The organism is Aliivibrio fischeri ATCC 7744 = JCM 18803 = DSM 507 (assembly GCF_023983475.1).
Classification (GTDB): domain Bacteria; phylum Pseudomonadota; class Gammaproteobacteria; order Enterobacterales; family Vibrionaceae; genus Aliivibrio; species Aliivibrio fischeri.
The window spans coordinates 1,324,551-1,382,221 of the sequence record NZ_CP092713.1 but is presented as its reverse complement, the minus strand read 5'-3'; the positions used below and the strand labels follow the sequence as shown (position 1 = coordinate 1,382,221).

The 57,671-nt window shown below is 37.8% G+C and carries 45 protein-coding genes (2 of these 45 cut by a window edge); 28 read left to right on the top strand and 17 right to left on the bottom strand.

Going from position 1 to position 57,671, the window contains the following annotated elements; translation table 11 throughout:
* The 5 genes from ebgA to AVFI_RS19710 all read right to left on the bottom strand — a co-directional run.
* Positions 1-1,736 carry the 5' portion of a beta-galactosidase subunit alpha gene (gene ebgA / locus AVFI_RS19730; RefSeq protein WP_188863488.1) on the bottom strand. It extends 1,366 nt beyond the left edge of the window, so only the first 1,736 of its 3,102 coding nucleotides appear in the window; its start codon is at positions 1,734-1,736; its stop codon lies off the left edge, out of view.
* Between the two features lie 351 nt (positions 1,737-2,087).
* On the bottom strand, positions 2,088-3,083 hold the full coding sequence (gene ebgR / locus AVFI_RS19725) for a transcriptional regulator EbgR (protein ID WP_054775511.1): 996 nt from the start codon (positions 3,081-3,083) through the stop codon (positions 2,088-2,090).
* 102 nt (positions 3,084-3,185) lie between these two features.
* Complete coding sequence (locus AVFI_RS19720; RefSeq protein WP_054775512.1) at positions 3,186-3,965, bottom strand: 3'-5' exonuclease; 780 nt, start codon at positions 3,963-3,965, stop codon at positions 3,186-3,188.
* Positions 3,966-3,968: 3 nt separating this feature from the next.
* Complete coding sequence (locus tag AVFI_RS19715) at positions 3,969-5,828, bottom strand: putative nucleotidyltransferase substrate binding domain-containing protein (RefSeq protein ID WP_188863487.1); 1,860 nt, start codon at positions 5,826-5,828, stop codon at positions 3,969-3,971.
* Between the two features lie 140 nt (positions 5,829-5,968).
* Positions 5,969-7,600, bottom strand: a complete 1,632-nt coding sequence (locus tag AVFI_RS19710; protein ID WP_005422351.1) for a sodium/sugar symporter — start codon at positions 7,598-7,600, stop codon at positions 5,969-5,971.
* A 285-nt stretch (positions 7,601-7,885) separates the two neighbouring features.
* Here AVFI_RS19710 and galE point away from each other — a divergent pair, with 285 nt between their 5' ends.
* The 4 genes from galE (at position 7,886) to galM (ending at position 12,456) form a co-directional block, all read left to right on the top strand.
* A complete protein-coding gene (gene galE, locus AVFI_RS19705) occupies positions 7,886-8,896 on the top strand; it encodes a UDP-glucose 4-epimerase GalE (protein WP_054775513.1) in 1,011 nt (336 codons plus the stop codon).
* Positions 8,897-9,035: 139 nt separating this feature from the next.
* Positions 9,036-10,085, top strand: a complete 1,050-nt coding sequence (locus tag AVFI_RS19700) for a UDP-glucose--hexose-1-phosphate uridylyltransferase (protein WP_012534637.1) — start codon at positions 9,036-9,038, stop codon at positions 10,083-10,085.
* Positions 10,086-10,230: 145 nt separating this feature from the next.
* The gene (galK, locus tag AVFI_RS19695) at positions 10,231-11,385 is read left to right on the top strand and encodes a galactokinase (RefSeq protein ID WP_054775514.1); all 1,155 of its coding nucleotides are present in this window, start codon (positions 10,231-10,233) and stop codon (positions 11,383-11,385) included.
* Positions 11,386-11,394: 9 nt separating this feature from the next.
* Positions 11,395-12,456: a galactose-1-epimerase gene (gene galM / locus AVFI_RS19690; RefSeq protein ID WP_054775515.1), complete on the top strand. Its 1,062-nt coding sequence runs from the start codon at positions 11,395-11,397 to the stop codon at positions 12,454-12,456.
* Between the two features lie 61 nt (positions 12,457-12,517).
* Here galM and AVFI_RS19685 read toward each other — a convergent pair whose 3' ends face one another.
* Both AVFI_RS19685 and AVFI_RS19680 read right to left on the bottom strand, forming a co-directional pair.
* Complete coding sequence (locus AVFI_RS19685) at positions 12,518-15,568, bottom strand: efflux RND transporter permease subunit (protein ID WP_054775516.1); 3,051 nt, start codon at positions 15,566-15,568, stop codon at positions 12,518-12,520.
* Positions 15,569-15,571: 3 nt separating this feature from the next.
* Positions 15,572-16,684, bottom strand: coding sequence for an efflux RND transporter periplasmic adaptor subunit (locus AVFI_RS19680; protein WP_054775517.1), 1,113 nt, complete (start codon positions 16,682-16,684; stop codon positions 15,572-15,574).
* A gap of 170 nt (positions 16,685-16,854) precedes the next feature.
* Between AVFI_RS19680 and AVFI_RS19675 the strand changes: the two genes are divergently transcribed.
* Positions 16,855-17,466, top strand: coding sequence for a TetR/AcrR family transcriptional regulator (locus AVFI_RS19675; protein WP_065597380.1), 612 nt, complete (start codon positions 16,855-16,857; stop codon positions 17,464-17,466).
* A gap of 147 nt (positions 17,467-17,613) precedes the next feature.
* Positions 17,614-20,208, top strand: a complete 2,595-nt coding sequence (locus AVFI_RS19670) for an ATP-binding protein (protein ID WP_188863486.1) — start codon at positions 17,614-17,616, stop codon at positions 20,206-20,208.
* 24 nt (positions 20,209-20,232) lie between these two features.
* Here AVFI_RS19670 and AVFI_RS19665 read toward each other — a convergent pair whose 3' ends face one another.
* Entirely contained in the window at positions 20,233-21,231 is a 999-nt protein-coding gene (locus AVFI_RS19665) for a substrate-binding domain-containing protein (protein WP_054775518.1), read from the bottom strand.
* A 130-nt stretch (positions 21,232-21,361) separates the two neighbouring features.
* Between AVFI_RS19665 and AVFI_RS19660 the strand changes: the two genes are divergently transcribed.
* The 10 genes from AVFI_RS19660 to AVFI_RS19615 all read left to right on the top strand — a co-directional run bounded on the left by AVFI_RS19660 (position 21,362) and on the right by AVFI_RS19615 (position 32,387).
* Entirely contained in the window at positions 21,362-21,694 is a 333-nt protein-coding gene (locus AVFI_RS19660) for a tRNA-binding protein (protein ID WP_005422363.1), read from the top strand.
* 257 nt (positions 21,695-21,951) lie between these two features.
* Positions 21,952-23,460 carry an alanine/glycine:cation symporter family protein gene (locus AVFI_RS19655; RefSeq protein ID WP_188863485.1) on the top strand — a complete coding sequence of 503 codons (1,509 nt, stop codon included), beginning with the start codon at positions 21,952-21,954 and terminating at the stop codon, positions 23,458-23,460.
* 74 nt (positions 23,461-23,534) lie between these two features.
* Positions 23,535-23,927 carry an ACT domain-containing protein gene (locus tag AVFI_RS19650; RefSeq protein WP_054775520.1) on the top strand — a complete coding sequence of 131 codons (393 nt, stop codon included), beginning with the start codon at positions 23,535-23,537 and terminating at the stop codon, positions 23,925-23,927.
* Between the two features lie 80 nt (positions 23,928-24,007).
* Positions 24,008-24,355 (top strand): RidA family protein, encoded by a 348-nt coding sequence (locus tag AVFI_RS19645; protein ID WP_011263244.1) that lies wholly within the window; start codon positions 24,008-24,010, stop codon positions 24,353-24,355.
* Between the two features lie 363 nt (positions 24,356-24,718).
* On the top strand, positions 24,719-26,035 hold the full coding sequence (gene brnQ / locus AVFI_RS19640) for a branched-chain amino acid transport system II carrier protein (RefSeq protein WP_188863484.1): 1,317 nt from the start codon (positions 24,719-24,721) through the stop codon (positions 26,033-26,035).
* A gap of 74 nt (positions 26,036-26,109) precedes the next feature.
* Positions 26,110-27,006, top strand: a complete 897-nt coding sequence (locus AVFI_RS19635; protein ID WP_065622627.1) for a histone deacetylase family protein — start codon at positions 26,110-26,112, stop codon at positions 27,004-27,006.
* A 217-nt stretch (positions 27,007-27,223) separates the two neighbouring features.
* On the top strand, positions 27,224-28,909 hold the full coding sequence (locus AVFI_RS19630) for a GGDEF domain-containing protein (protein ID WP_188863483.1): 1,686 nt from the start codon (positions 27,224-27,226) through the stop codon (positions 28,907-28,909).
* Between the two features lie 276 nt (positions 28,910-29,185).
* Positions 29,186-29,617, top strand: a complete 432-nt coding sequence (locus AVFI_RS19625; RefSeq protein WP_017020255.1) for a PTS sugar transporter subunit IIA — start codon at positions 29,186-29,188, stop codon at positions 29,615-29,617.
* Positions 29,618-29,634: 17 nt separating this feature from the next.
* Entirely contained in the window at positions 29,635-31,029 is a 1,395-nt protein-coding gene (locus tag AVFI_RS19620; protein WP_054775521.1) for a fructose-specific PTS transporter subunit EIIC, read from the top strand.
* Positions 31,030-31,158: 129 nt separating this feature from the next.
* Positions 31,159-32,387 (top strand): IS3 family transposase gene (locus AVFI_RS19615; protein ID WP_408580437.1). Its coding sequence is split into 2 segments (ribosomal slippage): positions 31,159-31,522 and positions 31,522-32,387, totalling 1,230 coding nucleotides; the frame shifts between segments, so codons are not numbered across the junction.
* Between the two features lie 134 nt (positions 32,388-32,521).
* On the opposite strand, the gene AVFI_RS19610 is transcribed toward AVFI_RS19615, so the two are convergent.
* Positions 32,522-33,082 (bottom strand): HdeD family acid-resistance protein, encoded by a 561-nt coding sequence (locus AVFI_RS19610; RefSeq protein WP_054775792.1) that lies wholly within the window; start codon positions 33,080-33,082, stop codon positions 32,522-32,524.
* 259 nt (positions 33,083-33,341) lie between these two features.
* On the opposite strand from AVFI_RS19610, the gene AVFI_RS19605 reads away from it, so the two are divergent.
* From AVFI_RS19605 to AVFI_RS19580, 6 genes are all read left to right on the top strand, one after another.
* Positions 33,342-34,613, top strand: a complete 1,272-nt coding sequence (locus AVFI_RS19605) for a mechanosensitive ion channel family protein (protein ID WP_054775793.1) — start codon at positions 33,342-33,344, stop codon at positions 34,611-34,613.
* Positions 34,614-34,993: 380 nt separating this feature from the next.
* The gene (locus AVFI_RS19600) at positions 34,994-36,031 is read left to right on the top strand and encodes a porin (RefSeq protein WP_054775794.1); all 1,038 of its coding nucleotides are present in this window, start codon (positions 34,994-34,996) and stop codon (positions 36,029-36,031) included.
* A gap of 170 nt (positions 36,032-36,201) precedes the next feature.
* The gene (locus AVFI_RS19595; RefSeq protein WP_065604760.1) at positions 36,202-37,458 is read left to right on the top strand and encodes a DEAD/DEAH box helicase; all 1,257 of its coding nucleotides are present in this window, start codon (positions 36,202-36,204) and stop codon (positions 37,456-37,458) included.
* Positions 37,459-37,733: 275 nt separating this feature from the next.
* Positions 37,734-38,612 (top strand): hypothetical protein, encoded by an 879-nt coding sequence (locus tag AVFI_RS19590; RefSeq protein WP_005422407.1) that lies wholly within the window; start codon positions 37,734-37,736, stop codon positions 38,610-38,612.
* 3 nt (positions 38,613-38,615) lie between these two features.
* On the top strand, positions 38,616-39,740 hold the full coding sequence (locus tag AVFI_RS19585; RefSeq protein ID WP_054775795.1) for a BamA/TamA family outer membrane protein: 1,125 nt from the start codon (positions 38,616-38,618) through the stop codon (positions 39,738-39,740).
* A 10-nt stretch (positions 39,741-39,750) separates the two neighbouring features.
* Positions 39,751-40,803 carry a DUF4056 domain-containing protein gene (locus tag AVFI_RS19580; RefSeq protein ID WP_188863681.1) on the top strand — a complete coding sequence of 351 codons (1,053 nt, stop codon included), beginning with the start codon at positions 39,751-39,753 and terminating at the stop codon, positions 40,801-40,803.
* Between the two features lie 78 nt (positions 40,804-40,881).
* Here the strand turns inward: AVFI_RS19580 and AVFI_RS19575 are convergent, their stop codons facing one another.
* From AVFI_RS19575 to AVFI_RS19560, 4 genes are all read right to left on the bottom strand, one after another.
* A complete protein-coding gene (locus AVFI_RS19575; protein ID WP_054775796.1) occupies positions 40,882-42,483 on the bottom strand; it encodes a BCCT family transporter in 1,602 nt (533 codons plus the stop codon).
* Positions 42,484-42,677: 194 nt separating this feature from the next.
* Entirely contained in the window at positions 42,678-43,808 is a 1,131-nt protein-coding gene (locus AVFI_RS19570; protein WP_012535265.1) for an HlyD family secretion protein, read from the bottom strand.
* Positions 43,808-44,188, bottom strand: coding sequence for a DUF3302 domain-containing protein (locus AVFI_RS19565; RefSeq protein ID WP_005422416.1), 381 nt, complete (start codon positions 44,186-44,188; stop codon positions 43,808-43,810). The genes AVFI_RS19570 and AVFI_RS19565 overlap by 1 nt, the downstream gene beginning before the upstream one ends.
* A gap of 167 nt (positions 44,189-44,355) precedes the next feature.
* Positions 44,356-45,588 (bottom strand): GGDEF domain-containing protein, encoded by a 1,233-nt coding sequence (locus AVFI_RS19560; RefSeq protein ID WP_054775797.1) that lies wholly within the window; start codon positions 45,586-45,588, stop codon positions 44,356-44,358.
* Between the two features lie 144 nt (positions 45,589-45,732).
* On the opposite strand from AVFI_RS19560, the gene AVFI_RS19555 reads away from it, so the two are divergent.
* Entirely contained in the window at positions 45,733-46,092 is a 360-nt protein-coding gene (locus AVFI_RS19555) for a late competence development ComFB family protein (RefSeq protein WP_012535111.1), read from the top strand.
* Positions 46,093-46,162: 70 nt separating this feature from the next.
* On the opposite strand, the gene AVFI_RS19550 is transcribed toward AVFI_RS19555, so the two are convergent.
* Complete coding sequence (locus tag AVFI_RS19550) at positions 46,163-48,193, bottom strand: exoribonuclease II (RefSeq protein ID WP_012535571.1); 2,031 nt, start codon at positions 48,191-48,193, stop codon at positions 46,163-46,165.
* 323 nt (positions 48,194-48,516) lie between these two features.
* Between AVFI_RS19550 and AVFI_RS19545 the strand changes: the two genes are divergently transcribed.
* Together AVFI_RS19545 and speG are read left to right on the top strand one after the other, a co-directional pair.
* On the top strand, positions 48,517-50,427 hold the full coding sequence (locus tag AVFI_RS19545) for a DEAD/DEAH box helicase (RefSeq protein ID WP_005422424.1): 1,911 nt from the start codon (positions 48,517-48,519) through the stop codon (positions 50,425-50,427).
* A gap of 297 nt (positions 50,428-50,724) precedes the next feature.
* A complete protein-coding gene (speG, locus tag AVFI_RS19540) occupies positions 50,725-51,249 on the top strand; it encodes a spermidine N1-acetyltransferase (protein WP_005422431.1) in 525 nt (174 codons plus the stop codon).
* Between the two features lie 61 nt (positions 51,250-51,310).
* On the opposite strand, the gene focA is transcribed toward speG, so the two are convergent.
* Complete coding sequence (focA, locus tag AVFI_RS19535) at positions 51,311-52,774, bottom strand: formate transporter FocA (RefSeq protein ID WP_054775798.1); 1,464 nt, start codon at positions 52,772-52,774, stop codon at positions 51,311-51,313.
* A gap of 191 nt (positions 52,775-52,965) precedes the next feature.
* Between focA and AVFI_RS19530 the strand changes: the two genes are divergently transcribed.
* The 3 genes from AVFI_RS19530 to AVFI_RS19520 all read left to right on the top strand — a co-directional run bounded on the left by AVFI_RS19530 (position 52,966) and on the right by AVFI_RS19520 (position 56,694).
* The gene (locus tag AVFI_RS19530) at positions 52,966-53,871 is read left to right on the top strand and encodes a LysR substrate-binding domain-containing protein (RefSeq protein ID WP_005422439.1); all 906 of its coding nucleotides are present in this window, start codon (positions 52,966-52,968) and stop codon (positions 53,869-53,871) included.
* Between the two features lie 95 nt (positions 53,872-53,966).
* Positions 53,967-54,647: a membrane protein gene (locus AVFI_RS19525; RefSeq protein WP_012535646.1), complete on the top strand. Its 681-nt coding sequence runs from the start codon at positions 53,967-53,969 to the stop codon at positions 54,645-54,647.
* A 181-nt stretch (positions 54,648-54,828) separates the two neighbouring features.
* A complete protein-coding gene (locus AVFI_RS19520) occupies positions 54,829-56,694 on the top strand; it encodes a methyl-accepting chemotaxis protein (protein WP_065622356.1) in 1,866 nt (621 codons plus the stop codon).
* 67 nt (positions 56,695-56,761) lie between these two features.
* On the opposite strand, the gene AVFI_RS19515 is transcribed toward AVFI_RS19520, so the two are convergent.
* Together AVFI_RS19515 and AVFI_RS19510 are read right to left on the bottom strand one after the other, a co-directional pair.
* On the bottom strand, positions 56,762-57,622 hold the full coding sequence (locus AVFI_RS19515; RefSeq protein ID WP_155662653.1) for an amino acid ABC transporter permease: 861 nt from the start codon (positions 57,620-57,622) through the stop codon (positions 56,762-56,764).
* 3 nt (positions 57,623-57,625) lie between these two features.
* A protein-coding gene (locus AVFI_RS19510) for a transporter substrate-binding domain-containing protein (protein ID WP_012535544.1) crosses the window boundary here: on the bottom strand, positions 57,626-57,671 show its 3' end. Its footprint extends 764 nt past the window's final position; the window shows 46 of its 810 coding nt (coding positions 765-810); the start codon falls outside the window, past its right edge; the stop codon is at positions 57,626-57,628.

Sequence of the window (57,671 nt, the reverse complement as noted above, 5' to 3'; positions counted from 1 at the left end):
ATACAGAAGTTGTAGTTGTTTGGATAATCGCCGTAATCACCACCGTATTTTAAGAACTCAGTGCCGTTTTCATCTTTAGCAAGAATACCGTGATCACACCATTCCCATACATAATGCCCTTGAATAGAATCATGCTTGTAGAATACGTTTTGGTATTCAGTTAATCCACCAGGGCCATTACCCATTGCGTGTGCGTATTCACAAATAATACGTGGTTTATTGTGTGGATGTTCTCCAAAAGCATTCATTAGTTGAGCACGAGAGTACATAGTACTGATGATATCAACCACTTCAGCATCACGATCTTCTTCATAATGAACCAAACGAGTGTCATCAATCGCTTTTGCAGCATCGTACATAGATTTGATGTTACAACCGTAGCCAGATTCGTTACCCAGTGACCACATGATGATGGATGCGTGGTTCTTTTGAGCGTGAATGTGACGTTCAATACGCTCTACAAATACGTGCTCCCATGCAGGATCATTGGTAATGCGGCTTAAATCACCTACGTTTGCAAAGCCGTGTGTTTCTACATCGGTTTCACCCATAACAAACAGACCGTATACATCGCACAGTTCATAGAAACGAGGGTCGTTAGGGTAGTGAGCTGTACGTACCGAGTTGATGTTGTGTTGCTTCATCAAAACAATGTCTTTCTCAACACGGTCCATACCCACAGCACGACCTTTTAGGTGATCGTTATCGTGACGGTTCACACCATGAAGCATGACGTATTTGTTATTGATGTAGAACAGGCCATCGCGCACTTTAATATCACGGAAGCCAACACGGTTCGGGATAATTTCTAGTGTTTTACCGTTTTCATCTTTTAGAGTCAGGATTAATTGGTATAGGTAAGGGTTTTCTGCTGTCCAATGCGTTGGGTTTTCCATATCGATATTGATATCAACGCTATGGTTCGTATCAAAAGAAAGCGAATTGACTGTGCCTTCAGAAACGACAGTCTGACCATCAAACAGTGTGTAACCTAGTGAATAATCAGATACAGAGTTGTTTGTTAGATTTTCTAGCTGGGCTTTACAAGACAATGTTGCACTTTGGTAGTTTTCATCAAAATCAGTGCGGATAGTAATGTCTTGAACGTGTACTTGCTCTTTACCTACTAAGTAAACATCACGGAAGATACCGCCTGTCCACCACATGTCTTGGTCTTCAATGTAAGTGGAGTCAGCCCATTGCATAACACGAACAGAAAGCAGGTTTTCACCTTGTTGTGCAAATTCAGAGATATCAAATTCAGCAGTTAAACGACTGCCTTTACTAAAACCAACGTAATTACCGTTTACGTAGACTTCTAAGTAGGTTTCTACACCATCAAACTTGATGATGGTTTGTTTGTCGTTCCATGTTTCACCCAGAGTGAACGTGCGTTGGTAAGCACCTGTTGGATTATCGCTTGGTACAAATGGAACATCAATTGGGAAAGGAAAGCCTTCATCAGTGTATTGAAGATCGCCATGACCTTCCATTTGCCACATGTTAGGAACCGTAATATTGCCCCAATTGCTCATGTGTTGAGAATAAAACTCTTCAGGAACAAGTAAAGGATTAGTAAAGAAATTGAATGTCCATTGACCACTTAATAATTGGTAATGACTGCTTAATTCACGTTGGAATGTACGAGCAGCTTGAACTGAGTCATATGAGAAGAAGTAAGCGCGTGGAGCTATGCGACTCTCATTTAAGCGGAAGAAGTTTTCCCAATTGTTCACGTGTAGCCTCCCGGTCAGTGCCGATAGTTCTTATAAATAGGTAAATATAAATCGTAGTAAATAACTCTCTGGTAAAAGATATTAACTAAAGTTTTAGTAAAACAAATCGGTAAATTCTTTTACTTTTAACTTGGTCACATAATGAACTGAGCTTTGTGAGCGTGGTAACGTTAATCAAGTGTATTGATACAATTCATTAACTTAAATGGCTGCTTTTGGATGATATAAGAGCAAAGTGGTGAAGATGTGTTCGAAAAGGGTAGAGGGCGTAAAAGAGGGTCTAGTTATTAATATAAAAAAAGCAACGCCATAAACGCTGCTTAATGTTGGTAGTAAATTTATTGGAAAATTTTACTTTTTAGTCGTATCACGTAAGCGTAATTTACTTGGAATATAAACACGTACTGGAATCGCACGTTCATCACGACGGCGCTCAAGCAATAAGTTAATGCCTTGGCTTCCCATTAGTTCAGAGTGAATTCGAACCGTTGATAAAGAAGGGAAAGTAAATTTAGCTGTTGGAATATCATTAACACTGATTAAAGCAATGTCTTCAGGGATACGTAATCCTTTTTCATGGATAGCCCGTAAAACGCCAATAGCAATCGAATCTGAGGCAATAAACCACGCATTTGGGTAGTCAGTCTCTAGCATTTCTTTTGCAAGCTTGTAACCCGATGAACTTGAGAAATCACCACGATAGAGATCCGATTCAGATACAACGCCTTTTAGCTGGCCATATTCAGCGAATACTTCTTCACGAATGTCTGAACAGTTTTCATCATCTTGACCACCAATAAATCCAATACGTTGATAACCTTGATTCATGAAGTAGTTGATGACTTCTTTACTGATACGAGCAAGATCGATATCGACAGAATCAAAGTTTTGCTCATGATCGGTATAATCAATATAAACAATGTTTTTGCTGATTTTTTGAATCGCTTTTAATTGTTCTTTAGTTTGACGACCAACCAGTAAAATACCATCAACTCTTAAATTCTTAATGTCTAGGCTGCTTTCATAACTATTAGTTAATGTGATATCAAATTTATCACATTGGGTTTCAATACCGTGGCGAATAGCAAGGTAATATGGGTCGTTTACTTCGGTTTCTTGCTTGTAATTGTATAAAGCTAGAAAGTGTAGTTGTTCTTTTGCTAATTTTGGCAATGCACTGGCTAACTTACGAGTAGAGCTTGTTTTGTATTCGAGCTTTTCTGCTATTTCAAAAATACGTCGCTTTGTTTCTTCTTTTACGCTTAGCGTCGGGTCTTCATTCAAGACACGAGAAACCGTTGCCAATGAAACTTCAGCTTCGTTGGCTATTTCCTTTAACGTTGCCATTCATCCTCCAGCCTTTAATTTTATAATATTGGCTTTATGTTACTTAATAAATGATGATTTTGATACTTAAATATGGTTTTTACTAAATTTTTACTCTAGTTGTTATTGGGATTTTTGATATAGGAAGCCTATTGGGGCAATCGCTTGATTAAATAGACGTTTTTTTTGAGCTAAAAAAAGCTCAGCAGTTGAAATAGCATCGACTAAAGCGTGATGAGCGGGGTAGTCTGGTAACTTGTATTGACGTCTGAGAGAAAATAAACGGAAATCTCTTTGATAACGGTTTTGTTGAATCGTATTTTGTTCAATTCTAAGGGTATCTAACCAAATTATAGGCAAATTTGGCAATTGCAGAGAAAGGAAAAATTGCTCTAAAAACCGCTGCTCAATGGTTGCTCCATGAACAACAAGAATATTGCTAGGTAAATTCGAAAAGAAACACTCCATTGCCTCTTCGAGTGAAATACCCATTTTTTGTTGCTCAGGTAAAATGTGATGCAATGAACGGGCAGTATGATCTCTTTCTTCACGTTCATTTTCTGCATTTATTGAGATTGGCTCATTAATGATATGGTGCTGGGCACTATTGAGTTTTATTACGCCATTAATAATATGAACCCAACCAATGCTCACGATATGATCGGTTTTCGGATTTAGCCCTGAGGTTTCAAAATCCACTACAGTGAACGCCATATCATTACTGTTTTCTTTAGGACTTGGGTAAGGTGCTTTAAGAAAACGGGCTAAATAATTAGGTAACTCTAAGTTTTGTTCGATTAATGCTTGTCTCTGCTCTTCTAGGCGATGCAATGGATGACGATTGGAGAATAGTTCCATCATATGAGCGATGATATTTTTGTTCGTTAATGATTTATCAGGCATGTGCTAGACACCAAATTTCATTTTCATTAATTCTTGAAAGTTTGAAACGATACGAAACGCATCTTTTAAATGCTGACGTTCAAAGCTACCAAATAAATCAGGCTGTAGTTGACTATCAATGGGAGTGTCATTTTGAATTGCTTTTAATTGGTGTTGGAAACGCAAGCGATTTGCATAATGATAAGTTTCATTGAGATCTTGATATGTTGAATCGTTAAGAACACCAACTTGGTGTAAAAATTCCATGCGCTCTGTGGTATTTAATGCAGTACCTTCTTGCAGTAGTGAATAAATACGGATGAAATCAACCATACAAGAAATGGCGGCTTTTTTGATGTTCAACACTTTATTATTGTTACCATCTTTTTCTAATACCAAATGTTTAAAGATGCCCAGTGGTGGGCGAGTTCTTAATGCATTACGTACCAGAGCTACGGTTAACTGCATATTATTGCTTACCAGTTCATGGCGGCAGGAATCAACCGATTCAAAGAGTGCTTCATCACCATAAATTGGACGAATTTCTAAAAATACATTGAGATTAAGTAATAATTCGTATTCAGGGTTATTACTCCATTTGCGGTAGTATTCTTGCCAGATCTCTGCTTTTTGGCACCATTTCGGTGTAGCTGCCATAAAGCGACCTTTGCATAAGGTGTAATCTAATTCTGAGAGTGCTTTACACACGTACATCGAGAAATGATTAAAATAGATTCTGTCGGATTCTGTCGCATCATCTGCAAGGATAATGGCATTGTCTTGATCTGATGCTAAATGAACTTCATTTCGAGCATGAGAGCCCGCGACGATCCATGTAAATTTACAAGGTGGCTGACCGAATTGTTCAATGGCAAGTTCGATTAACCGATACGTAAATGCATCATAAATCATACTCAATACTTGCCCAATAATACTTGGCGATGAATTGCTCTCCATCATTCCCTGAAACACAGTTCTTCTGTGTTTGGATAAATCAATTAATGTCGAGATGGAATCAGCGTGACGAATTTTATCCAGTAAAAAAATAGATTGAACACTGTCATTTTGAATTAAATGTTGTGGGGTGATGAAGCCTGTGACCTGCTTTTGATGGTTAAGCACAGGAATATTTTGAATATTATGCTTCATCATCAATTGAACAGCTGACATCACCAAGTCATCTTCATATACGGTATGAATTTCTTGAGTCATGATCGAGGAGATAGGGTCATGAACATTTTTTGCTTGAGCAACCACACGTTTCGTCATGTCCTTATCGGTGATCATCCCAATTAGACGTTTGTTTTCATCGACAATAAAAGCACACGAAACGCCAACGACATTACGCATTTGATGAGCAACTGCTTGAATGGTATCCATGGGAGAGGCAATCGCTATGGTTGAATCCGCAATATCACTGTTAGGGCGAAGGTAGTTTTGATGCGCATGCTGTTGGTTGTCTTGTTTACTATCCTGTGCACGCAAACGCGTTTTTAAACTTAAAGCAAGAGATGAAGCAACTTGAGGATAAGCCTCTACAGTTGCCATTAATGAGGTGTAATCAAAGCGATAAAGAAGCGTATTCTCTATAGCAAAAATGGAATAGCCAAACTCTGAGTCATTTTGCTGTAGGTTAAAACCAAAGATATCTTCAGAGCCTAGTTTGGCACGCAATGTTCCATCAAGATTATTCTGTTGTACTACACCTGTACGAATAATATAGAGATGGGTGGCGTTATCTTCATGAGAGATGGTTTCTTCAGGACCAAGTAATAAGATATCGACAGTTTGAGCAATATCATTGAGTGCTGTTTGTGGCAGTAAATCAAAAGGAGGTATTGTTTGTAAGAAGGAAACAATATTCGGGAGGAGTTCATTATTCATATTGTTCATACCTTCTTATTACGGTCTATTTTGATTGATAATGAGGTTATGCCTAATAAACATTGCAGGCTATTCATATTAATTGCAACCAACTGATAATTAATATGAATAGCCCCATCATTGGATGAGGCTAGAGAAGATTACCAGAATACTGAGTACAGCACTGCAAGAATAATCACAACAACGTAAGCGGCAATATTAAAATTACGTTCTGTCGCAAACATGGAAGAGTCTAATGCGATAGCTTTAGGATCATCATCATGATCTGAGTAACTTAGACTCGTGAATGCAATCACTGCCATAGTAAACAGAAGTGTGTATAGCATTTGATCCATAAACGGCATGTTTAATGGCATAAATTTTAAGAACAGTGCAAATGGGATTGATACTATTACACCAATAACGGCACCTTTACTGTTGGTTTTTTTCCAGAATAGACCTAGTAAGAATACCGCCAAGATACCTGGGCTTACTAAACCTGTGTATTCTTGAATATATTGGAATGCTTGACCAAGATTACTTAGCATTGGAGCGATTAAACAAGCGACAACTAAAGCCACGATAGCTGAAATACGACCCACATTTACAAGCTTGTGATCGCCTGCTTTTTTACCAACAAATTCTTTGTAGATATCCATTGTGAATATGGTAGCTGTTGAGTTCAGCATTGAAGCTAATGACGACACAATTGCTGCGGCTAATGCGGCAAATACAATACCTTTAAATCCAACAGGTAAGAATTGTGTTAGCCATGGATAAGCTTTATCTGCATGAGCAAGCGTAGGAACGTTGGACGTTGCAATACTTCCAAGTTGCGACATTAGCTCTGGAGAAGTGGTAATTACGTAAGCTGCGATCCCCGGAACGACGACTAGGAATGGCACGAGTAATTTTAAGAAAGCAGCGAAAATAATCCCTTTTTGAGCTTCCGCAATAGATTTAGCCGCTAATGTTCGTTGGATAATGTACTGGTTAAAGCCCCAGTAATATAGGTTTGCAACCCATAGACCACCAATAAGAACGGCAATACCTGGTAAGTTCATATATTGAGGATTACTTTGATCTAAAATCATTTCAAAGTGGCCTGGTGCGGCTGTCGCCATTTTTGATAAACCACTAAACCAACCGTCAGTACCACCGATGAAATCAACAGCCATGTAAGTGGTTAATAGACCACCAAGGATCAAGAAGAATACTTGAATTACGTCAGTCCAAACAACCGCTGATAACCCACCGTAAATAGAGTAGGCCAATGCAAATAATGCTAAGCCAATAATAGAATACATGAGTGGAATACCAAGGATCGTTTGCAGTGCAAGGCCGCCTAAGTATAGAACTGAGGTTAGGTTTACAAAGACATACAAGCAAATCCAAAATACCGCCAAAATGGTTTTTAAGTTTTTGTTAAAGCGTTTTTCTACAAATTCTGGAATCGTGTAGATGCCTTTATCGATAAAAATAGGCAAGAAATACTTACCAACAATGATTAAGGTTAGTGCTGCCATCCATTCATAGGAAGCAATCGCTAAACCTATAGAAAAGCCAGAGCCTGACATTCCAATAAATTGTTCCGCTGAAATATTAGCGGCGATTAACGATGAACCAACTGCCCACCAAGGTAGCGATTTCCCTGCGAGGAAATAATCTTCTGTACTTTTTTGAGAGCCTTTTTTATCTCTGGATACCCAGAGGCCAACGCCAATAATGATTGCTACATAGAGAGCAAAAACGATGATGTCGACAATACCTAATCCATTTTCTACATGAGACATTGTATTAACCTACCACTTATTGTTTTGATTTGAAGTTGGATTGTAAACGTTTACAATTTTCATGGTGGTGATAGCTGTCACAAAATGTTACAAATGGTATTATTTTCTTTGTTATTTTTTAAGTTGCTGTTTTTGTTTGGTTATATTGTGGTTTGCTGATTTTATTAGTTGTATTTATGTGGTTTTTTTGCTTTTATGTAAACGTTTACATTTTTTGAAACTGATCACGATATTATTTTAAAGGCACTGGTAAACTTTACTAAAATCTAGCAGGAAGAGTTAATCATGAAAGTATTAGTAACAGGCGGAATGGGTTATATCGGTAGCCACACATGTATTCAAATGATTGAAGCAGGTATTGAACCAATCATTTTAGATAACTTGGAAAACAGCAAAGTCGCAGTGCTTGATCGTATCGAAGCGTTAACTCAAATTCGTCCTGTCTTTTATCAGGGAGACATTCGTGATGAAGCCTTTCTAGATAGTATTTTTGCTGAGCATTCTATTTCATCTGTGATCCACTTTGCGGGATTAAAAGCTGTCGGTGAGTCTGTTGCTAAACCTCTAGAGTATTACGACAACAACGTAAATGGGTCATTGGTGTTAGCTCGTTCAATGCGAAAAGCGAATGTAAAAAGCATCGTATTTAGCTCATCAGCAACCGTCTATGGCGATCCTGCTATTGTTCCTATTACTGAAAACTCACCAACAGGGGCGACAACCAATCCTTATGGTCGCAGTAAATACATGGTTGAAGAGTGTTTCTCTGATCTGTTTGATGCAGAGAACGATTGGAGCATTACCTTACTTCGCTATTTCAACCCAGTAGGCGCACATCCATCTGGCACTATGGGCGAAGATCCTCAAGGTATCCCAAATAATTTAATGCCATTTATCGCACAAGTTGCTGTTGGCCGTCGTGAATCACTGTCTGTATTTGGTAATGATTACCCAACACCAGATGGCACCGGCGTTCGTGATTACATTCATGTGATGGATTTAGCGGATGGGCACATTGCCGCATTAAAAGCGGTGGGTGAAAAATCAGGCCTTCATATTTACAACTTAGGTACAGGTAAAGGCTCAAGTGTTTTAGAAATGGTTGAGGCGTTTGCAGAAGCTTCAGGTAAGCCAGTTCCTTATACCTTGTGTCCACGTCGTGCGGGTGATATTGCTGAATGTTGGGCAAGCACTGAAAAAGCAGAGAAAGAATTGGGCTGGAAAGCGACTCGCAATGTAATGGAAATGAGCGCGGATACATGGCGCTGGCAGTCGAATAATCCAAAGGGTTATTGAGATCTAAAAGATTAAGAGTTCAGAATTCAGATCAGTCGCAAGCTCCTTGGCAGAGTTCAGAGAAGAGCATGGTTAGAGCGACAAATATAAGTATCTGGGTTCATCTGTATTTTATTAAAAAGAATTGAGTATAAAAATTATGTCAAATGTTGAGTTTAACCCAGTAGATCATCCGCATCGCCGTTATAACCCTTTAACGGGTCAGTGGATTTTAGTATCACCACATCGTGCGAAACGTCCATGGAGTGGTCAAGATGAAAAGCCATCAACGGCTGAGTTACCACAATACGACAAAGGCTGTTTCTTGTGCCCAACCAATGATCGTATCTCAGGTGATACTAACCCAGATTATAAAGGCACTTACGTATTTGGTAATGACTTTGCTGCACTGATGACGGATTCACCTGAAGCGCCGCAATCGTCTAATCCGCTGTTTAAAACACAAGGGGTTCGTGGATTAAGTCGTGTTATCTGTTTTTCACCTGATCACAGCAAAACCTTACCAGAGCTGCCAGTTGGTCAAATTCGTAATGTGATTGACACCTGGAATGATCAAATTGAAGAGTTAGGAAAAGAGTACGTTTGGGTTCAAGCGTTTGAGAACAAAGGCGAGACAATGGGGTGTTCTCAACCGCATCCACACGGTCAAATCTGGGCAAACAGCTTCTTACCTAATGAGATTGAGCGCAAAGAAAAACATCTTAAAGAGTATTACCAAGAACACGGTTCAAACTTGTTGGTTGATTATGTTGAATCAGAACTAAAAGATGGCGAACGTACGGTAGTAGAAACAGAACATTGGATTGCTGTTGTCCCTTATTGGGCTGCATGGCCGTTTGAAACCATGCTACTACCAAAAACACACATTCGTCGTATGAGTGAATTAACGGACGAGCAACGTGATGATTTGGCATTAGCAATCAAAAAGCTAACCAGTCGTTACGACAACTTGTTCCAGTGCTCATTCCCATACTCAATGGGTTGGCATTATGCGCCTTTCTTTGAAGAGGGCACTGATATTGAACATTGGCAATTACACGCACTGTTTTATCCGCCACTGCTTCGTTCTGCATCGGTTCGTAAATTCATGGTGGGCTACGAAATGTTAGCCGAAAGCCAACGAGATTTAACCGCCGAGCAAGCCGCGCAAAAACTGCGTGATGTGAGCGATGTGCATTATAAGGATTAGGGACAAGGACGCTTCGCTAAAGGATTCAGGGGTATTTGTTGTGACTATGGTATCTAACGAAGGTCACCCTGAAACCTGCAAGGGAGCTTGCGACCGACCTAAAACCTAAAAATAAAATTCCCTACAAAATTTTGAGAACAAGACTATGACAAACCTAATTAAAAACGTAAAAGACGCATTCAACTCAGTACTTTCTTACGCTCCAACGCACATCGTTCAAGCGCCGGGCCGTGTGAACTTAATTGGTGAACACACTGATTACAATGACGGTTTCGTATTGCCTTGTGCGATCAATTACCAAACGGTTGTCGCTGCTGCAAAGCGTGATGACAATATCGTTCGTGTCGTATCGGTAGATTACGGTAATGAAACCGACGAGTTTGATATTACCCAAGAGATCACATTCCAAGAAAACAAAATGTGGTCGAATTACATTCGTGGCGTAGTGAAATGTTTAATTGGCCGTGGTTATGAGTTTAAAGGTGCGGATATTTCGGTATCGGGTAACGTACCACAAGGTGCTGGTCTTAGTTCATCGGCGGCGCTAGAAGTGGTTATTGGTCAGACGTTTAAAGAACTGTATAACCTAGACATCAGCCAAGCAGAAATCGCACTCAATGGTCAGCAAGCAGAGAACGAATTTGTTGGTTGTAACTGCGGCATTATGGACCAAATGATCTCAGCAGAAGGCAACGAAAACCACGCAATGTTATTAGATTGCCGTTCATTAGAAACCACAGCGGTATCAATGCCTGAAGATATGTCAGTGGTTATTATTAACTCAAATAAAAAACGTGGATTAGTGGATTCTGAATACAACACTCGCCGTGAACAGTGTGAAGAAGCGGCTCGTATCTTTGGTGTGAAAGCATTGCGTGATGTGACTATCGAAGAATTTAACGCAAAAGCACATGAATTGGATGAAATGGTTGCAAAACGTGCGCGCCACGTGATTACAGAAAATGATCGTACCGAAGAAGCGGCAAAAGTGTTAGCGTCAGGAGACATGAAACGCATGGCGGTTTTAATGGCCGAATCTCATGCCTCAATGCGTGATGATTTTGAAATCACGGTTAGCGAAGTTGACACCTTGGTTGATATCGTTAAAAACGTGATTGGCGCAGAAGGTGGCGTACGCATGACAGGTGGTGGTTTTGGTGGCTGTATTGTTGCCTTAGTTCCACCAATGTTAGTGGATGAAGTGAAAGCGGCCGTTAAAGAATTATATGAAGCGAAAACAGGCTTAAAAGAATCCATTTATGTTTGCCAAGCAACCAATGGTGCCGGTCTGGTTTTATAAGGAATAAAGATGACAGAACAATCAACATTGTTCGAAACCATGACTCAGGAGGCGGCCAGCGATGGTCGCCTTGCTCAGTTATTCGAACTGAAAAATCAACATGGAATGCGTGCCGTATTTATGGATATTGGCGCAACGTGGTTAAGTTGCAAAGTGCCGGTTAAAGGTCAATTACGTGAAGTGTTGTTAGGGCAGTCAACCATGGCTGATTTTTTAGAACAACAAAGTTATATGGGGGTCACTGTCGGCCGCTATGCAAATCGTATCGCAAATGGCCAATTTAAAATTGATGGTATTAAACATCAAGTTGAAACCAATCAAGCAGGAAACACCTTACACGGTGGGCCTGAAGGGTTTAATAAACGTCGTTGGAACGTGGTAGAAGTAACAGAAAACAGTGTTGAATTTGGTTTGGTATCATCAGATGGGGATCAAGGTTTTCCCGGTGATCTCGATGTTACCGTAAAATATCAACTTACCAATGATAATGAAGTAGCCATTAGCTACAAAGCAAAAACGAATAAGACAACGCCGATTAACTTAACTAATCATGCTTATTTTAATTTACTCGGGGCGGACAGTGAACACTTAGGGATAGATCATATCTTAAGTGTTAATTCGCAAGAGTTTGTACCAACGACAGAGTTTGGTATTCCTAAAGGGCAATGGAAACGAGTTAAAAACACGAATTTTGATTTCACTTCACCTAAAGTGATTTCGCAAGATTTCATGCTCGATAAAGACCAAGAAAAAGCCAAAGGGTACGATCACTCTTTTGTTCTTGATAAAGCGTGTTCTAAGGGAGATAGCGCTGCGAGTTTAACCTCTCCAGACAGTTTAGTCACCATGCATGTATTTACCACTAAGCCTGCAATGCAGCTGTATACTGGAAATTGGTTAGCTGGCACACCAAATCGAGTAGGAGGGGTGTATCAGGATTATTCTGGTATTGCATTAGAGACTCAATTCCTACCTGATGCGTTAAATCACCCAGAATGGGATCACCCAAGTGCCATTTTGCAACCAGATGAAACGTATCAACATCAAACTTGCTATCAATTTATTGTTTAATTAGATAGAAAAAAGGAGCGATTATTCGCTCCTTTTGATTTAGTACTTTTTATTACTGGTATTACGCATCAATTGCTTTGATTCTGAAGAACATTGCATAGAACAATGGAATAACGATTAACGTCAGGATTGTTGCAAATAATAAACCAAACATAATGGTTACAGCCATACTCTTGAAGAATGGGTCAATTAGCAATGGTGCAACCCCTAAGATAGTGGTCAATGCGCCAAGTAATACTGGTCGAGCACGACTTAAAGAGGCGTCGATAATAGCATTATATGGCAGCTTACCTTCTCTAATTTCAGCATCGGCTTGGTCTACTAATACAATGGCATTCTTCACCATCATACCAATTAAGCTTAAGAAACCTAATATCGCCATAAACTCAAATGGGGTTTGGAATATGATCAATCCAACCGTAACTCCAATGATAGCAAGTGGTGCTGTTAGCCAAATGACTAATGGCTGACGTAGCGCATTAAACATGAAAATAACCGATAAGATCATTGCAGCAAAACCATAAGGTGCTGAAATCACTAATCCTTCATTCGCATCTTTAGACGCTTTATATTCACCATACCAAATTAACTCATAACCTGATGGCAGCTCGATCGCTTCGATTTTTTGACGAACTTGATTAAATGCATCAGCGGTTAATACGCCTGGAGCGGGGTCCGCTTGCACCAGAATCGTTGGCATTCTATCAATACGGCGCAAAATCGCATCTTCCCAAACCACATCAGTGGATTCAACTAATTGGCTAACAGAAATAAAACCGCCAACAGCATGGCTGTATACTTCTGTGTTTTCAATTGCACGTTGGTGGCTTCGTTCTGTTTCTGGTGAACGTGCCACAATCGGGATAAGATCATTACCTTCACGGTAAACACCGACATTACGTCCAGATAAGGTCTGTGCAATGGCCTGGTTAATTTCTTGTGTTGTTAAGCCAAATTGTTGTGCTTTTTCTTCTGAATAACGAGGACGTAGCACGGGTACTTGTTGACGCCAATCATCTTGAACTGCAATCAATTGTGGATCATTTAGCATGATGGTTTTTGCTTGTTCCGCTAATTGACGAAGTACGGCACTGTCTGGACCTTTAAAGCCAGCTTCAATTTTTTTACCGCCCCCACGACCCAGCATGAATTTCCATACTTTGATTGATGCATCTGTGTATTTTTCATCAAGCTCACTTTGTAATTCTCCCAATAATGGCGCAATGTTTTGGTAATCATCAATATCAATTAATAATTGACCGTAACTTGGATTACGCGCCTCTGGTGAATAAGTCAGCATAAAGCGTAGACCACCGCCACCAACAAAACTGGTGATGTTAGTAATGCCTGCTTTTTGTTTTATGTCGTGCTCAATACTGGCAATAGTTTGCTCTGTACGTTTTATGTCTGAGCCTTGAGGTAAATACACATCAACCACAAATTGTGCGCGTTGAGATTCAGGCATAAAACCTGGTGGAATGTATTTTGCCCCATAAATAGAAGTAAATAAGACCATTAATAATAGGCTAAGGCTAATTACCCGGTGTTTGATTACCCAAGTTAATAATTGACGATACCAACGGCTTATACGGCCAACGGGGGCTTGTGTGTCTACCGGTTTTACTTTCAAAAAGTCATAACACAGCATCGGCGTAATGGTAACGGCAAATACCCAGCTTAGTAGCATGGAGTAAAGAATTACCCAAAATAGCGAACCTGCATATTCACCCATATCAGATGGTGATAAACCAATTGCACTGAATGCACAGATACCTACAACCGTACCGCCAAGTAGAGGCCATTTTGTCGCATTAACCACATCAGATACGATTTCATCTCGACTATCGTTTGGCGTTGTTTGTAAGCGAACTAAAATACCATCAGTTACTACAATGGCGTTATCCACTAACATCCCTAATGCGATGATTAAGGCACCTAATGAAATGCGTTGCATCGCAATGTCTTCAATTAGCATGATGCATAACGTACCAGCAACAGTTAATAGCAATACAAAGCCGATAATGATCCCTGAGCGAACGCCCATAAAGAGAAGAAGAACAATAAATACGATCACAACCGCAGCAATCAAGTTATCAATAAAGTTAGTAACCGAAGCTCGAACCGAATCTGATTGCATTGAAATAACATTTAGCTCAATACCTAAAGGACGCTGGTTTTCTAATTCAGCAATACGTGCTTTTACGGCATCACCCATATCAACCACGTTGCCACCTGCGACATTTGAGATACCAAACCCTACCGCTCGTTGACCATTATAGCGAACCATCATACTTTGCGGTTCTTGATACCCACGAGTTACCGTTGCAATATCACCTAAGCGAAGTACTGCATTGTTATCTCCAAGATTGATTTGCAGATTAATGAGATCATTAAACGAGTTCACATTTGAGCTTGGAATAACAGGGATACGCATTGAATCGGTCTCAATACTTCCTGCAACCGTTACCATGTTCTGCTTTTGCAATACTTGATACACTTTTTCTGCTGACACGCCAAACTTAGCCATACGCTCGCCAGACATTTCAATAAAAATGGTCTCTTGGCGTTCACCTAACGTGGCTGTTTTTGCTACACCGGGAACCAATACCAGTTCTCGTCGGAGATCATCAACATAATCTTGCAGCTGTTTATCACTAAACCCATCACCAGTCACTGCGAAGAATAGGGCATAAACATCTGAGAAATCATCATTAACGATGGATGAGCCCGCTCCCGGAGGTAACATGCGTTGTGCATCACCCACTTTTCGGCGCAGCTTATCCCATACTTGTTGCAGTGCGGCTTGACTGCCTGCAAATTCAAGTTTGATCTCAACTGTTACTTCAGACATGCCTTGTTTCGATACAGATTTTATTTCTTTCACTTCTTGAAGAGATTGAACCGCACCTTCAATGATATCAGTGACTTCATCTGAGACTTCTTGTGCTGTTGCACCTGAATAAGGAGTATTAATCACCGCTTGGCGAATCACAAATTCAGGATCTTCAAATCGTCCAAGTTTTAAGTAGCTTAAATAGCCACCAAATAAAATTAACGCAATAAGCACCCATACCGAGGTACGTTTAGCTATGGTGTAACGAGCGATATCCATACGTTATTCCTCAACCTGCGAAGAAAGCGTGTCAGTATATGCTCTCACTTCCATGTCTTCTTTTAAGCTAGAAGCACCTGCAATAATAATACGCTCACCAGTATGCAAACCATCGTTAATAACAATTCGATTGGAGACTAAAGTACCTGCGTTAATAGCACGCTTTTGAACTTTATTCTCTTGAGTTACCACCCATACAAATTGTCCGCCTTGATTATCCGGTACAACCGCTGTTAGTGGCACAGTGATGAGTAATGACGCTTGATCTTGTTCATCTGAATAAACCGGTACGACTTTCACCGTCATCCCTGGAAGTACATTAAAACCACGCAGATCTTCAAATTTAAGAACCACAAGATAAGTTTGCGTGATTGGATCCGCTTGCGTTCCATAAGTGCTTAGCACAAGAGGGAAGGTTTCATTACGAAGTGCACTGATTTGGGCCAGTGCTTTCGAGCCTTTTAAATTCCCTAACATTACGCTGTCAGGAATATTGATGAGTACTTCTAAATCATCAACATTATGAACCGTTAATACTGGGCTATTGGCTTGAATTTGAATGTGATTATCAATCATTTTTTTGCCAATTACACCATCAAATGGTGCATGTAACTGCGTATATTCAAGCTGGCGTTGTGCTTCATCTAAACGGTTTTTAGCTAGTTGATAACGAGTGGTTAAGGTATCTAAATCACTTTTTGCTATCGCTTGGCTTTTTTCATAAATGGCTTTGCCACGAGTGTATTCAGCTTTACTGTTTTTGTATTCAACACGAGCAGATTCTAGTGCTGTTTGTGCATCACGAGGATCAAGTTGAGCTAATAGTTGTCCTTTTTTAACTTGTTGACCTTCTTCAACCAACACATTGATCACACGACCGCTCATTCTAAACGCTAAATCTGCGCGTTGTGCAGAGCGAACTACGCCATTAAAACGCAGTTGTGCATTAGCACTAGGAGATACTATCTCAGTCAGTGCTGGTCTAATTGTTGGTTGTGAGATCTCTTTAGCTACTTCATTAGTGTCACAACCAGAAATTACCATGGAGCCAACAGCAAGACTTACTGCGATGGCCGTTTTTTTAATTAACATTAATGTAGAAGTGGTAGAACGCATTTACTCAGTCCTCATGAAAGAGCGATTAATCCAATAAATTGATTGAAAGAGTTTTACAGTTACAAAGTAAACTCTAGAGTTTATTTTATACGTAAAAAGCATAAAGTAAACTCAAAAGTATACATTTGTTTTTGGAATGGTTAGACTAGCTCATATAGATTGGAGGGAACATGCAAAAAAAATTGACAAGATCGCAACAAAAACACTTAGATATCATTAATGCAGCAAAAGAAGAATTTATTGAATTCGGCTTTTTAGCCGCGAATATGGATAGGATCACATCGTCTGCAGAAGTGTCTAAACGAACGCTTTATCGACATTTTGAAAGTAAAGAAGTGTTGTTTGAGTCAGTGCTCACCATTATTAATGATTCGGTGAATGAAAGTGTGTCTTATCATTTTGACTTTAAAAAAAGCATGGAAGAACAGTTAACTGAGATAGCTTACAAAGAAATTGATGTTCTTTATAAAACGTATGGTATTGCTTTAGCCCGTACGATTGTGATGGAGTTTTTACGTCAACCAGAGATGGCGAAGCACCTTATTCAAAATATTTACAGTATTCGTGCGATCACTCAGTGGTTTAGAAGTGCCATTGAGGCGAAAAGACTTAAAAATATCGACCCAAAGCAAATGACGGATGTGTATGTGAGCTTGTTTCAAGGATTGTTTTTTTGGCCTCAAGTGATGCATTTGGATGTTGAACCACAAGGGAAAGAACTAAGACAAAAAATAGAAACACTAACCACAATTTTCTTACAGAGTTATGGGGTTGCTGAGTAGACCATTTGTATAAAGATGTAAATATGGACCATATTCTTTGAATAATTAATGAGGGTAAGATCAAACTTAGCTGAGTTATTTTACGACAAAGTACTTAAGGCGATTATAGTTAATAATTATATCTACAAATAAAGTGCTAGGTTTTTTATGAATAATAATATGTCATTAAAGAAAAAGAGCATTCTCGCATTAGCTTGTTATGTTTGTTTTTTAATTACGGTTATTGGCAGTATTACTTATTATGTTGTTGAACCTCCTATTCGTGAAAATCTTGAAAACAATCTTAATTTACGAACTCAACTTTTAGCTAGGGAAATAGAGGATCCACTTAATCATTCTCTTTCCACATTGCATGCACTTGTTGGGGTGGCGGCAAGCGGTTACTCTATCGATGTTCTTGAAGATATGACTTATTCTGTTTTCAAAGAGAGCGACGATATTATTATTAGTGGTGGCATTTGGCCAGAACCCAATACATTGGAGCCATCCAAACAATTAGCTAGCATTTTTTATTCTCGTGATGAACGAGGAAAAATCACCTCTGTTAACGATTACAACATTCCTAGCAATACACCTTATCAACAAGAGTCATGGTATACATCGGTTTCACATGAAAACAGTAGCCATAATATTTCATGGTCTGAGGTTTACATTGATCCTTTTACCAAGCAGAAAATGATCACCGCTTCACAACCTTATTTTGAAAATAATCAATTTGTTGGTGTGGCAACCATTGATATTTCATTAAAAGGGTTAATCGGTGTTATTGAATCACAAGCTGAGAAGCATCAGTTAGGGATATCTGTCTACGATGGAAACACCACAATAGCAGAATACAAATTCGCTGTTGATGAAAGTATGTATGTTGTAGAGCTCTTTATGGATGATCTTCGTTGGGAGCTCAAGGTGGTCAATTCAGTTCTTACTGTAGCTGATGAGACTTTCGCTCAGGTTGTTGATATTGAATTAGGGATTGTGCCTATTTTATTGGCTTGTGTGATTTTAGCTTATTATTTTATTAATCGTAGTTTAATCAATCCAATAGTCCTGATTTCACAACAAGTAAATGAGAGAGAATCGAGTGAAAAAATCGATATAAATTATGGTTATAAAGATGAAATTGCTGATTTGATCTACTCTTTTAATCAAGAGACAGAATACTTAGAAATTGAAAAGTCAAAAGCAGAAGCGTTAGCTAAAGCAAAAAGTTCATTTTTAGCCAACATGTCTCATGAAATTCGAACACCTTTAAATGGCATTATTGGCATGTCAGACATCTTAACTGAAACCGATTTAACTCCGGTTCAATCAGAATATGTTGAAACTATTGATACTTCTTCGCAAACACTGCTTTTATTGATTAACGATATTCTTGATTTATCAAAAATAGAATCTGGGAATTTAGTTATTGTTCCTCAAGAATCGAATGTCGAAGAAGTTGCCTACGATACTCTGACGGTCATTTTGAGCAAAGCGACAGAAAAAGGCTTAGCACTACAAATTGACCTTGCTAATGATTTACCTGAACTCGTAATGCTTGATGAGCATCGATTGCGCCAAATACTGATGAACTTAATGTCTAATGCCGTTAAATTTACTCAGGATGGTGCGGTCATTTTGTCCATTAATTATCAACAGAAAGAGAATGGAAGAGGGTTATTATTCTTCTCTGTAAAAGATACGGGTATTGGGATCAGTAAAGATAAGTGTGAACAGATTTTTGAACCGTTTACGCAAGAAGATAGCTCAATAACTCGTCAATTTGGTGGGACTGGTCTAGGGTTGGCAATATGTCGCCAGTTAGTTGAAATGCTTGATGGTGAGTTGAAAGTTGATTCAGAAAAAGGGTTTGGAAGTAAATTTCATTTTATATTAGATGTTGAGGTGGTTGAACCTACACATAAAGGATTAGAACAATATGCTCAGTCCTCATGTGTCATTGTGAGTAATCATATGCTTTATGCAACTCAGCTTGAGATGGAATGTAAAAAATTGGGAATTAATAGCAGAATTGTCCAAAAGTTTGTTCCGCAGGATGATCTAATCAGCCAAAGTGATGTGGTTATTTATTGTCAAAAATCCTCTTCAGAAGCATTAAATCATGTGAGGCAAATGAATGAATATAAGCATCGACCAGCGATTATCATTTGTAAAAAGCATCAAGATGAAAAGGTGGATTTTGAACGTACAATTGAAGGTGTCATTACTTATCCATTACTTGGTAAACGTTTTTATAAGGTAATGAAGCAAGCGTTTATTGCAAGCCAATCGCATCAAGGGGTTATTTCAGAAGTAAAAACAAACGGTGATTCTGGATATGGTGAGATGATAGATTCACCTCATAACAGTAAGGATAATCTGGAAATAATAAAAACGGTTCTTGTTGTTGAAGATAACGCGATTAATCAAAAAGTTGCATCGTTGTTGCTTAAAAAAGCCGGTTTTTCTGTTGAAATAGCCAATAATGGACAAGAAGCATTAGATATGGTGATGAGTAAAACGTCACCCTATAGTTTAGTTTTAATGGACTGCATGATGCCGATAATGGATGGATTTGCGGCTACTGAAGCGATTAGGAAATGGGAAGAGAATCAAGAGCAGAAACGCTTACCTATTATTGCGTTAACAGCGAGTGTTTTCGTTGAAGATATTGATAAATGCTACCAATCGGGAATGGATGATTACGTAGCAAAACCATTTAGAAAAGAATTGATTTTAGAGAAATTAGAAGCGTATACATAATTAAATAATACGCTTCATTAATATTTATTGAGTATGTACTGAATTACGTTTGATGAGTGTCGGTGCATACACTTCTTTCTCTATTTCTGGTTTTTCGTCTTTTGCTAAAACTAAGGACAGCAGTGCAGCTTGTGTGGCCATTTCACTAATAGGGTAATCAATGGTCGTTAATTTCGGATGTACGTATTTAGCAATCAGACCATTATCGAATCCAACAATGGAAACCTGATCTGGTACTGAAATTCCTGCTTTTTCAAGAGAGGCAATAGCTCCTGCAGCCATATAATCGTTATAACAAACAACACCACTGAATGGTTGTTTAGTTTCAATTAACTGTGTCATTGCTTTTTCACCGCCTTCATCAGTGGGCTCACCTTCGCTTAATAAAGAATTATCAATGGGTAATCCATGTTTATTTAAGGCTTGAGTAAATCCCAGCTTTCGATCAAAGCTGTCATCAATTTGTTGGTTTGAATTAATGTAAGCTAGTTGTTGGTGACCATTTTCAATGAGATGCTCTGTTGCAAGTGTTGACCCTAATTGATTATCAAGGGATATACATCGATGTGCAATTTGAGGAACGTGACGGTTAATGATGACTAAGCCGGGAACTTCTTTTGCGAATTGAGTTAGTTCGTCATCACTTAACCCTTTCGAATGGATAATTAGGGATTCGCAACGGCTATTAATTAATAATTCAATGGCTTCTTTTTCGACTTGAGCATTATGATAACCATTGCCGATCAATAAGTGCTTATTGTTGGCTCTGGCAACGGCATCTACTGCTTTTATGAGAGAGCCGAAAAATGGATCAGAGACATCTGCGACTAATACACCAATCGTATTGGTACTTTTACTCACTAAAGCACGAGCATTGGCATTGGGTCGATAACCAAGCTTGGTCATTGCTGCATTGACTGATTCTATTGCCGCTTTGCTTGCTTTAGGTGATTTATTTACTACACGAGAAACGGTGGCAACAGATACACCAGCTTCTTTTGCTACGTCTTTAATGGTTGCCATAATGATGCCTTAATTATTATTAATTTGATCTAGTTAAAGTTTTAGTAAACTTTTATTTTGTTTTCTATCTTAATGCAATAGGATTGATTTTGTAAACGTTATCATGAATTGATTGTAAGGATAAATTAAAATGGAAACAATAGCATACGGTGATTTTGCTAAATTAGATATTCGTGTAGGAAAGATCACGGAAGTAAAACGTCATGAAAATGCCGATAAATTATATATCGTTCAAATTGATGTAGGCGAGAGAAGTTTACAGACGGTAACGAGCCTTGTTCCTTATTACACAGAAGAAGAGCTTATGAATAAGCAAGTTGTAGTGCTTTGTAATTTAGCAAAAGCAAAAATGCGTGGCGAAACTTCAGAATGCATGTTGTTATGTGCTGAAACGGATGATGAATCTGAAAGCGTGTTACTGACTCCTGAACGCATGATGTCGACGGGAGTAAAAATCGTTTAATACCTTTAAAATTAAGTGCCATTACGAAAACATAATGGCGCTTTAAATAAAAATCATCTTTTAATCCTCCTTTACAGCACAAAAATACAGTATTGAAATATGAAGTGAATTTTTCATTTGTTAAATCAATTTATTCTGTTATTTAGTGCTGCATTTCACACTTTTGTTCTATTTAAGCTCTCATTGTTAACCTGTTGTTAATTTCTGGTGTATGGTTGGTTGTATTTATACCAACACTTACAATTAAAGGGATTTTTATGCAGGGTGTAGTTGATTTTTTAAATGGGATTATTTGGAGTCCATTTCTCATTTATTTATGTTTGGGTGCTGGTCTGTTTTATTCAATTCAGACTCGGTTTGTTCAAGTTCGACATTTTAAAGAAATGTGTCGCTTGTTAGTTTCAAATAAAGAATCAAGTAAAGGGATCAGTTCATTTCAAGCATTAGCGGTATCTCTGTCTGGACGAGTGGGTACAGGTAATATCGCAGGTGTTGCGGCAGCGATTGGCTTTGGTGGCCCCGGTGCAGTATTTTGGATGTGGGTTGTTGCCTTTCCAGGTGCTGCGACAGCTTATGCTGAATCCACTCTTGCTCAAATCTATAAAGAAGAAGATGAAGGGCAGTTCCGTGGTGGTCCTGCTTATTACATAGAGAAAGCAATGGGACAAAAATGGTATGCGTGGATTTTTGCTATCGCAACTATTTTTGCTTGTGGTGTGTTACTCCCGGGCGTTCAATCAAATAGTATTGGTAATGCAGTCGAAACCGCATTTGGCTCTGGTAGCATGATTGATACTGGGCTTGGCGTATTCAGTTTTGCTAAGATTTTCACCGGTGCAGTTATTTCGATCATTCTTGGCTTCATCATTTTTGGTGGAGTGAAACGTATCGCCAACTTCACGCAAATTGTCGTCCCGTTTATGGCTTTGGCTTATATTATCTTAGCGTTTGTCATTATTCTGCTGAACATTAATGAAGTTCCAGCGATTTTTGCAATGATCATTGGTGATGCATTTACACCAATGGCAGGATTTGGTGCCGCTATCGGTTGGGGTGTTAAGCGAGGTGTTTATTCAAACGAAGCGGGTCAAGGTACTGGTCCACACGCAGCTGCTGCGGCAAGTGTTGAGCATCCTGCACAACAAGGGTTAGTTCAATCATTCTCTATTTACATTGATACCTTGCTAGTTTGTTCTGCTACAGCATTTATGATTTTAATTACCGGCGCTTACAATGTACATGGCAGTGGGGAAGGTGTTTTCTTAGTACAAAATATATCTGAAACCATTGGTGCAAATGGCCCTATGTTCACTCAAATGGCTATTGAAAGTACTCTACCTGGTATCGGTAAAATCTTTATTGCTTTTGCATTATTCTTTTTCGCATTCACGACCATTTTAGCTTATTACTATATTGCTGAAACGAACATTGCTTATATACGCCGAACATTAAAAATTGATGGAATGATGTTTGTTCTTAAAGTGGTGATCATGTCTGCGGTATTTTACGGTACGATTAAAACGGCGAATCTTGCTTGGGCTATGGGTGACGTCGGTGTAGGGGTAATGGCTTGGTTAAATATCATCGGTATTTTGATTATTTTCTTCTTATCAAAACCTGCATTAAAAGCGTTAAAAGATTATGAAGAACAGCAAAAACAAGGTGTAAAAAGCTTTACTTTCGACCCTGTAAAATTAGGAATTAAAGGCGCAACGTATTGGGAACAAAAGTTAGAAAGAAACAAAAATAAAGCCAGAGAAAAATAAATATTGTTATCTAAACTAAGAAAAATGCCGTTAATGTAACGGCATTTTTTATTGCAATTTGCATGGAGAACAAGATGTCGGGGATTTTTGAATTAGATGAACTGCTTAGAACAATGAAGCCAGAACTATTAACTCAAGAGTATGTGTTTTGTAGTGTGGAAGGGGAGCTGAAAGAATATATTAGCTTAAATCCTATCGGGACTTTTGTTGAGCAAGAAGGATTAACGTTAGTTTTAGAGAAAGACGTTGCTCTTAAGGAAAACATTCCATTTGATGGGGTATTTCGTCAAATAACGTTAACGGTTCATTCAAGTTTAGATGCTGTAGGCCTCACTGCCGCTGTTTCAACTAAATTAGCATCAAAAGGGATAAGTGCGAATGTCGTGGCTGCGTTTTATCATGATCATATTTTTGTTCCATCTAGCAAGGCTGAGTTGGCATTATCAGCGTTAAAAGAGATTGAATAATCACTATACATTTTATATGGCATTGCTAATGCCTATGGTAAAATCAGGGCACATTTTTTTGTTAACCAAGAAGTATAAACATGGATATTCAACGTATTAACCCAAGCGAAAAATGGTCTGATGTAACAGTATTTAATAAAATGGCTCATTTTGTTGAAGTAGCAGAAGATGAAACGGCAGATATGCTAGGTCAAACTGAGCAAGTATTCGCTCAAGCCGAAGCGATGCTAGCAAGTGTAAATAGTGATAAGTCTCGTTTAGTATCGGTTACTATTTATGTGACTGATTTTGCTAATTTAGCCGTATTTAATGAAGCATGGATAAAGTGGTTACCAGAAGGGTGTGCTCCAAGCCGTGCGTGTTTAAAAGTAGAGCTTGCTGATCCTAATTACTTAGTTGAAATCGCATTCGTTGCTGCAGTGAAGTAATGATTATGTCGCTAAATAGGAAGACTATTTAGTGGCATAAATACAGATTTATTCAGTTGTTGTTTGCTCCTGTTTATAATGAAATGCTTATTATCAATAAATATGCTTTACAATCTTCGGGCTTTGATTTAGTTTAACAACAATTATTTTATAGAGTGTATAACTTATGTTAACGAACATTAAAAACAATCTGGCTGCTTATCAAGCAGAATCGAGCAAGATTGCTTATACACTTGTCTCTGTCGTCGTTGTCATTCACTGATACTGACGGCTTTTTTATTCGTCAGTTAGGCTGGCGGATAGAGCACTCCTTTTATATCTTCTAGCCCAACTGATACCAAGTAAACTTATAAGGTATGTTGTGTGAACAGAAGAGATCTCGCTGCTATTGGCTTTATGACCTTCGCCTTGTTTTTAGGTGCTGGCAATCTAATTTATCCACCATTAATGGCTCAACAAGCTGGTGAAAACTGGTTAGTCGCTATCGTCGGCTTTCTATTAACAGCTGTTGGTCTACCTGCATTTACACTTGTCGTGTTAGGGCGTTTATCTTCTGCTGATAAATTAACAGCGCTATTACCTAAATGGATGGATCGTTCATTTTGGTTTTTAGTTTTAACCACTTTAGGCCCTGCATTTGTATTACCTCGAGCTGTCACCGTTGCCTACGAAATGGGCGTGAAACCTTTCTATTCTGGTAATGGTTTAATGGTTTTTTCTGCTCTATTTTGTGCATTAACATTATGGTTAGCGTTAAAACCAGGTAAGTTAGTGGATTATATTGGTAAAGTGATGACACCGGCCTTAATAGCGATGTTAGCAGTATTGGTTATTGCAGCATTAGTGAATCCTTTAGGGGAACCAAGCCAAGCAATTGAGATTTATCAACAAGCACCTACGGTGAATGGTTTAATTCAGGGGTACATGACATTAGATGCTATCGCTGCTGTTGCGTTTGGTTGGGTGATTATTCAAACTATTCGTAGTAAAGGGATTGAAGATAAAAAAGCGATTTCTTATTACACTATTCGTATTGCGGTTATTTATTCTGTTTTAATGTCGTTATGCTATTTAGCGATGGGCTACTTGGGTTCTACCTCATCTGAAATTGCACCAAGTGCAACCAATGGTGGTGAGATCTTAACGCGTTATGCGGCAGGTGAGTTTGGTATGTTAGGCCAAATTCTATTAGCTGCGATTACACTTATGGCGTGCTTAACTACAACTATCGGCCTAACAAATGCGAATTCAGAGTATTATAAAAATACTTACGGGGTTACATTCAAAGTTAGTGCTACTGTGATCATGGTGCTAACGGCGATCATTTCAAACTTTGGTTTAGAAACGATTATTGAAGTAAGTTTACCTGCTATTTTAATTTTGTGTCCTATTGCTATTTCATTGATTATTGCGATGGTGTTAATTCCTGAAAAATCGGAATCAAATACACCAACGATTTCAATGAGTCATACTGTAGTCGTATGTATTGCAGCATTGTTTGGTACGATTGATGCCTTACATATTTTAGGTAAGTTACCTGAGGGAATTACTGCGTTTTGTGAACAATGGCTACCGTTGTTCTCATCACATACATCTTGGTTATTGCCTGTATTTATAACTATTTTTGTTCATAAGCTGTTTAATAAAACAATGATAAAGAACGTTGCAGTAAATAATTAGTATTATTTTGTGTATTGATAAAGAGCAGCCATAATGGTTGCTCTTTTGGTTTTAGAATAGGAATCTTTTCGTATATGTTGGCGTTAATTTATCATCCGATATATTCTCAGTTGGCTCTGCCTGATGGACATCGATATCCTATCCAAAAATATCAGCGTTTGTATCAAGCCATTCAATCTCATTATTCTGATGAGGTTTATCGATGTTTTGAACCAATACCGTTATCTATTGAAGCACTTAAACAAGTACATGAAGAAAACTATGTAAATGCGTTAATTACAGGAACTTTACCTGCAGCAAAAATGCGACGTATTGGTTTTCCTTGGAGCGAATCATTAATAGAGAGAACACTGCTGTCAGCCTCTGGTACTTGTCTAACCGTTGATAAGGCAATTGAGAGTGGTAGTGCTATACATTTAAGCGGTGGCTACCATCATGCTCATTATGATTTTGGTAGCGGCTTTTGCTTAGTAAATGATTTAGTTATTGCAGCACAGCACGGATTAAAGCAAGACAGCATAGATAAAGTATTAATTATCGATAGTGATGTACATCATGGAGATGGAACCGCGACACTATGTGCTGATAGAAATGACATCATTACGCTTTCTTTTCATTGTGATAAAAACTTTCCTGCGCGAAAACCCATGTCTGATTATGATGTTCCTTTGTCCATTGGCACACAAGATAAGGCATTTTTAGAGGCCTTTAAGCAAGTTGTTGAAATGGCAATTAATCATCATCAACCTGACCTTATTATTTATGATGCAGGTGCAGATATTCATATTGATGACGAATTGGGTTATTTAAGTGTATCAACAGAAGGTCTATACCAACGAGATAGATTTATGAAAAGTATTGCAACACAAAAGGGGATCCCTATTGCTTGTGTTGTTGGTGGTGGTTATCGAAGTAATCATGACGATTTGGTTGAACCACACTTGCAATTGATACGAGCATTTATCAGCTAAGCTTCAATGAACCATGTGACACTGTCACTGTTTTTGTAGGAGATAAGTAGGCTGTTGTTGGTTGAAAAGAAATAAATTATATTATTCGTTAACCTTATGATTTAAATGGTTTATTTTCTTTTTAAGCGTCCGTTTTATCATATGGTTTTTTTCTTTATTTTTGTATTGTTATGGAAAAATAAAAGCGTATACTCCTTTCTTTTTTAAATACCTAAAAATGAAAAAATTAATTTTATTAATTGTTGGGATAATGATTGCTTCTATCGCGACTGTTTTCGTTGTGAATGAAACGCTTCATACACATCAAATTACTGATAAAAGTGTTGATTATAAACAGCAATTAATCGATTACTCTAAATCATGTACTCCTCAAGAGTGCCAAGTTATTACTGAGTTCACTCGTTTTGGTCAAAATGAATATCAACATAATATTGAAGATATAGCTGAGAGTATTCGACCTATTCTTAATTGCTCTAACGGTGCTAAAATTGGTACAGCAATCTTAAATATCGCATTACAAGATGGTGCTTTAAATGAAGACTCCCAATTATTAGTTTTAGATAAAATAGCGACGTTACGATATAAAGATAATGATCTTTATGGAATGATAGATCCCTCTTTAAAATATATAGAAATTGCACATGAAAGTGATGATGAATTTAAAGTAGCGTCAGGTGAGTTTAGATTAGCAATTATTATTACTTATTTTAAAGGGTATGATTTTTCTAATAATATAATTAACTCTATTAAATATAAAGACAGCTCTGATGAATGGAAAAAATTAAAAACAAGAGCTACATTAAGTTTGGCTGAAAATAAATTAGCGATTAATAAACCTAAAATGGCGTTGGAGTTTCTTGAAAATGTAGATCAATATCAGACCGCATACAATGAAGAAGATTGGCGTGATTATCATGTTTATCTATTATCTTTGAGAGCAGAAGCTTACGATGAAATCGGTTTAATTGATAAAGCAAATCAGTGTTTAACGCTTGCTCAATCAGAGTTAGAGAAAGATAAAGTTAACTTATTACTAGATAAGCATATATTAATAAAGGTAATAGAATTTAAATTAGCATTGAAAAATGAAAATTATTCATTGCTTGAAGATAAAAAAGAAGAATTATTAAAAATAGCAGACAGAACCAATCAGATAAGATTTACAAAATTAGTCTATTCAACACTGTTTGATTATTATCTTAAAACTAATAACATACTTGAATTTTATAATTTAAATAAAAGATACAATGAAGTACGTGATGAAAGACAGAGCACCAGTTATCATCTTTTAATCTCAAGTAAATTAAAGCAAAATGAAAATAATAAGTTAAATAACGAAAATCAACAATCATTATTATTTTTGAAAATTGCATTTGTGATATTGCTTGTTATCTCGTCGTTATTATTAATGATGATAGTTAAAATAAAATATTTGAATATTGAAACGTATACGGATCCGCTAACGCGTTCATTAAACCGAAGGAAGTTTATGGTTGATTATGAAGGTGTTATACAAAAGAATCATGCTTTTTTAATTGTCGATATTGATAACTTTAAGACTATCAATGATAGTTTTGGGCATGAGGTTGGAGATGAAGTTCTTGAAAAAGTCGCTAGTGAAATAGCGTTAATACTTGGAAGGCATCATAGTTATTATCGGATCGGTGGCGAAGAATTTGTTGTTCTCTTTACTTTGATAGAGCCTCAAGCTTGTATTGAATTATCGGAAGATATTCGTAGGCGTGTTGAGAGTCTACGGTGGAGCCATGATTTAAAAGTAACCATTAGTGGTGGGTTGAGTTTTTCAAGTAAAGATAAAAACACATATAAATCAGCCGATGAATTACTTTATAACGCAAAGCGTACGACTAAAAATGTTATTTTGAATGATCAGTTTCTTTAAGTAACTCTGAATCTAATGAGTCGATTTAGCCGCTAATTTAAGTTAGCGGCTTTTTTATGTGTGTAATTGTTACTGAACTCACACTTTGGATCTGAGGGTACAAAAGTCCAGTAAATGCTTGAAATATCAACTTACCAATCTTGTCCTAAATTCATATCATCTTCCTATCGAATAAAACCATATAACTTATAAGGTATTTTTTTATCTTTTAACCTTTTGAATTTTAATGGTTTTGATTTTTTGGCATTGACTCATTTATGAGTGTAGGAAATAAAAATGATCACATCATTAGTTAATACAGACTTAATTACACTGGATTTAAAATCAACCACAAAAGACGGTGTTTTTGCCGAACTAGCTGAAACTCTGTTTCAAAATGGCCGAATTAATAATAAAGAGAATTTTTTAACTGATATTTATGCTCGTGAAGCGCAATGCGTAACTAGCGACATGGGAATTGCTTATCCTCATGCAAAAAGCTCAGCTGTTACCTCTCCGGCAATCGCCGTTGGTGTATCGAAAGAGGCGATTGAATATCAAGCTGACGATGAACAACCAAGCGTATTTTTTATGATTGCATCACCTGAAAACGGTGACCACCACATTTATGCACTACAAGCGTTATTTGAAAAGTTTGGTGATGACCTGATTGCTGATATGCAAAAAGCGACAACTAAGCAACAAATTTTAGATCTATTGACTAACTAACTTTTAGGATTACTTTTATGTCAACGATGACTGCAACGCATAATCAAAGTGATTGGAAACAAACACTATCAAAATTAAAAGGACACTTACTTTTTGGTACTTCTCACATGCTTCCATTCGTGGTTGCTGGTGGGGTTCTGTTAGCTTTAGCGGTAATGGCTACAGGTAAAGGTGCGGTTCCTGATACAGGTATCTTAGCGGATATTTCAACCATTGCGATTAAAGGGTTGGTTCTTTTTCCAATCATTCTTGGTGGTTTTATTGGTTACTCAATTGCAGATAAACCAGCATTAGCGCCTGCATTTATTGCATCAGGCATTATGGCTGATTTAGGTGGTGGTTTCCTTGGTTGTATCGTTGCCGGTTTCATTGCTGGTGGTGTGGTTCTTCAACTTAAGAAACTTCCTATTCCTGCTCATTTAAGTGCGTTAGGTGTGTACTTTATCTATCCTCTAGTTGGTACATTAGTATCTGCTGGTATCGTAATGTGGGGCTTAGGTGCTGCTATCTCTTCTTTCATGGTTGGCATGAATGAATTCCTAGCATCAATGGCAGGTTCTTCTAAAGCGGTTTTAGGTGCGATTCTTGGTGGTATGACGGCGTTCGATATGGGTGGCCCAATCAACAAAGTAGCAACACTATTTGCTCAAACACAAGTAAACACACAACCATGGTTAATGGGCGGCGTTGGTATCGCGATTTGTACTCCACCACTAGGTATGGCGCTTGCAACATTCTTATTTAAGAAGAAATTCTCTAAAGAAGAGCAAGAAGCAGGTAAAGCAGCAGCTATCATGGGCTCAATTGGTATCTCTGAAGGTGCAATTCCATTCGCAGCAAACGATCCAGTACGTGTTTTACCATCTATCGTAATTGGTGGTATGGTTGGTTGTGTGTTTGGTTTCTTAACTGACGTATTACTTCATGCTCCATGGGGTGGTTTAATTACAGCGCCTGTATCTAGCAACATTCCAATGTATGTTGTCGGTATTGCTCTAGGTTCATTAACAACAGCATTAATCGTAGGTTTCTGGAAACCAGTTGTTGAAGAAGAAGCGGAATTAACAACAGCTGCTCCAGTTCAAGCACCAACAGCTGCGCCTGTTGCAGGTGAAGGTGAATACGATGTGTTAGCTGTAACTTGTTGTCCTTCAGGTGTAGCTCACACATTCATGGCAGCAAAAGCACTAGAAAAAGCAGGTGCGGCAGCTGGTATCAAGATTAAAGTTGAAACTCAAGGCTCTAACGGTTTAGTGAATAAACTGACAGCAAAAGATGTAGCAAACGCTAAGTTCATCATTCTTGCTCATGATATTCCAGTAAAAGAAGCTGACCGCTTCGCTAACATTCGCCAAGTTGAATGTTCAACGAAAGAAGCAATGAAGAATGCGTTAACTCTGATTCAGGGTTAATAGAAAAACAGAAGAGATTAACCATCTTCTCTGAATAAAATCTCCTAATTAAAAGCCTCTTATCCCCCAAGAGGCTTTTTTGTTATTTTGTCTCGTCCTGAAATGTGTTTACACATTTAGGACTTTTATATGACAAATCAAGAAAAAACAAAGAATAAGCGAACTCAACGCGATTATTCATTAGGCTTTAAATTGCAGCTTGTTGCCGCTATAGAAAAAGGCGATATGACCTATAAGCAAGCTCAAAACATTTATGGCATTCAAGGTCGATCTACCGTACTTACTTGGTTAAGAAAACACGGTAAGATGGACTGGTCTCAATCACCTAAGATTATTATGCCTAAATCCCCGAAAGCGAAAGAATCGCCTGCACAAAAAATTAAACGTTTAGAGCGAGAGCTTGATGATGAAAGAATGCGTAATTTATTACTTAATGAAGTAGTGAATATCATGGACGCAGAACATGGTGCAGGCCTTAGAAAAAAGTATATTGCCAAGGAGCAAGAAGTCTTCAAAAGCAGAAAATGATCAGCTTAGAGCGAGCTAGTCAGCTACTTGGCATTACAAGACAATGTATATACCAACAAGAACGTAGAGCTCTGAAACGTGCCGTTGAACTTTCACCGGTTAAAAATATGGTGCAAGAAATTCGTCGATATATGCCTCGTATTGGAGGTAAAAAATTATATTTTTTACTTAAGCCCAAATTCATCACTCATGGCATAAAGTTAGGCAGAGATAACTTTTTTTCCTATTTAAGAAATGAGTGCTTATTAGTAAAACCTAAACGAAGTTATACAAAAACTACCTATAGTAAGCATTGGATGAAAAAACATCCTAATTTACTTAAAGAAGTAACACCTCAAGCATCTGAAGAGGTTTTTGTTAGTGATATCACTTACGTTCAATCACAAAAAGGTATTCATTATTTATCTTTAGTAACAGATGCTTATAGTCGAAAGATAATGGGATATGAATTAAGTGATGAAATGAAAGCTACTGATGTAGTCAAAGCTCTTGATATGGCGATAGATAGCCGTCAATATCAAAGGAGTACGATTCATCATTCAGACCGAGGATTACAGTATTGTTCAAAGGTTTATCAGGAAAAATTGAATAAAAATGATATTAAGCCATCAATGACGGATGGTTATGATTGCTATCAAAATGCATTAGCAGAGCGAATAAATGGGATACTTAAACAAGAGTTTCTTTTGTATGACTGTAAAGATTTAGAGGAGTTAAGGCATTTAGTTGAAGAATCTATTTTTATTTATAATGAAATGCGGCCACATTTAAGCTTGGGAATGAGTACACCAAATCAAGTACACAAAAAAGCCAAGTGCGTACGCACTTAGCTTTCAATTAAAAATCGTCAACGTATTTTAGGACGAGACATTACAATAAAAAGCCCGTATTATAAGAATACAGGCTATATCTTTTAAGTTATGTAGTTCAAATGCTGATCAACAATCTGATTAGAACCGTATTTCTATGCTTTTAACGCTTTTCTGATTCGTAAACCGATAAAAAGAAAACTCATTCCTTCAAATATTAGTGATACACCAACAAAAGTGCCTAATAGTGATAACGAGAACTCAGGGTTATCTAAAAGGAAGAAGAAATACCCACCAATAGCAACAGAAAGTAATCCACTCAATATAACCATGCCGCTACCAGGTAGATTTTTATTGGTAAATCCGAAAATCATACGTGTTAAGCCATTAAATATCATAACTACAACCATGATAGTAGTAATGGTCATAAGGCCTTCTAGTGGCTTAAAGATAATAAATAAAGCACCAACAATATAAAATAAAGCACTTAATACATACCATAACTTTTCTTTCCATGCGTGAATACGAAACGTATGGTATACCTGAACTAAACCTGTGATTAACAATACAATACCAATTAATGTCGAGATGGTTACACCAGCCATTACTGGTAGGCTCGTCGCTCCTAAACCTGCTAGCGTAACTATTAGGCCTACAGCAATAAAATATTTCCAACTTTTTGAAATTAAAGCCTGACTTGGTGTTTGATTTTTCATTTTAACCTCTGAGTTAAATAAATGAGACATCAGTAGTGTAGTTGATAAATGTGATATTGATCACGATACAAACTTAGTTTTCATATTTAGTCATAATGTATAAAATTTAGTCTGATTGAATAAGAAGAGAACGTAAATGAAGTAAGGATGCAGACGATGTTTATTTTATGAACTAGACCTATACTAAAATAGTTCTTGTAGAAATAGATCAAGAGCTTAAACTCATTTTTTAGCAGACGTATGTAGTAAAGGTGATAATTTGTTAGAACATCATTTTCGTAATTATATTGCAGGTAAATTAAATGCGTTAGGTATCAATAGTGATCCTTATGGCATGGAACTGACGATCGTATTTGTTCTAGTTGTTATTGGGATTGCAGCGATAAGTCACCTTATTACTCATCATATTATTGTTCGTACTATTAAAAATGTACTTCATCGTACAAATGAGCCTTTATCTCAGAGTTTTTCTAAATATAAGGTATTAGAGAAATTGACACTCTTTGTACCAATGATGGTGTTGGATCTATTTATTCCCCTTGCTCTTGGACATTATGAATTACTTTCAGCTATCGCAGATAAACTACTGAGTATTTCAATTTTAGTTATCTTTATAAGGATGGTATTTGCTCTATTAGATGCACTTAATGATGTCGCTAATGTCAAAGGTATTACTCGACGAATGCCAATAAAGAGTTTTGTTCAATTAACTAAACTGTTTACCTTTTTAGTGGGTTTGGTTGTGTCGATGTCAATTCTTGCTAATGAGTCCCCTGTAATATTCCTTAGTGGGTTAGGGGTAGCAACTGGTTTTGTCATGTTGGTGTTTAAAGATACCATTTTAGGTTTTGTCGCAGGCATACAGCTCTCGGCTAATCGGATGATTACGCTAAACGATTGGATAGAAATGGATGCGTATAAAGCAAATGGTACCGTTGAGGAGATTTCATTAACAACGGTTAAAGTCCGTAATTTTGATAATACAGTTAGTATGCTGCCTGCTTATGCCTTGGTGCAAAATGCGTTTATTAACTGGCAAGGCATGTCAGATTCAGGTGGCAGACGCATTAAACGAGCGCTAAACATTGATGTAAATTCAATTCGTTTTATGACCGATGATGAAATTGAATCATTAAAAGATATTCGAATCCTTAGAGAGTATTTGTTTGAGAAATCAAAAGAAATTAAAACCTTTAATGATGAGTTAGATGATATCCCACATCTGGGTAATACGCGTCAGATGACCAATATCGGTATTTTCCGTGCATATTTAGCCGCTTATTTACGAACACATAAAGATATTCATCCATATATGCTATTTATGGTTCGTCAGTTAGAACCAACTGCTGAAGGTCTCCCACTGCAGATTTATGCATTTACCAATAACACGGATTGGGTGTTTTATGAAAGTGTTCAAGCCGATATTTTTGATCATATATATTCTATTATGCCGTTATTTGGTTTGCGTCCATATCAAGCGTTAAGTGGACATGATGCTTTAGCTCTTTCCTCTACAAACCTTCACAATTAATTATGAATAAATGCTAGTGACTAACTGGCATTTTATCTATCAAGTTGTTTTTTGATAATTCTCGTATTCATTATATCCATGCATCCAGCATAAATTGTTTCTAATTGGTTAATCTTTCATCGTTCGCATACGAAAGTTTCGTATTTAAAACTAAAAAAAGGTTAAAAAAATACTAAGAAAATATTTAGACACATTAGCTGTACTTCTTCTTTATCTTTAATTATCAATATGATCTATTGATGATTTACTTTTTATTGTGTTTTTTGTTAATGTTTGATTCCGTTTGTTTTTAGTTATCGTTTATCTTGTTTTTAAATTGTTGCGTAACTGTCTGGTTTAGCAATGAACCAAAAAATAGACATCATTAAATGGAAATTAGAATGAACAAAAAATTGCTTGCCTTAGCTATTATCACTGCTTCTTCAAATGCGGTTGCTGTTGAATTGTATAATGAAGATGGAACAACATTTCATATTGGCGGACATGTATCTGTTGCTCTTGAAGGATCTGATGAAGGGGATACAGGTTTAACTGCCGTTTCTCCACGTATCAACTTTAATGCTACACACGATTTAGGCAATGGTTTCGTTGCCGACGCAAAAGGTGAATGGGCGCTAAATTATTTAGATGGTGGTGAAAACGCATTTACCACTCGTCTTGGCTACATTGGTGTTACTCATAATGATTTTGGTCGTATGGTTGCTGGTACACAATGGGCTCCTTATTACAGTGTTGCTGGCGTAGCGGATATGCCGATTGCTTTTGCGAATGATTTTATTTATGAAGATCATGGTAATTTAGGTACTGGCCGTGCAGAAGAAATGCTGAGCTATGGCAAAATGTTTGAGCTAGGTGATGCCGGAAAATTAGGTCTAGCTGCTGGTTGGCAAGGACGTAAATCAGATACGATTGACGGAACGGTTGCAGTAACGAATGATTATGGTAACCGTGGACAGGTTGCATTAAATTATCGTATTGCAGGTTTCTCTGCTAACTATGCATACAATACGGGTGACGTGAATTATGGACTTGGTAGCCAAGCGGTAACTTCTGAATCACACGTAATAAGTGGCACATATGGCACATATGGTTCAGGTTTATATGTAGCAGGTGTTTATGCGATGAATGAAAACATGAACAGTGATGCATCACCAATAAAATCTCTAATTGAAGACAGTTCAGCATACGAAGCGTTAATTGCTTATGCTCTAGATAACAGCTTAAACCTAAGCTTAAACTATGAATCAGTGGTGGATAATGATGCAAGTAAAACCGTTTATAGCACCTCTGCAATTCAAGCAGAATACAATTTCACTAAGAAGTTCGTTGGCTTTACCGGTTACCAAGTTGATCTAGGTAACGATTACAATAATAAAGAAGATAATAAATGGATGTTAGGTGCTCGTTATTACCTATAATCTTTATTGATTAAATCCATTACTTTCCTAATCAATCCAGTGTGCCTGCAAAGTACACTGGATTTTTTATGTTTAGAAAATAAATGCATAAATGATGGTGACTTACCGTAGGGTTAATATGAATGATTTGCTACAATCAGCCACCATTATTGTCTATGCATAGGTTCATCATGTCATTTGCGTCTCTAGGATTAACAGAACAAATCCTAACAACGGTTGCAGAATTAGGTTTTAAAGAAGCAACTCCCGTTCAGAAACAAGCTATTCCACTGGTATTACAAGGACATGATGTACTGGCTGGAGCACAAACAGGCACTGGTAAAACAGCAGCATTTGGTCTGCCACTGATCCAACGCTTGATTGAAAGTCCAATTGAACGTCATGAAGAATCCAAAGTGGTGCGAAGCTTAATTCTTACGCCTACTCGTGAATTAGCACAACAAGTTTTTGATAGTTTGGTAAGTTACACTCAAAATACCGAATTAAAGGTTGTAGTGGCATATGGCGGTACAAGTATTAATGTACAAAAAGAAAACTTGCTTGGTGGGGCAGATATATTAATCGCAACACCAGGGCGTTTGTTAGACCATCTGCATATAAAAACTATCACCTTAAATCAAGCTGAGTATTTAGTGTTAGATGAAGCTGACCGTATGTTAGATATGGGCTTTATTCCTGATATTAAAAAGATTCTGCGTAAAATGCCTGATGAACGTCAAACTCTGTTCTTCTCTGCAACTTTCAGTAAAAAAGTAAGAGAAATAGCTTATTACATGCTTAATAAGCCTAAAGAAGTACAGGTGACTCCAACGAACAGTACTGCTGATACGGTTGAGCAGATGGTTTATCCAGTAGATAAACATCGTAAGAGTGAACTATTGGCTTATTTAATTGGTTCTCGTAATTGGCAGCAAGTGTTGGTCTTTACTAAAACCAAACAAGGCTCTGACGAGTTAGTAAAAGAGCTAAAAAAAGATGGGATAAAAGCCGCTTCTATTAATGGAGATAAAAGCCAAGGAGCACGCCTGAGAGCTTTAGAAGAGTTTAAGACAGGTAAGGTTCGTGCATTAATAGCAACAGACGTTGCTGCTCGGGGTTTAGACATAGAACAACTTGAATGCGTAATTAACTATGAATTGCCATTTAAAGCAGAAGATTATGTACATCGTATAGGACGTACGGGTAGAGCTGGGCATACGGGTAAAGCTATCTCTTTAATGAGTATGGACGAAGAGTATTTATTAAAGGCAATCGAAACGTTATTAGATACACGTCTACCACAAGAGTGGTTACAAGGATATGAACCCGATCCGAATGCGCCATTAAAAGAAGATCGTCCAAGACAGAGTCGCGGCCGTTCTTCAGATAAACGAAAAATGAAAGCAAAATTAAAGATTCACGCAAATCGTGGAAAAAACAAACGATAAAGACAAATAAAAAAGGTGCGTATAGCGCCTTTTTTTAAATGTGAAATGTTGTGAGTGTGTGGGTATTTGTTAAAAATATTGCTAGTATCTATCGATTGCTTTGAAGTATTCTGTGATTTGATTCTAAAAAACGCAGTTGTTTCTCGTTTTTAATACAGATTCCATCTATTTGTAAATCAGTGTAAAAGAAGATTGATTATGAAAAGGTGGAGAGTATTATTCATCGAAAACTGAAGCCGCTTTTGGATTACTTTCCTTCAGTATTTGGAGTCTTTATGTCGCAAAGAGCACTTTCTGTACTTTGCTTGTTATTCTTATCTTATTCATCTTCATTGTTTGCAGAATCCTTTACGTTACCTATTTGGAAAGATGAAGCAGAAGCTCGTGGCTATGATTTACCAGAAGCATTTGGTTTAAACATCAGTTATATGAAACAAACTCAGGATATCTCAGTAGATAGCGTGGGTTTTGAAGGAACTATTCCTGCATTATTACCTTGGAATCCACCTCACCAAATTAGTGATTTAGTGGAAATTGAACCTATTGGAAACGGCAAACAAATGAGTGAAGTGTTGACATTACGAGGTGATGTTTGGCTTTTTCCTTTTTTGAATTTGTATGGAATCGTAGGTCAATTAAAAGGGTATTCGGAAACCACGATTAATGTTAAACCGTTTGGTAAAGAGGCGGGTATAAAAATGCCATTTCGCCTAGATTTAAATGGCACACTTTATGGCGCTGGTTTTGTATTAGCTGGTGGGTATAAAGATGTATTTGCTTTAGCAGATGCCAGTTATACGGAAACTGAGCTTAATGTTATTGATGGCACGATTAGCTCCATTGTTATTTCGCCACGTATTGGTTATGACTTTAATCGTTTAGGCGCACCACTTCGTCTGTGGGTGGGGGCTATGTATCAAGATGTAGAGCAATCATTATCAGGTAATTTAACTGATATTGGTTTAACTGGTAGTTTGGGTAGTCTTGTCGGTAAAGTGGATAACGGCCGTTTTAATGTTGAACAGCACCTAGTGACACCATGGAACCCTCTAATTGGTATGCAATATAAGCTACATGATCGATTGTATTTACTAGGTGAAGCAGGGCTTGGCGATCGTAAAAGTATTTTCTTTACCGTTGATATGCGATTTTAAACCATGACACTTTTAAAAATATCGACGGCAGTATTATTGAGCTGCTACACATTGTCGATCTCGGCAAAAGAAGAACCACAAAGTTGGGTCGACACTTTTCTTGAAGAATTAGGTTCATCTGAAGATATTGATGTTAGCCAAGGTGTTGATTGGGCAGTGTTACCTGGCCCTTTTGCTAACCCTGAGCAAGGCTTTGGTCTCGGTATTGCCGCTGTTGGCTTATATTCGCCATTAGAAGATAAAGACAGCGCTCCATTATCTACGGTTAGTATTACGGGTTATGGTTCGAGCTCTGGTTCATATGGAATAGGGATTAATAATCGCACTTATTTTGAGAATGATGAAATTCGATTTTTAGTTCAAGCAAAAGCAAGTCATACGCCCGAATACTATTGGGGGATTGGGAAAGAGCAAGCTGAGAATGAAGGAAACAAAACTTTAGTTGAAGCTGAAATCTTTGGGTTTACTCCGAAAATAGCGTATCAATTTTATCCTAATACCTATTTGCTAGCGGGTTTTGATTTGGAGAGCCACCGTAAGCAGACGACAGATTCGTTGCTTCTGAATTCAAAAGACTTAGAGGATACGCTCTTAACTGCAGCAACCATTAGCCTTGAATATGATAGCAGAGACTTTGAACTTAATGCATACAGCGGTACGTTACTTAGCATTAACTGGAATGAATACAGTAAGTCGCTAGGTTCGGATTATGAATTTAATAAAGCGACCTTTAACTATCGCCAATATTACAAAATAACCAGTGATACGGTACTTGCTTGGGAAGCATACAGTGAGACTGTACAAGGAGATGTTCCTTGGTTCGCTTTGTCTTCATTAGGCAGTGATAAGCGTATGCGAGGCTATTACAGCGGACAGTATAGAGATAATACACAAGCGTCAGCTCAAATCGAAGTGCGTCATCAGTTTAATCACCGACATGGCATGGTTGCATGGGTTGGTGGTGGTAATGTTGCTGATTCTTATCAACAGTTATTTGATAGTAAATGGTTACCTACGTATGGAGTAGGTTACCGCTTTGCTTTCAAGCCAAGAGTCAATGTCAGACTTGATTACGGTATAGGTAAAGATAGCCAAGCCGTATATTTTCAAATTAACGAAGCATTTTAAGGGCGGAAATATGAATAACAAAACTTTATTCATGATAGCGACCAGTCTTCTTTTCGGAAGCTCATTTTCAGTATATGCGGATGCTCCAGTTGGTGTGAGGCCATGCTGTGCATTTGGCACTAATTTACAAACAGAAGTAGGGGGGATTCCTGTCCCATTTGTCTCTGTAGAAAATGTATTAAATATTGATGATCTTGGTGATCATATATACAACGATGGTAGTCAAAGCGTAGCAAGCAGTTTGATGGGGCTTGGTGATGAGAGTAATGGTATTTTTTATTCTGAAAAAGGTGGATTTTTAGATTCCGCACACGTTCGTGATACCGCAGATTTTACTTACTATTTATATACTGAATTTAAAGCTCATTTAGGAACTGATTACTCGATTACCTTATCGCCTGAGTTAAAAGATAGAGTGATCCAATTAACTGAATCAAAAAGCAATTTTACACTTGAAGAGAAACAAAAGATCAGTGTGGAATTAGCGGCTTTAACTGCATATCGCCTTGCTCAATGGCATGAGATTGCTCAATGGTTTGGTATGGAATCGGTTGGAGGTTTCAAAGAATTGGCCTCTGCATTTTCGCCGGAAGATTTATATTCGAATATGCTTGGTGCAAAAATAGCGAGTTCTGTTATTGCTAAAAATCCCAATTTGTCTAAAGATGATTTCTCAAAAGCGATGACAAAAGCCATTGAAGCCAAATTTATTGAGCTTGGTGTAGTATCGAAAGAAGAGTCAAAAGCTCAAATCAAAAGCATGGATGGAGTATGGTGGGATAGCGATAAGCGCTTGCCAAACAAATGGGTTGTTATTCATCGTGAATATCATTTAGGGACAGATCTTCGACCAAATGGTTTTAAAAATGGGGTAGAAGAGAGCCTGTCAACGGAATATGAAGGTTTAGCAACGTTTAAGTTGATGCATAATAAAAATGATAATGCGTTTAATGCCTTACCTGAGGCTTTGAGAAATAAAGCTTATTGGACACCAAGCGATTTTCAAACGATAGCCGATTTTGCTCAAGCGCAAGACGAAAAAGAACAAGCAAAAAATAAATAAGATCACTTTATTAATAATAAAAAGCCCTGATTCGATTTCTCGCATCAGGGCTTTATTTTTAATCATACATTAAACAACTTACGCTTTTGCTTTACCCATATTTGGTGTCGTACCAAATTTTTCAGTGCTAAAGCCTTTAATTAGACTGACACACATCATAAGAAGAATAAACGTAAATGGCAGTGCTGTTGATACCGTACCTGCCTGTAGTGCTTGCATTGCTTCTGTACCACCAACCCACAGTAGTACCGCCGCAATCGATCCTTGAACCGTTGCCCAGAAAATACGCTGAGGAACTGGTGCATCAACTTTACCTCCAGCAGTAATACTGTCGATAACTAATGAGCCAGAATCTGATGATGTTACAAAGAACACCATAATCAGTACAATAGAAATAACCGAAAGGGCAGTGCTCATAGGAATCGCATCATACATATTAAACAGTGCCATAGTGATGTCTTGTAGACCATTCTCACCTAATTCACCGACTTTATTTACGACTTGTTCAATTGCAATTCCACCAAACGCAGACATCCATAATGCTGTTGCCAACGTTGGAATGATCATTACAGATATCAAGAATTGACGAACGGTACGACCTTTAGATACACGAGCAATGAACATACCTACGAATGGGGACCATGAAATCCACCAAGCCCAATAGAATACTGTCCAACCGTGCATCCAACCTTCATCTTCACGACCATGAGGATTACTCAGTGGAATGATGTTTTCAATATACCCTGTCACTGTTAATGGTAATGCACTCATTACATCAGAGAAACCAATGAAAATAATGAAGAATAATAAAGCAACAGCCACAAGCATGTTGACGTTACTTAATAGTTTTACACCGCCATCAATACCTCGTATTACCGAGATCATCGCAAGCATGGTCACGAAAATGATCACGCCAATTTGCATATTAACACCACCATCGGTACCAAATACGTGATTGATACCACCAGCTGCTTGTTGAGCTCCAAGACCAAGAGAGGTAGCAAGGCCAAATAGCGTTGCAAGTACCGTCATTATATCAATGATATGCCCAAACCAACCCCATGTTCTATCACCTAAAATTGGATAGAAGACAGAACGCATTGATAGCGGTAACCCTTTGTTAAAGGTAAAGAATGCTAAAGAGAGTGCGACTAAACCATATATTGCCCATGGGTGGATACCCCAGTGGTACATCGTCCCGCCTAATGCTAGTTTTTTAGCTTCTTCGGTAAATGGCTCAACATCTAGAGGAGTGCCATACCAATCAGTAAAATAAGCAAGCGGCTCAGCAACGCCATAGAACATTAAACCAATACCCATACCAGCAGCAAACAGCATTGCCATCCATGAGATTGTAGAGTGCTCAGGTTTTGCCTTGTCGCCACCAATGCGAATCTTTCCAAAAGGAGAAATGATCAGTGCTAAACAGAATATCAGGAAGATATTACTAGACCACATAAATAGGCCATCAAAATTGTTGATGATTTGCCACTTAACACCGTCGAGAAGAGATTTTGCTTCAGCTGGATCCATAACTAGAAGCACAGTAAGAAAAAGAATAATGGAACCAGCACTAATACCAAAAACCTGATTATGAATATCAAAACCCCATTTTTGGATATTGTCCTGTCCAACCTCGTAGTCAGTACTGTCTATACTGTACTTATCCGTAGTACTCATGCGTCCTCACATTAAAATATAATGGCTCCCATTGGAGACCATTAAACGACTGCAACATCAATGTAACAGCTTTTTTCATGAGGATAATATCAGAGTTAAGAATGCAATAACATATATAATTTATTTGTTGATATAAGTAAAAACGCCTTAAAACAGTAATTTAAGGCGTTTTTTATACAGCATAAAAGTAGTGATTAGTGGTCGAGGTATAAATAGTTTTGCCAAGACTTCATACGAATTAATACTTTACGCATAATTGAAACATGTTCGAAGCTATCAGAGTAAACGGAAATCTCAGCGTTTGAACCAGCTGGAAGGTGAAATTCCGATACATCATCAGTCAGTTTCAGTTTTACTAATGCTCGACCATTTGTACGGATTGCATTTGTTCCTAAAAGGGCTCCAGATGCTTGGATTTGACCTTCACCAATTGCAGGAATAACTTCGACGACTTCTCCTTTAAACACACGTCCAGGAATCGCTCTGAAAAGAAACTCAGCTTCAAAGCCTGCTTGTAATCGTTGTAATGAGTTTTGTCTGAAAGCACCAACAAAGTATTGATCTTCTGTGTGTACAAACGTCATTACAGGACGAAGTGGGATAGGGACGGCCATCATTCCTGGGCGAAGTGCCATCTGAGTTACATATCCATCAGTTGGTGCTTTAACAACAGTTTCGTCAAGGTTAAATTGCGCTTGTTCTAACTCTGCACGCATACGAGCTACTGTGGTATTTTCACCATTTATTTCAGATTCTAGTGCCAGTTTTGCTTGTTGCTCTTGAGCTTGGACTGATTCTAACGTTGCTTCAGATGCTTTGTAGGTTTGTTTACGAGTATCAAGTTGTTGAGCAGTGAAAGCGCCTTTTTTATAGCCTTTTTCATAACGTTTAAATTCACGATAGGCTTTATCTTTATCCGCTGTTGCTTTTATTGTGTTTGATTGTGCTGATTTATAAACCGACTCTAATTGAAGAGCAGCTTGCTCGGCTTCACTTAAAGCAGCTTGTTTACGAACAACTTCAGCTTGAAAAGGAATTGGGTCAATTTTAAATAAAACATCGCCCGCAGCAACAGGTTGGTTAGGCGTTACATTAACCTCTATAACTTTCCCCTTAACACTTGGGACAATTGGCGTGGTTACATAAAATTGCCCACCAAACTGAGTAAATGGATGGTTGTAGTTCATCAATAAGACTAGAGTGCCAACTAATACAACACCACCTAAACCTGCGGTAGGAACTGTCCATTTGTTTAGTGGAATATTAAAGATTTTAAATATCGCGATACATAAAGCGGTGTACGTCAAAATAAGCAATAAATCCATTATGCTTGCTCCTCTTGAGATGGTTTTTGAGGCGCTTGTTTAACTTGATTGACTTCTATTTGAGAAAGCTTTTCAGTTAATAGCTCTACTTGATCATTAAGATGATTAACGCGAGTTTGTAGCTCTAATTGATTGTTTTCGATTTTATGGAAGCCCCAACCACGGTCTTCACGCCATAGCGTTGCCCAGATCCAAAGAAATGGCCATAAAACATGAAGTGTAAATAGACTTACCCAGCCAGCGACATGAATAGCATCAGAATGTGGGTGATTGCGTTTGTGAGCTATTTCATAAGGGATATCATGAATGACAATGATGCCATAGAAAATGACAAGGGCAACGAAGACCAATAAACCAAGTGCAAAATAATCTAAAAACATAAACGTATCCTTGTTTATCTTTATTGTTAACAAAAACTATATTTTTTAATAACTTGAGTTTGGCATTTGTAAGAACAATACGCAAGGTTAATAAGTTTTTAGAATAAAAAAAACCGACTGCAGTCAAAATGAGTCGGTTTTTCGAGTGTTTTTAAGCAAAGGTTAAGTTATTCACTTACACAGTTACGTCCACCTTCTTTAGCTCTATATAAAGCTTCGTCGGCTGCTTTAATAACGAGTTGTGGCTTTCTTAAATCTTCACTATCAGCAACACCAATACTGATGGTTACGTTTACGACTTTTGTTTTATTCGCTTTACCACGCTTAGCTTGTCCTTCTTTGTTATCTTTAGGACGAGTAGAAGTATCACGAATAATTAAATCATAATCAGCGATGTCTTCTCGTAACTCCTCAAGATATTCTAAACTTTGCTTTGCTGTTTTACCTTTAAATAAAACCGTAAATTCTTCACCACCATAACGATAAACTTTTGCGTTACCACCAGTTTGTGCCATGATGCTTGCAACTAACTTAAGCACGTCATCACCAGTATCGTGCCCATAGGTATCATTGAATTTCTTGAAATGGTCAACGTCAAGCATTGCAATGGTATAGGTGCGACCAAGGTGTTTCATTTCAGATTCTAGAGCTCGTCGGCCCGGAATTCCCGTTAACTGATCAATAAACGCTAACTCATGACTTGCTGTAATGATATAGAGTAGAAGCAGTAACCCTGCAATTGAAAACATGGTGCTTGAAATATAATCAACACTAAATAATGAAAAAGTAAGTGATGAATACAGCAGACACGTATAAGACGCTAAATCCGTATTATTGCTTCGAGTTAAAACGAAAATAGCGGATAAACCACACATCACTATACTATAAAGAACAACGATAACAGGTAAAGGCGAAATTTCTGGAATATTGAGCAAATAGGTTTGCCATATTTCAGTCATGTCATTATCGGCAAAGTGTACTGTGATTATCCAACACCAGAAAAACATGAAGACTAATATACATAAATAGCCAGCGCCAAACTTAGAGAAAATTCGACGCTCAGGGAAAATGAATGTAGCCATCATGCAGATCGGCAATAAAAAGGCGGTTAATGTAAATTCAATTCGTGTCGTACCGTATGATAATGGTACTTGCAACCTTTCTTGAATTATCCAATAAGCGATAGCCATGCTTATCGCTATCATACCAATACGCCCTTGGTTAAAAGGCTGACTTAGTAATAAAACAATAGATAATACAATATAGGGCAGTATATAGGAGAACCCTTGATTCTCAGATGAGAGTTGGATTATGCCATCCATTCCAGTAATCACAGATACAACTATGATAATAGGCAGCAATAATTTGAATAAAGGATGGCTGAGAAGGTTAAAAGACATTATTTTTTTAACTAATCCTATAAAACTAAAAAAGAAAGAGTGTGTCACTGAACTGATAAGACAATTTGTTATTCTATCAATAACGTGACTCTATTCATATGCTTACGATACACTTAATGCATTAAACAACAACAAGGTGCCTCTATGGAATCAAACATTCATAATTATATGGAAGTACTCGTCAATAAACGATTTTTTGCATTGGAATTCCACCAGATTTATACGCTTGATCAAATCACAGATATGAAGTGTATTGCTTTAAATCAGCTTCCTACACTTTATATTCGTTATAGCTTGGATATGTTAGCGGCAACATCCCAGAAAAAATTAATGCAATATAACGAAATGGTTGCAGCTGCGGTTGAAAATGCAGAAAAAATGATCGCGAATGATAGAAGAGAAAGAAAAGACGATTTTGAAGATATCGTTGTTTATCGGTCAAAAGATCGTTTTCAATTGGAAGATGAAGAGGAGTCATTTTCAGGAAAACTGAATTTAGATTAGTATTTAGTAATAAAAAGAAAACCCATACCGATAAGTATGGGTTTTTGTTTTGTACGAAAATAAAGATTATTTATGCGTTTGCATTTGTTGTTTTATCTTCACTTTCAACAACTGGTGCTTCCTCTGATTCAGGAGCAGGAAAAGCCTGAAGTGGTTTAGCAACCATATTACGAGTGTCTTCTTTTACTTCAGCTAATACGACTGGAAGTTGATCGCCAAGTTTAAACGTTTCATGTTTATCAATAGAGATAATACCTTGGTCAGCATTACATTCGATACGTTCTTTATTATCAACGATTAATGAACCAGGAATAAATGCTGCTGCGCCGTTTTCAATTAAACGCACACGCATACCTGCACGGTTGATATCAAAGATTTCCGCTGTGAACTTAGTTTCTTTTTCAACTTCTGATGCTAATGTTCGACAATATAACCAATCACTTACATTTCGTTCTGCCATACGATGGAAGCGGCGGCTAAGTGCTAGTTCTTCTCCAACGATATCATCAGGACGTTGAACAGGCTCTTTTCCTAAAATATGAGCTTTAAGCATACGATGGTTGATCATATCGCTGTATTTACGGATTGGAGAAGTCCATGTTGCGTAAATATCTAATCCCATAGCATAGTGAGGTAGTGGTTCATTACCTGTTTCGCTGTAGGTTTGGAATTTGCGAATACGAGCATCTAAATAAGACGTAGGTTGCTTTCCTAATAGACGACGTAATTCACTAAAGCCTTCAAGAGTAGCAATTTGTTCTTCCGTAAATTCTACACCGTCTAATTGATTAACTATTTCAACAACGTCTTTTAATTTGTCAGATTTGATACCAGCATGAGAGTTAAATACGCCCATATTAAATGCGGCACGTAATGTTTTACCTGCACAAATGTTTGCCGTTACCATTGCTTCTTCAACAAGCTTGTTCGCTGTACGGCGCATATCAGCATGGATAGCGATAACATCGTTGTCTTCGCTTAATTCAAAACGGTAATCAGGACGATCTGGGAAAATAACCGCGTGAGTTTCTCTCCAAGTTGTACGTACTTGAGCAAACTCATACAGTTCAGTAACGACTTGTGCGATGGTGTCATTTGGTTGCCATTTATCACAAGAGCCCGTTTCTAAGAAATCAGAAACATGGTCATAAGCTAAACGAGCATGTGATTTGATCGTTGCTGCAAAAAAGTTGATGCTTTCTTCTTGGATATTGCCGTTAGCATCAACCAGTACTGTACAGCAAAGAGCAGGGCGTTCTTGGCCTTCAATTAAAGAACATAACTCATCACTTAAATCACGAGGTAACATAGGAATATTACGACCCGGTAGGTAGATCGTATAACCACGTTCACGTGCCACTTTATCCATACTGTCATCTGGTGTGATATAAGCGGTAGGATCTGCAATAGCAATAGTTAGTTCAAATGAACCATTTTCAAGCTTTTTGATATATAACGCATCATCCATATCTTTGGTTGATTCGCCATCAATAGTTACGAATGGGGTTGCTGTCATATCGACACGAACTAAATCAGCGTCGTCTTTAATTTCCCAATGCTCAATACCCTCAGGCTCTGAGTTAGGTAAATCGTTTTGAGCTAGAGTTACCCACCAAGGTGCAATCTTGTCATCACTGTCAGTGATTTTATGGGTAATATCACATTGAAAGCCTTGATCCCCTTTTAATGGGTGTTGAGTTAACTCTGCAACAACCCAGTCACCTTCTTTAAGTGTCTCAGGGTTTACGCCTTTGCGAGTCTTTGCCTTAATAGCATTTTTTAAACTAGGGTGATCAGGCATTACTTGTAGACGTTTTTTAAACATCTGAATACGGCCAATAAATCGTGTAATTGATTGTTCGATTAATTGATCCGGTTCTGCTTGCTCTTTTTCATTCTCTGTACGAATAAGAGCCACTACTTTGTCACCATGCATAACTTTTTTCATTTGTGCTGGTGGGATAAAGATGCTTTTTTTCTTATCATCTGATTCTAAGAAGCCAAAGCCACGTTCAGTTGCTTTGATGGTGCCTTCTTTTTTTGGGAGTTTTTCTTGTATTTGCTGCTTCAATTGCGCAAGTAGTGGGTTATCTTGAAACATGAGCCTTCATTATAATAGAGAAATAACGAAGTAATTTTACTATTGCACCTAATTGATTACTAGAAAACTTGGACGAAATGTACAAAAAAGAACATTTAAAGTACAAAAAACTACCAAATCTAAGAAAATGAAGCTAAATTTGTGAACTCGCTCAATTTTTTCTGGTAATTCTTGCCGTATTAGGGCATTATGCGCGCCCTGAGTTAATCCACTTTCTATAATTTAAGTTGAATTAACCTGTCCTGTCCCGAGAGCTTGTGTGTGTGTATGGAACTTGCTGAGCAAATGGGACCTTTTTTATATGATTAATTATTGGGATCCCAATGTCAGAATCTATTACTGAATTTCGCCAACTGGCTTTAGACGAGTCAATCTTATCTGCACTTGATGATATGGGCTTTGTAGCTCCAACTCCTATTCAAGCAGCTTCGATTCCTCTACTTCTAGAAGGCCGTGATGCTCTTGGTAAAGCGCAAACAGGTACTGGTAAAACAGCTGCATTCTCTTTACCACTATTAAACAAAATCAATCTTAAGCAACATAACCCACAAGCAATTATCATGGCTCCAACGCGTGAACTTGCTATTCAGGTTGCTGCTGAAGTTAAAAACCTTGGTCGTAACATCAAGGGTCTTAAAGTTTTAGAGATCTACGGTGGTGCATCTATCGTTGATCAAATGCGTGCTCTAAGCCGCGGTGCTCATATCATCGTTGGTACTCCTGGCCGTGTTAAAGATTTATTAAACCGTGACCGTCTAAACCTAGGCGAAGTTCATACGTTCATCCTAGATGAAGCAGATGAAATGCTTAAAATGGGCTTTGTTGATGATGTAACTTGGATTCTTGAAAAAGCACCAGATACAGCTCAACGTATCCTATTCTCTGCAACTATGCCTCCAATGGTTAAAACAATTGTTGACCGTTACCTACGTGATCCTGCTCGTGTTGACGTTGCTGGTACTAACCACACTGTTGATAAAGTAGAGCAAAACTTCTGGGTTGTTAAAGGCGTAGAAAAAGACGAAGCAATGTCTCGTCTACTTGAAACTGAAGAAACTGATGCATCAATCGTATTCGTTCGTACTCGTCAAGATACTGAGCGTCTAGCTGATTGGTTATCTGCTCGTGGCTTTAAAGCTGCTGCACTGCACGGTGATATTCCTCAGTCTCAACGTGAACGTACTGTTGATAACATCAAAAATGGCGTTATCGATATTCTAGTTGCTACTGACGTAGTTGCTCGTGGTCTTGATGTTCCACGTATTACTCACGTATTCAACTACGATATCCCATTTGATGTTGAGTCTTACATCCACCGTATCGGTCGTACAGGTCGTGCAGGACGTAAAGGTAAAGCGATTCTTTTAGTTCGCACAAACCAAATGCGTATGCTTCGCACAATTGAGCGTGTAACTAAGTCAACTATGGAAGAAATTCAACTTCCACACCGTGACCAAGTTGCTGAATCTCGTCTAGCTGCATTAGCTGCTGAGCTTCAAGCTGATAAAGAATTCGTTGCTCTTGATGCGTTTACTGATTTAATCAATAAACTTCAAGAAACATTAGAAATTGATGCAACTACTATTGCTGCTATGCTTCTTAAGCGTCAACAAGGTAAGCGTCCTTTATTCTACAAAGGTCCAGACCCAATGATCGCAGCTATGGAACGTGCGAAGAACCGTCGTTCTGATCGTGGCGAACGTGGTGAACGCGGCGGCCGTGGTGATCGTCCTGAGCGTGGTGAACGTCGTCAATACAATAACGATGATTTCGATACGTACCAATTAGAAGTTGGTCGTGAGCAAGGCGTACAAGTTAAAGACATCGTAGGTGCTCTAGCTAACGAACTTGGTTTCACTAAAGGTTCTATCGGTGCAATCAAACTTGCTCCTGGCCACACATATGTACAACTTCCTAAGAAAATGTCTGCAGATGTTGCTGGCAAACTTAAGAAACTACGTATTCGTCAAAACGAAACAAAAGCGGTTGTTGTTGAAGGTGTTGACCTAACAATCGAACGTCGTCCACGTACTGGTGGTGGCCGTGATGAAAACCGTGGCGGTAACAGCCGTGGTGGTTACCGTGGTAATCGTGAAGGCGGAAACCGTGAAGGTGGCCGTGGTGGCGAACGTCGTTTTGATCGCAACAAAGGTGGTGATCACCGTGGTAGTCACCGTGGCGAGCGTGCACCAGGCGGTCGTGGCCGTGGTCGCAGCGAGCGTAGCGAAGGTTAATCCTTAGCAAAGAATTAAAATAAAAACCGAGCTCATGTAGCTCGGTTTTTTTATGTCTGTATAAAATGGTTTTATATTGTTTCAAGATCATGAAAAAGTATATAAAGACAATAACAGTGTGTCGTTAATGTCTTAACTATATGATTAGAGCGGGCAAATAGGCGATGGTGATTTAATTATTTATAATTGAAATAGTTGTTTCTGTTTTCAATAAATAGTGATATTTTCTGAAAAATCAGCAGTGCTTGCGATATTGACTGCTGTGAATACTCTTTTTATTCATAAATGGAAAATAACATGGATAATGAAATCCGACTACGTGCTCTTGAGCAAACCGATCTTCGTTTTATTCACCAATTGAACAACAATAGATCAATCATGTCATATTGGTTTGAAGAACCGTATGAATCATATTACGAACTAGAAGACCTATTTCGTAAGCATATTCATGATAGTAATGAGCGTCGTTTTATCGCTGAAAATGCACAGCAACAATCAATTGGTTTAGTTGAATTAGTTGAAATTAACTCCATTCACCGTAATGCTGAATTTCAAATTATCATCGCACCAGATTTTCAAGGTTGTGGTTATGCGCGTGGATTAATCAATAAAGCCTTAAATTACGCATTTACTATTTTGAATTTACATAAAGTTTATTTGCACGTTGCGGTAAACAATGAAAAAGCGATTCATTTATATGAAAAATGTGGATTTGTTGAAGAAGGGCATTTGATTAAAGAGATTTTCGTAAATGGAGAATACAGTGACATTAAGCGCATGTATATTCTTCAAGATACATATATAAAGAACCGTAATAATTAATAGAAAAGGGCTTCTAATATTAGAAGCCCTTTTTATTTGCCAACCGTACGTTGTTATTTTATTAAGCTACGATAGCATCAACTTCTTCAGTTTTTACCGCTTCCATACGTTCACCGTAGATAGAGCGTAACTGACTAACAACATCTTCACGAGTAACTACGCCAACTAATTGATTGTTTTCAATCACAGGTAAGATACGTGGTTTAGAAACACGCATGTCACGAGCGCGGTCATTAATTGATAGTGTGCTGTAGCTAGTTGCAATGCCCATGTCTGTTGTTGGGTAAAGCTTTGGTTTATCAATCGCGTAGAACTCAGCTAGCTGCAGTAGTGTGTCTTTAGGTGAGATGCTTGTGATGTCTGTTTTCATTAAATCAGCAACAGTACGACCTTTTTCTGGTAGATAATCTTCACACCATAGTTCAACTAATACATCATGCTCAGAGAAGAAACCAACCACTTCACTATGACTGTTTACAACGATTGCACCTGAAAGATGGCGGTCTAATAGGTTATCCAGTGCAACTTCTACAGGCATTTCTGGTTGAAGAACGTAAGTGTTAACATCCATAAATTGATTTACTGTTTTGTTCGCGTTCATTTTGATCATTTCCTTAGAGTCAGATTCTGTAAATAGTGGTGTAATTTGTGATGTTTCTACTGCTTTTAATTGAGGGCGAGTGAAGATTGACCAGTAAGCCAAACCAACAAGACCAGCACCACCAACGATATTTCCTAACGTTACAGGGATTAAGTTCGCTGTAATAAAATTAACGATATTTAAGTCTGCGTATTGTTCAGGTGTTGCACCGACTGCAAGCCAAAACTCAGGCGGAGCAAGTTGTTGAATCGCAATACCTAAAGGAACCATAAACATGTTTGCAACACAGTGCTCAAAGCCACTACTAACAAACATTGCAACAGGTAAAATAACCATTACTGCTTTAGTGAGCATATTGGTTGAGCAGAAGGTTAACCACACAGCCAAACACACTAATAAATTACATAAAATACCCAGAGCAAATGCTTCTAGCGGTTGGTGATGCAATTTATGTTGAGCGATATTTAGCGCGTTCAAACCCCATTGACCACCGTCGTTTTGGTACATACCTGCTGAAACCACAAGAGCGAGTAATAAACCAGCACCAATAAAGTTACCGATATATACTTTTCCCCAGATCCCTAGCATTTTGCCAAAACTGATTTGTCTATTTGCTACAGCGATTGCTGATAAAACCGAGCTTGTAAATAATTCACCGCCACCGATAACAACTAGGATCAAACCTAAACTAAAAGCTAAGCCACCAGCAAAACGACTGATACCCCAACCAGTTTCTGTATTGCCTGTCGTTACCGTTGTATAGAAAATGAATGCTATCCCGATAAAGACACCAGCCATAATGGCTAAGCCAATTACCATGCTTGTTGGCTTCTTCGATTTAGCCAGTGCGTAATAAGCCGCTTGTTCCATCATTTCGCTGGGATTAAATTGTCCAGTTGTATTTGGACTGAGATTAGAACTCATTTGTCCTCCTTAAGTATTGGTTATAAAAATGCTTAAGGAATATGAGCTAACCCGTCTTGCTTAAGCCCAGTTAGATTATGAGCAAAAGTGTTTGGGGTAAAATTGATTGTTTTTAGGTTCTATATCAGTTTTCCTTATGAAACTAAAATGGTATGATTTACACAAAATAAGTTCTTATAAAAGAGATGGTTATGCGTTATTCATTAAAACAGTTGGCAGTTTTTGATGCAGTAGCGACAACAGGAAGCGTCAGTCAAGCGGCTGAATTATTGTCTTTGACTCAATCAGCTACCAGTATGTCGTTGTCGCAATTAGAAAAAATGTTGGGACGTTCATTATTTGAACGTCACGGAAAACGAATGGCGCTCACTCATTGGGGTGTATGGCTTCGGCCGAAAGCTAAAAAGCTGATTCATGATGCTCAACAAATCGAATTAGGCTTTTATGATCAGCATTTGATCAGTGGTGAAATATCATTAGGCGCGAGTCAAACCGCAGCAGAACACTTAGTTCCAAACCTTATCAGTAATATTGATAACGATTTCCCAGAAATTCGAATCTCCTTAGGAGTAAAAAACACCTCTGGTATTATTGAAGGGGTATTAGATTACAAATATGAACTAGGTATTATCGAAGGGCGTTGTGATGATAGTCGAATTCATCAAGAAGTCTTTTGTACCGACCATTTGATCATTGTTGCTGCGGCTCATCATCCTTTTGCTAAGCATGAAAAAGTCAGCTTAGCCCAATTAGAGCAAGCAAAATGGGTATTGCGTGAGCATGGTGCAGGAACTCGAACTATTTTTGATAGTGCCATTCATGGCAAAATTCCTGATTTAGACGTATGGCGTGAATACGAATACGTTCCAGTATTACGAACATTAGTAGCAAATGGACAATATTTAAGCTGTTTACCTTACTTAGATGTAGTGAAATACATTGAACGCGGTGAATTAGTCGCATTAAATGTACCTGAACTGAATATGGAAAGAACACTCTCATTTATCTGGCGTTCATCAATGGATCAAAACCCTATTAGTGATTGTATAAGAAGAGAGGGTATAAGAATGATTAAGAATCATAACGTTATACGATAAGTGATAAGAAAAATTAACTTCTTAGTTTGTTTGATATTTGTTATTCTCATTAAATAACCGTTATTTATTATATTTATTCTTAGGGATAGAAAAATATGCCAGCCTTATCAGTTTTATTGATGGATAGTTTCAACTACTTCAAAAAGCATTTTATTGCCTTTTGTATGCTTGTTCTTCCATTCGCGCTTATCACTAATGGGATAGCGTTAAGCTTTAATGAGAACGATGGTCCAGGTAAGTTTTTAGTATATATGCTATTTATTTTGACTATCTATCCTTTTTATAAAGGAGCTATTCTCTATTACATCGCTTATTCATTTGATGGAAGAAGAGTTCCATTTAGTCAGTTGTATCAAATACCAGCCAAAACATGGTTTTCGTTTGTATTGATGAACATGATTTTGGGATTAGCGATATTAATGGGATTCATGGCGCTTATTTTGCCTGGTTTGTATTTAATGGCACGTTTCTCATTTACGGAGATCTATTGTGTTCTTTATAAAGAAAATACAAATGATGCGATTAAATTGGGTTGGCATGATACAAAAGACAATTACTGGGTGTTATTTAAAGGCTTAGTTATTATTTTTGGTTTTACTACTGGTTTGATGTGGGCACTAGAATATGGACTTGGTTTAATTGGCCTACAATCGCCAGTATTGTCTTTCATTTTTTCTATTTCTGAAGTGGTTTTATCAATGATGAACACGATTTTTATCTTTAGAGTGTTTACAGTAAATACGACTAAACTAGAAGAAATCCAAGCTATTGAATAATTAATAGTTTTATCATTATGATTGATATAAACGGTCAACTTTATAAGGTTGACCGTTTTTTTATGTAAAATTATTAATGAGACAGCTGTTGCAAAAATGTTGCGACATGTTGGTTTGTACGAATCTTAGATGACATGATGTTTCGAAATGTAAGTTTAAATATCGGATTTAGGATGTTTCTATGAAGTTTCGACACAAAATTATTTTAGCTTTTTCAATTATTATGACAGTGACTTTGGCTCTATTAAGTACTGTTCAATACCTTAATATGAAAAAAGAAGTAGAGCATGAAGTTCAATCAAGTATTCATGAGATTGTTGATGGTGTACGCACAACGGTGAATTCAGAACTAGCGGGAAAAACGTTATTAGCCGAATACGTAACAGAAATTGCTCAAAGAGATTTGAACTCAAAAACGCTTGAGACAATCTTAAGCCAACCTCAAGTAAAAAAAGCGTTTGTACTTGCAGGCATCGGTTTTGAAGATGGACATGATTTTGTTAGTAATGATCCAACGTGGGATCCTCAAGGATATGATGCAAGAACTCGTGGTTGGTATATATCCGCAAAACAAAAAAATGGCACAATAATTACTGAACCTTACGAAGATGCCCTTACTGGAGAAATTCTGATTTCAATTGCAACGGCAGTAAAGTCAGATAATCAGTTTATTGGATCTATTTTTTTCGATTTGAGCTTAGGAAGTTTAGCTGAGTTAGTGAATCAAGTTGAACTATTTGATGCTGGATACTTATTTATTGTTGATAAGGCAGGAACCGTTATCGCTCATCCTGATAGCCAATACAATGGTCAATCTATGGCGTCATTCCTACCAAATATTCAATTAAACTCAAACTTACAAACAATAGAGATCAACGGGGCGACACACGATGTCTCATTTACCTCTATTGATGGCTATCCTTGGTCAATTGGTGTTGTTCTTGATGAAGGTAAAGTGTTTAAACAAATCAATGAATTAAAAAATGATTCATTAATATATTCAGTTGTTGCGATTATTGTTTCAATTGTTTTGATGCTGATGTTTATTACTCGTCTTATCCGTCCTGTTCAAACATTAAATTCTGCAATTCAGAACGTAGCATCAGGAGAAGCGGATTTAACACAGCGACTTGATACCAAAATTGATCCTGAATTCGCACCTCTAGCGAAAGGCTTTAATCAGTTTATTATTAATCTTCAAACTCAAGTAACAGAAACCAAAGCGTTAAGTCACCAATTAAATCAAGGGGCTCAGAAGATCTTAGTTGGTGCAAATGACTCCGAAACTGCAATGAATACACAGATGATGGAGTTAGAGCAACTGGCAACGGCCATGAATGAGATGGCTGCTACGTCGGTTGATGTGGCAGGAAACGTACAAAGTGCCGCTGAATATGCCAAAAAAGCGGACAGTGCAACCGAGCACGGTATGACGGTTGTAAATCAAACATCAGAAGAAATTACTGATCTATCAACGAACATTAATCAAGCTGTAGAAGAAGTTGGAAAACTAGAAAAAGCGACGGACAGCATTGGTACAATTTTACGTGTTATTAATGATATTGCAGAGCAAACAAACTTACTTGCTCTTAATGCGGCAATAGAATCAGCAAGAGCAGGAGAGGCCGGCCGCGGGTTTGCTGTTGTTGCTGATGAAGTAAGAACCCTCGCTAAGCGTACGCAAGAATCGACAACAGAAATAGCAACAATGATTGAACAATTGCAATCGGGAGCGGCGAGTGTTTCTTCTTCAATGCTAAGCAGTCAACAAAGAGCGGACTCTACCGTTGATAAAGCCAAGCAAACCGCTGAAGCATTAACTCAGATAAGAGAAACAATTCAACAAATTAATGATATGAATATTCATATAGCTTCTGCTGCTGAAGAGCAAAGCCATGTTGCTGAAGAAATAAATGGAAAGACTGTGAATATTAAAGATTTATCAGTATTGGTTCATGAGGCGGCACAAGGTGCTGCGGTTTCTATTAATGAACAGGTGAGTGTGGTTGAAAGCCAAGAAAGGATAATGAATAAGTTTACAGTGTAACTGACATATCGCTATCAATTAAATTGATATTAAAGCTCAAGAGTATTCTTGAGCTTTTTTAACTGCTTTACTTACGTTCCCAATAATTAAAGAGTTGGGAAAGCATAAAACAAAGAATGAAATAACAGAAAGCGACAACAATCCAAATTTCAAAAATCATACCGCTTGAATTTGCCATTTCAGTGCCAACAAACGTTAATTCCTGTATTGAAATTAAAGAGATAATAGAAGAATCTTTAACTAAAGAGATACATTGACCAGCTAAAGGTGGAATGATCACTTTAAATACTTGTGGAGCGATAATGTATCGATATCGATGCCAAGTTGATAATCCCAGTGTTTTTGCGGCTTCATGTTGGCCTTTAGGTATTGCATCCAACCCTGAACGAACGACCTCACCAATATAAGCGGCAGAGATCATGCCAATACACAATACTCCAGCTGTTAAGTTCTCCCACAGATTAGCAGAGCCAAAAAGGAACTGCTGTAGCAAATTAATATCACCAGAGTGTTCACGTAATAAGTTTTCAAGATCTAATAAAGGAACCAGTTGGTTAGCGATAAAAAAGTAAAATATAAAAATAAAGACCAAAGGTGGAATGTTTCTGATCAGTTGAATATAGCTATTTGATAACGCTCTAATCACAGTAAGATTTGAACGGCGTCCTAAGCCTAATAAGACACCGAAACAAATGGCAAAGAGCATCCCCCAAAACGTTAAACGTAGTGTTGAAAACAAACCATCAAAAAAGTAAGGGAGAGAACCATCTGCTTTTGGAGTAAATAAAAGCTGAATGGCTTTAGACCACTGCCAATGATAAGCCAAGGTACCACTGTCTTTAGTCAATAACCAAGTGGCGAACCCTACGATAATGATCAGTAATCCCCAATCTAATCGATTGAGCCTAAAGGATGCTCTTTGATACATGTTCTATTTCGCTGTTTGTGATTGCCAATCTAGGCTTGTAAACCAATAG

Coding starts and splice junctions, on each gene's coding strand:
- AVFI_RS19620 (WP_054775521.1), top strand. CDS start 29,635: ATGTCAACGATGACTGCAACGCATAATCAAAGTGATTGGAAACAAACA.
- AVFI_RS19555 (WP_012535111.1), top strand. CDS start 45,733: ATGGAATCAAACATTCATAATTATATGGAAGTACTCGTCAATAAACGA.
- AVFI_RS19635 (WP_065622627.1), top strand. CDS start 26,110: ATGTTGGCGTTAATTTATCATCCGATATATTCTCAGTTGGCTCTGCCT.
- AVFI_RS19520 (WP_065622356.1), top strand. CDS start 54,829: ATGAAGTTTCGACACAAAATTATTTTAGCTTTTTCAATTATTATGACA.
- AVFI_RS19710 (WP_005422351.1), bottom strand. CDS start 7,600: ATGTCTCATGTAGAAAATGGATTAGGTATTGTCGACATCATCGTTTTT.
- AVFI_RS19595 (WP_065604760.1), top strand. CDS start 36,202: ATGTCATTTGCGTCTCTAGGATTAACAGAACAAATCCTAACAACGGTT.
- AVFI_RS19585 (WP_054775795.1), top strand. CDS start 38,616: ATGACACTTTTAAAAATATCGACGGCAGTATTATTGAGCTGCTACACA.
- galK (WP_054775514.1), top strand. CDS start 10,231: ATGACAAACCTAATTAAAAACGTAAAAGACGCATTCAACTCAGTACTT.
- AVFI_RS19720 (WP_054775512.1), bottom strand. CDS start 3,965: ATGCCTGATAAATCATTAACGAACAAAAATATCATCGCTCATATGATG.
- focA (WP_054775798.1), bottom strand. CDS start 52,774: ATGAGTTCTAATCTCAGTCCAAATACAACTGGACAATTTAATCCCAGC.
- AVFI_RS19575 (WP_054775796.1), bottom strand. CDS start 42,483: ATGAGTACTACGGATAAGTACAGTATAGACAGTACTGACTACGAGGTT.
- AVFI_RS19675 (WP_065597380.1), top strand. CDS start 16,855: ATGCAAAAAAAATTGACAAGATCGCAACAAAAACACTTAGATATCATT.
- AVFI_RS19660 (WP_005422363.1), top strand. CDS start 21,362: ATGGAAACAATAGCATACGGTGATTTTGCTAAATTAGATATTCGTGTA.
- AVFI_RS19650 (WP_054775520.1), top strand. CDS start 23,535: ATGTCGGGGATTTTTGAATTAGATGAACTGCTTAGAACAATGAAGCCA.
- AVFI_RS19625 (WP_017020255.1), top strand. CDS start 29,186: ATGATCACATCATTAGTTAATACAGACTTAATTACACTGGATTTAAAA.
- AVFI_RS19545 (WP_005422424.1), top strand. CDS start 48,517: ATGTCAGAATCTATTACTGAATTTCGCCAACTGGCTTTAGACGAGTCA.
- AVFI_RS19715 (WP_188863487.1), bottom strand. CDS start 5,828: ATGAATAATGAACTCCTCCCGAATATTGTTTCCTTCTTACAAACAATA.
- AVFI_RS19630 (WP_188863483.1), top strand. CDS start 27,224: ATGAAAAAATTAATTTTATTAATTGTTGGGATAATGATTGCTTCTATC.
- AVFI_RS19565 (WP_005422416.1), bottom strand. CDS start 44,188: ATGTTTTTAGATTATTTTGCACTTGGTTTATTGGTCTTCGTTGCCCTT.
- galM (WP_054775515.1), top strand. CDS start 11,395: ATGACAGAACAATCAACATTGTTCGAAACCATGACTCAGGAGGCGGCC.
- AVFI_RS19645 (WP_011263244.1), top strand. CDS start 24,008: ATGGATATTCAACGTATTAACCCAAGCGAAAAATGGTCTGATGTAACA.
- ebgR (WP_054775511.1), bottom strand. CDS start 3,083: ATGGCAACGTTAAAGGAAATAGCCAACGAAGCTGAAGTTTCATTGGCA.
- AVFI_RS19530 (WP_005422439.1), top strand. CDS start 52,966: ATGCGTTATTCATTAAAACAGTTGGCAGTTTTTGATGCAGTAGCGACA.
- galE (WP_054775513.1), top strand. CDS start 7,886: ATGAAAGTATTAGTAACAGGCGGAATGGGTTATATCGGTAGCCACACA.
- AVFI_RS19680 (WP_054775517.1), bottom strand. CDS start 16,684: ATGCGTTCTACCACTTCTACATTAATGTTAATTAAAAAAACGGCCATC.
- AVFI_RS19670 (WP_188863486.1), top strand. CDS start 17,614: ATGAATAATAATATGTCATTAAAGAAAAAGAGCATTCTCGCATTAGCT.
- AVFI_RS19580 (WP_188863681.1), top strand. CDS start 39,751: ATGAATAACAAAACTTTATTCATGATAGCGACCAGTCTTCTTTTCGGA.
- AVFI_RS19525 (WP_012535646.1), top strand. CDS start 53,967: ATGCCAGCCTTATCAGTTTTATTGATGGATAGTTTCAACTACTTCAAA.
- AVFI_RS19570 (WP_012535265.1), bottom strand. CDS start 43,808: ATGGATTTATTGCTTATTTTGACGTACACCGCTTTATGTATCGCGATA.
- AVFI_RS19590 (WP_005422407.1), top strand. CDS start 37,734: ATGTCGCAAAGAGCACTTTCTGTACTTTGCTTGTTATTCTTATCTTAT.
- speG (WP_005422431.1), top strand. CDS start 50,725: ATGGATAATGAAATCCGACTACGTGCTCTTGAGCAAACCGATCTTCGT.
- AVFI_RS19610 (WP_054775792.1), bottom strand. CDS start 33,082: ATGAAAAATCAAACACCAAGTCAGGCTTTAATTTCAAAAAGTTGGAAA.
- AVFI_RS19685 (WP_054775516.1), bottom strand. CDS start 15,568: ATGGATATCGCTCGTTACACCATAGCTAAACGTACCTCGGTATGGGTG.
- AVFI_RS19655 (WP_188863485.1), top strand. CDS start 21,952: ATGCAGGGTGTAGTTGATTTTTTAAATGGGATTATTTGGAGTCCATTT.
- AVFI_RS19515 (WP_155662653.1), bottom strand. CDS start 57,622: ATGTATCAAAGAGCATCCTTTAGGCTCAATCGATTAGATTGGGGATTA.
- AVFI_RS19665 (WP_054775518.1), bottom strand. CDS start 21,231: ATGGCAACCATTAAAGACGTAGCAAAAGAAGCTGGTGTATCTGTTGCC.
- AVFI_RS19550 (WP_012535571.1), bottom strand. CDS start 48,193: ATGTTTCAAGATAACCCACTACTTGCGCAATTGAAGCAGCAAATACAA.
- AVFI_RS19700 (WP_012534637.1), top strand. CDS start 9,036: ATGTCAAATGTTGAGTTTAACCCAGTAGATCATCCGCATCGCCGTTAT.
- AVFI_RS19560 (WP_054775797.1), bottom strand. CDS start 45,588: ATGTCTTTTAACCTTCTCAGCCATCCTTTATTCAAATTATTGCTGCCT.
- AVFI_RS19600 (WP_054775794.1), top strand. CDS start 34,994: ATGAACAAAAAATTGCTTGCCTTAGCTATTATCACTGCTTCTTCAAAT.